Source organism: Pelobacter seleniigenes DSM 18267 (genome assembly GCF_000711225.1).
Classification (GTDB): domain Bacteria; phylum Desulfobacterota; class Desulfuromonadia; order Desulfuromonadales; family Geopsychrobacteraceae; genus Seleniibacterium; species Seleniibacterium seleniigenes.
The window spans coordinates 2,777,398-2,835,068 of sequence record NZ_JOMG01000002.1 but is presented as its reverse complement, the minus strand read 5'-3'; the positions used below and the strand labels follow the sequence as shown (position 1 = coordinate 2,835,068).

Genomic DNA, 57,671 nt, shown 5'->3' with positions numbered 1-57,671 from the left:
TTCCAGATAATGTGCCGGGATCCCGGCTATGGATATATCGTTTCTGTGGAGCGGATATATCGTAAAGCAGGGGCCAGTTTGTATCCCGCTGACAATATCACCGGCAGTCACGGAAAAACGCAGGCCGGCAATATTCTTCTTGGCTTTAAACAGCTTTTGCATGATGAACTCCATAACCTGTCTGGTCTTTTCCCAAACAAAAAACCTGGCAGCCGTTGCAAAACAGGCTGCTCTGCCCAGGAATGGGCGAACAAAATCAATGCGGATTCTCGACCTCAGCGATTTTGTAAGGTGGGGCACTTCCAATTTTTCCCCACCGTGCTTGAAAAAATCTCCAAACGGACTTTTTCATTATCTTGCTACTCCTGCAGGACATCTCCGAGTTGATGAACCTTGAGCAGATTGGTTGATCCCGAACCGGAGACCGGGCTGCCCATGGTGATGACCACAATATCCCCGGTCTGCAGGGCGCCGGCATCCAGGACCGCCTTGGCCACCCATTCAATCTGCGACTCGGTGGTCCCCTGAACATCGACCTCAAGGGACTGAACCCCGGAATAGAGAGCCAGTTGCCGTGAGACGACCGCTGAGGGGGTTACCGCGATAATGGGAATCGAAGGCCGATACTTGGCAACCAACGCCGCAGTACTGCCGCTTTTGGTGAAAGCCAAAATCGCTTTGGCGCCAACCATTTCCGAAATCCGTGAAGCGGTCTGTCCGATCGCCTCGGACAGATCGAGAGCCCCTTCGCAATTCTGGCAGGTCAGCCGATGAGGCCGGCCCCGGGAGATCGAGGCGCTGGAAATATCATTGGCAACCTTACTCATCAGGCGGACCGCTTCCACCGGGTACTGCCCGGCAGCAGTTTCCGCTGACAGCATGACGGCGTCGGTGCCATCGAGAATGGCATTGGCAACATCCGAGGTTTCGGCGCGGGTCGGGCGCGGATTGCTGATCATGCTTTCCAGCATCTGAGTTGCGGTGATCACCGGTTTCCCGGCCAGGTTGCACTTGTGAATGATATTTTTCTGAATCAGCGGAACCTTTTCCGGGCGAATCTCAACCCCAAGATCGCCGCGGGCAACCATAACCCCGTCCGTCACCTCCAGGATGGCGTCAAAATTATCGACCGCTTCCGGTTTCTCGATTTTTGAAATAACCTTGATCGTCGAACCAGCCACCTTCAGACGCTGTTTCAGATCGACCACATCTGCCGCCTTACGGACAAAAGACAACGCCAGGTAGTCGACCTGCTGGTCGATGCAGAATTGCAGATCAAGCAGGTCCTTTTCGGTCAAAGACGGCGCGGACACCGCAGCCCCCGGCAGATTGATCCCTTTGCGGTCTTTGAGGAAACCACCGAAACGAACCCGGCAACGAACATCCGTTGCCAGGGTTTCGAGGACTTCCAGTTCCATCAGGCCATCATCGAGCAGGATCTGATTGCCCGCCTTGACATCCTGGGGAAGATTTTTGTAAATCGTCGGGATAACGCCGGTCTCCCCAAGAACCTCGCGGGAAGTGACAATCACCTCTTCCCCCGGGGTCAAGGTGATGCCACCATCTTTGAGCAGTCCGACCCTGATCTTGGGACCCTGCAGATCGCCGAGAATGGCAATGGCCCGGCCAGCCCGGGAAGAGACCCGCCGAATCCGTTCGATCAGAGCGGCCTTGTCAGCATGGTCGCCATGGGAAAAATTCAATCTAAAAACCGAAACCCCTGCCTCGATCAGTTGCTCGAGCATTTTTTCTTCGGAAGAAGCAGGTCCCAACGTTGCGACGATCTTGGTATGTTTGTACATAGGTTGCTATTCTTTCCCTTAAACCTTGGCCAGAGCGTCTTTGACTTGCGCGGTGATCGCCCCCCATTGCTTGTCGGCAATCTGCTGCTTGGTGGCCAACCAGGAACCGCCGATGTTGCTGACAATCGGCAAGGCCAGGTAATCATTCATGTTGGCCAGGCTGACCCCGCCGGTGGGGCAGAACTGCAGCCCCTGGCTGGCATAGGGACCGGCCAGCGCTTTCAGCATTTTAATGCCGCCGGCGGCTTCCGCCGGGAAGAATTTCTGCAATTTGCAGCCCAGCGCCAGTCCCTGCTCGATTTCCGAGGGGGTCATCACCCCGGGAATGAACAAGGTGTTTTTGGCTTTAAAAAAGTTGACCACGTCCGGGTTCAGCCCCGGGGCCAGGCCGAACTTGATTCCGGCATCAAGAGCCCGCTGGCCCTGCTCTTCAGTCAACAGAGTTCCTGCGCCAAGGAGCATTTCCGGGAATTTCTTGCCGATCAGCGAAATGGCCTCGGCCGCGGCTGCAGTACGGAAAGTCACTTCGATGACGTCCATGCCGCCTTCGAGGAGAGCTTCTGCCAGGGGCAATGCGTCAGCGGCATCATCGATCACGATAACGGGAATAATTGGCCGTTTTTTAAGTTCATTGATCATCTCTAGAGATCCTTTTCTATGCTAGTTGCCATCCGGAAACTCCGCAGGGCAACGGCTAAGTTTTCAGATTGGAAACGAGCAATTTTTCGTTGTGGCAAGGAAATCAAGGGGTTGTGCGGAGGCGTAGTACTTTACGCCGCACAAGAAAACCCACAGATTGACACCGCCACAGCGGAAAAGGGCCGTTTCCGGATGAAAACTATGCTAAAGAACCCGACCGGTTATCCGGTCGGGTCAGTCCTGTTTTTCAGCGATCGACGCGGGCACCGCCACCGCCAACGATTTTTTCAACTTCGGACAAAGATGCCATGGTGGTATCTCCCGGAGTGGTCATGGCCAGCGCGCCATGGGCAGCACCGTATTCCACGGCCAGCTGCGGGTCCCCCAGGATCATCAGACCATAGATAAAACCGGAAGCAAAGCTGTCTCCGCCGCCGACCCGGTCCATGATTTCGAGCCCCGGACGGTGGGTTGAGGTGTAAAACTCGCCGTCCACCCAGCACATGGCACCCCAATCGTTGACCGTTGCGGTTTTGACCCCGCGCATGGTGGTGGCCGTCGCTTTGAAATTGGGGAATTCGGCGACCGCTTTTTTGATCATTTTCTGGAACGAGTTGACATCCAGGTCGGTCAGGTTCTCATCAGCCCCTTCCACTTCAAAACCGAGGCAGGCGGTGAAATCCTCTTCGTTTCCGATCATGACATCGACATACTTGGCGATTTCGCGGTTGACCTCACGGCATTTTTCCAGTCCGCCGAACCCTTTCCACAGCGAGGGGCGATAGTTCAGGTCGTAGGAAACGATGGTGCCGTATTTTTTTGCAGCTTTGGCAGCGGCAATAACGGTATCGCCGGTGGTTTCGGAGAGTGCGGCATAGATCCCGCCGGTATGGAACCAGCGCACGCCCAACTCGCCAAAGATGTATTCCCAGTCGATATCCTCGGCTTTGATCTGGGAGGCGGCGGTATTACCCCGATCGGAACAACCGACGGCGCCGCGGATACCGAAACCGCGCTCGGTAAAGTTCAGCCCGTTGCGCACGGTCCGGCCGATGCCGTCATAATCGACCCATTTGATCAGGGAGGTATCAACGCCGCCTTGCAGAATCAGGTCTTCCATGAGCAGGCCGACTTCGTTTTTGGCGAATGCGGTCACCACGGCGGCGCGCTGACCGAAGCAACGGCGCAAACCCCTGGCGACGTTGTACTCACCGCCGCCTTCCCAGGCCCGAAACTGACGCGAAGTCCGGATACGGCCCTCACCCGGGTCGAGACGCAACATAACCTCTCCCAAAGACAGAATGTCGAAACGACATTCCTTGGCCGGCTTCACTGCAAAATTACCCATTTTCACCTCCGAAAAATTTTGTTCTGGTTAACCCCGCGGAACCTTCCGGCAGGGATGTCTATAACATGCACAGCTTGCTGGGCGACTAGCAGGTTGTTGAAAAAGTCCATCCTTAGCCTTTTTCAAGCCCGGTGGAGAAAAGTGCGATGTTCTCCACCTTACAAAATCAATGACTTCCAAGGCCGCCATTGATTTTGATCGCTCGTCCATGGGCTCATCAGGCTGTTTTTCAACAGCCTGCTAGCAGCCCAGCGACTGCGAAATAACGGCCGCGCATCTTTTCACCGCCTCAATCTCGCTTTCAATCCCCCGTTCATCGAGCAGATAGGACGGCACCGTGATACTGATAGCTCCAACCAGTTGCCGACGGAATCCCAATAACGGCGCTGCCACGCAGACGATCCCGCGGGTGATCTCCTCAAGATCCAGGGCATACCCCTGCTCGCGGATCTCCAGCAATTGTTTGCGCAACATATTGGGATTGGTGACCGTTTTATCGGTCAGGGGAGGCAAGGGCTCGGCGAGAACCTTGTCGATGGTTTCAGCTTCGGCAAAAGCCAGCATCGATTTCCCCATCCCGGTACAGTAGAGGGGAAAGCGCTTACCCACTTCCGAAAACAGCCGGATCCCATAATCCTTCGACTCGATCTTCTCGACAAAGACCCCCATGGTTCCGTCAAGGACGCCCAGGTTGGTGGTATGCCCGGTGGCTTTATTGAGCGCTTCGAGGTGCGGCCTGACGTGCTTGCGCAGCTGATAGTGGGTCATGACTTCCGCGCCGGTCGCGGCCAGCCGCAAACTACCGAAATACTTTTTGCTCTCCGGATTGTAGTCGAGATAGCCGACATCGGTCAGGTCGCGCAGAATCCGGTGAACGGATGACTTGGGAAGATCCACTGCGGCAACGACGTCCGAATAGGTGACGCCCCTGCTCTGCTGGGCAACAACAGCTTCAAGAATGGCAAAGATTTTATAAAGAGGATTCATGCCGTCTCCGAAAATCCCATATTTGGAGTTAATATCTGTATTTGGATGCTATCCCATTCAACGATCTCTGTCAATGGTATTTCAGATCGACAACATCGTTACAGTGACCCTCTTTTACCAAGGCTGAAGGACCACCGCTCCAGCACAGACTGGCCAGAGCCGAGCAGGTCGCAGACAGAGGCGAGACAACAAAGAAAAAGAACCGGAACACAATTGATTGGAGCAAAAAAGCCAGGTCGGCACATAAGGCCTTCGGGGATCTTGCGGCTGGGGTCAGGGGATGGCAGACAGGCTCCCAAGGGACAGGAGATGGGAGCAACTGCGGTTGACAGTTGCCCCCACCCATTGTTCAGAAGATCAGGACGGCAGCGGGTTTTCCGCCCGCAAGTCAACGGCCTGCGGAACACAACCTTTTTCCGCGCTGGTAACATCACTCATCAGGTTACTGGCCGCAATCTGCCGCAGCCGTTGCTGCATCTTGTGCTGACGCTCGTTAACCAGGGCAGTACGCTCCGGTAACTCCTGGTAAACCCTCAAGGTTCCGTTGACCAGGGCCTCGACATCGACGACATCAAGACGATTATCGTGCAGATTAAACCGGAGGATATCGCCATCGATCAGGGAACCGATCCCGCCGCCGGCAAACGCTTCCGGAGTCACATGGCCGACGCAAGCGCCCTTGGTCACCCCAGAGTAGCGGCCATCGGTCATGAGGATTGAGGACGCCTCCAGGACCTGATGGTGTTTGAGGTGATGAGCCGGAGCAAACATTTCCGGCATACCGAAGGCCCGCGGCCCCTGCCCGGCGATGACAAAGGCAAAAGAGAGGGCGCCGGCAGCCACCAGATCATGCATCTTGGTACTGTCGAAAGAGGTGATCGCCCCTTTTGAGTTGTGACTGAGAACGGCATTGATCAGGGGCAAGGGAACGGTCTCGACCACCTTGCCGAGGATCTCCATGAGCCGGGGGGAAGAGATCTCGTCGATACAGAGATGCTCGTTCTCATAATAGCGGACGAACAGCAGCTGATCGTTAAAGCGGTCGAGCTGACGGTCGGTCATGCCAGCCAATTTGACGATAGCCGTGGACATGAAGTTCCCGCGCAGGACTTCCACACCGGAAGCTTGGCGCACCGGCGCGGTGCGGATAATGGCATTTTCGCCCAACTCCGGGGCCACCGGCACATTCAGGTCGGCAATCCGTTCCCCCCAACTGCGGTCGGTCATGGTCGGTGCGTCCAGGTCCATGGCGATCCCCAGATCGGAGAGCACCCGATACAGACTGTCGATACCGCGGTGCTGCCCCTTGAGGAACTGCTGAGCCAGGACAAAGGTATCGCGCCCGGCGGTCAGGCTGTGGGCAAACAGTTCAGGAACCGGCGTCTCGGCGCGGACCTGCTCATAATCCAGAATCGAGATGTCGTAGCCGGCGTAACGCATGATCGCCGGCAGATGGAGGAGGATATTGGACGAACTGCCGGTGGTGTTGTGCAGGCGGACGGCATTCTTGAAGTTGCGCCCGATAATCTCGGTCACGCGCAGATGTTTTTTGTTGAGGCTGGAATAAAGCAGATCAACCGCGCCGCAAACGATGTCCGGCGCAGGGGCATCGATAAGCAGTTCGGCCTCCGGCGGGGCAAAACCGAGGGCGGTGATCAAAGTCCGGGACGAGTTGCCGGTTCCATTGAAGGCACAGACCCCGCCCTTGGCGTCACAGGTCGCCGCAGCCAGTTCGTTCAAAATCTGCCGGGCATCCGCCTCAGCCAGCAGATCCAGTTGTACCGCCCGATTAAGCTGGCCGAGAAAGGCTTCGTCTGAAGAACATTGCAGGATATAGCGCATATTCTCGGCAATATCTTCAGCCAGGTCGCCATGCCCCTGGGCTCGGGCCTGGTCCATCAGTGCGTTCAGCTTGGCCTTGGTGGTGGCCGGGATCGAGCCGCCCTTCAAGACATGCTCGGGTACGAACAGAGCCCAGACCGGAGCCTGCTGCCGCTCGACATGGCTGCGGGCCAGATCTGCCGCGGCCAGGCCGGAGAGCACGGCTGCGGGAAACTTGTCGCAACTGGAAAGCACATAGGCGGCATGATAGGAATGCCCCTCAAAGGTGATATTGACGGCCGAGGCAGTATGGTTCCGGGAAGCCAGGGAGTAGCTCTGGCCAATATTGCTCTGCGCCGTGCCGTCACAGATAACCGGAATACCGAAGACAAACGGAACCCCGCCATTCTGCCAGATCCGCAGCACCGCAAGGCTGATATGCAAATCGTCGCGCAGATGGGCCGGATGGTCGACGGATCCGGTGATGACAGCGATCCGCGGCTTATTGATCACCAGACGGTGAACAATCTCGGCCTGGGTGATGGCGCCTGGATCAAGGGCCGGGGCAATCTCCCGGACCTGGTCCCAGGCTTTGTTGATAACGGCGAGCACGCAGATCGGCTCATTTGCAGTGCCCTGGATACATTCACGATAAGGATTATATCCTTCTTCGATAATCAGATCGGTAAAACTGTTTTCGCTCATTGTTTCCCCTTTGTTGAATGAATTGCAAGGCTGTCGGAATAAGCCGTCTCCGGCCACCGGCGGACAGGGTCAGCACAGCTCTTTTCCCGACTGGCCAAGAAATTATTTTTAGGTTGACCTCTGCAGGCAGTTGGCTTAAAAGTAATCATATTATGAAACGATGATAATATAGTTTGACTCTTGTTACCACCCTCTTTTCACTGTTTTTGTTTTACCCGGAGCGGATTTTGAGGGTTGAACAAGGTGCCGTTGGCTGCAGCGACGCTGCCGGCAGGTCAGGCCACTATAAAAACACTATTTCAATTCGCATTATCGGGAGTTCAACCATGAGCAACGCTACCACCAAGCAAATCAGCTTCGATGCCTGCTACGTCAAAGGCCCCAAAGACGTCGCTGTCACCTCGAAAACAATCAGCTACGACCCCGCGGCAGAGATTCTGGTCAAAATCAGCCGTGGCGGGATCTGCGGCTCGGATATCCATTACTATCAGGAAGGCGGGGTCGGCGATTTTAAACTGCAGCACCCCATGGTCCTCGGCCACGAGGTCATCGGCACCATGGTCACGGACGATGAGCGCAACGGCCAAAAGATTGCGGTCAACCCCAGTCGGCCCTGTCATCAGTGCGAGTATTGCTTGTCCGGACGCAGCAACCAGTGCCTGGATATGCGTTTCTTTGGCAGTGCGATGCTCAATCCCCATGTCGACGGCGGTTTTGCTCAATACGTGGTGGTCAGACCCGACCAGTGCATCCCCTATGACAGCCAGGTCCCCGATGAAGTAATGGCCTTCTCCGAACCCTTGGCCGTAGCTATCAATGCCGTCAACCAGGCCGGCAGCATCCTCGGTAAAAAAGTTCTGGTCACTGGCGCCGGCCCCATCGGCTGCCTGATCATTGCCGCCTGTAAAGCGGCGGGTGCGGGTGAGATCGTCGCCACCGACCTGGCTGAACAATGCCGTGAGCTGGCCCTGACCATGGGTGCCGATGCCGTTTACAACCCGGCGGCAGACGATATGAGCCAGTTCAAGGCTGGCAAAGGCTACTTTGACGCAAGCTTCGAGGCCTCCGGCGCTATTCCGGCGATTCAGTCCAATATTGAACTGACCAAGGCTGGCGGGGTCATGGTTCAGGTGGGCATGCGCCCGGGCATGGTGGACATTCCGTTGACCAAGTTTCTGGCCAAAGAAGTCAAATTCGTCGGTGCCTTCCGCTTTACTGCGGAATACGCGACCGCCGTGCGCTGGTTGGAAAAAGGACTGGTCGATCCCCGCCCGCTGCTGACCAAGGTCTTCCCCTACGCCGAAGTGGTCGAAGCCCTGGAGTTTGCCAGCGATAAAACCAAGGCCGTCAAGGTTCAGCTGTCTTTCTCCTGATCTTGCCCGGCCCGGCAAACGGATACGCCATTGAGATATCGATAAACCAACTCCTAAAGGAAAGAACCTGACCATGGAAAACTTATTCAATCTGGAAAATCGACGCGCCCTGATCACCGGATCGGCCCAAGGCATTGGCAATCTCCTTGCCCGCGGCCTGGCTGCCCACGGCGCCAGCGTTGTCATCAACGACATCACCCAGGACCGGGCTGAAAAAGCCGCCCAGGAACTGGTTGCTGAAGGCTACGACGCTGCGGCGGTCGCCTTTGATGTCACCAACAAACAGGCCATTATCGAAGGCGTGGAAAAGATCGAAACCAGCATCGGGCAGATCGATATCCTGATCAACAATGCCGGAATTCAGCGCCGCCATCCATTCCTTGAATTTCCGGAAGAAGAATGGGATCAGGTCATCAATGTCAACCAGAAATCAGTGTTCCTGGTCTCCCAGGTGGTCGGCGCCTACATGGTGAAGCGAAAAGCCGGCAAAATCATTAATATCGGCTCCATGCAGTCGGAACTCGGCCGCGACACCATCACTCCCTATGCGGCCTCCAAAGGGGCGGTCAAGATGCTGACCAGGGGCATGTGCGTCGAACTGGCCCGCTACAACATCCAGGTCAATGGTATCGCTCCCGGCTATTTTAAAAGCGACATGACCAAAGCCCTGGTCGAAAATGAAGAATTCACTAAATGGCTCTGCAACCGGACTCCGGCTAACCGCTGGGGGGATCCGAAAGAACTGATCGGCGCCGCGGTTTTCCTCGGTTCGCAAGCTTCGGATTTTGTCAACGGGCACCTGCTGTTCGTCGACGGCGGAATGTTGGCCGCTGTTTAATCAAAGTTGCCACTAAAAACCGCCGTAAAAATTCGTTCCGGTGCATTGATTGAAAGATTGCTGGCTTCAGCCACCAAGACAAACATTGGCACCCTGTTGCTCTTAGTCCGCCCTATTTAGGGGCTCGTTCAGGCCGTTGCTTAACAGCCTGGTTTATTGACATTTTTAACCGGTAGACACGAAGGAGACGAAGATGAAGAAGTTATCAATGGTGAGCTTGCTTATCCTGTCGCTGAGTTTGATCGCGACAAGCGTGTTCGCAGCACAGATCAACCTTAAATTCGCCAGCACCAATGCTGCTGGAGAACCCTCCTACGAAGTTCAGAAAAAATGGACCGATGCTGTCGAAAAAGCTTCTAACGGTCGTATCCATATCGACCTGCTCCCCCTGGATGCCGTCGTTAAGTCAACCGACCTGCTGACCGGCGTTCGCAACAAAATCATCGATGGCGCCATTTCGACTTCAGCCTGGTACTCCGGTGACGATCCGGGTTTCGGTCTGATCGGCGATACTATCAGCGCCTGGAATACCGATGAAGACATGTTCAAATTCTATTATTTCGGTGGCGGCATGGAAGTTGTTGACAAAATCTTCAACGCTTACGGCGCCAAACTCATCGGTGTTGCCATGACCGGAGCGGAATCCCTGCCGTCCAAAATTCCGTTGAAAGGCGTCGCTGATTTCAAAGGCGTTAAAATGCGGGCACCGTCCGGCCCGATCCAAAAACTGTTCGCCAAAATGGGTGCAGCTCCGGTTGGCCTGCCCAGTTCCGAAGTCTATACTGCCCTGGAAAAAGGTGTTATTGACGCCGCCGACTACACCACCTTTTCCGGCAACTACAAAACCGGCGTTCTCGACATCGCCAAATACCCCATCTACCCGGGGATTCACTCTTCACCGACCGTGCATATCATCATGAACCTCGATGAGTGGAAAGCACTGCCGGAAAACGACCAGATCTTCATGCAGATGTTCTTCAAAGGAATGGCCCTCGACTCCATGCTGCGCCCTCACTATGAAGACCGTATCGCCTTCGGTGAAGCTGTCAAAAAAGGGATCACCCCGATTGCCTGGAGCGACGCGGAAAAAGGCAAAGTCCGCAGCTATGCTCGTGAAATTTGGGAAGAGACTGCTAAAAAATCGGAAATCGGCAAAATGTACTACGATGCCCTGCAGAAATACCTGGCATCCCAGGGCATGAATTAAGCCCATTGTCGTTATCCTTCAGCAACGGGGACCAGGAGCATTCCGACAGTCCCCGTTGCTGTGCAACAAGCACAAGGTGAAGTCTAATGAAACCGAGTCTGGTAATCGACCGCATTTTTATTCGTGCAGGGCACTTTGTCTCGATCCTGTTCTTGATCGTGGTCTGCATCAGTTTTTTTGAAGTCGTCATGCGGTACGTCTTCAACGCTCCTACCCTGTGGGTGCATGAGACGACCTCATTCCTGGTCAGTCTGGCCATGTTGTTCGGCGGAGTCGCCTGTTATGCCGACGAAAAACACATCGCCATGACCTTTATCTCCGACAGTTTTCCTCCCAAGCTGCGCTGGTTTTCCGCACTGTTTGTCGAAATGTGCACTCTGGTGTTTTCACTGATGATGACCTACGGCGCCTATTGTTCTGCGAGAGATGCCTTTTTCTCACCCTTTGGCACTTTCCGCATGCAGACCTCCGGCAGCGCCCTGGATCTTCCGTACCCGGCCCTGAATAAAGGATTTTTCTTCGCAACCTGCGTCATGCTGGTTTTTCTGGTGATCTTGCACCTGTTACGCCATCTGCTCTCGTACCACGAGATGACACACCAAAGAGATTTAGAGAAGGATAACGCCAATGCTTAGTGCCCTGGGAATTGCCACCGGAACTGTCATCATCTTCCTGATGATGCTGTCACTGCTGTTTGTCGGGATGCCGCTGGGATTTCTGACCGGCTTTATCGCTATGGCCATGTCGTATCTGTGGTTCGGCAATGTCAACATGATGCAGATGGTCGCAGCACGGGTCAGTGACTTCACAACATCCTACACCTTTGTTGCGGTGCCGATGTTTGTGCTCATGGCCACCATGCTTGATAAAACCGGAATCGCCAAAGATCTCTACAACGCCATGCGCGTCATGGCCGGCCGGATCAAGGGGGGCGTTGCCATTCAGAGCATGATCGTTGCCGTTATCCTGGCCTCCATGTCGGGAATTATCGGCGGCGAAACCGTGCTCCTTGGCATGCTCGCTCTGCCGCAGATGCTGCGCCTGGGCTACAACCAGAAGCTGGCCATCGGCACCGTGACCGCGGGGGGAGCCCTGGGCACCATGGTGCCACCTAGTATCGTGCTGATTATCTACGGCATGACCGCCAACGTCTCTATCGGTGATCTCTTTCTCGGCGCCATTCCCGCGGCTTGTATCCTGGCTGGGATGTACATGATCTATATCCTGGTGATCTGTAACATCTTCCCGGATCACGGTCCGGCCATGGGCGAGAATGAATGGCAGAACATGAGCCGCGCCGAGATCAAAAAAATGTTCATGGACATCCTGGTGCCACTGCTGATCGCGGGCTGGATTCTGGGTAGCATCTATGGTGGGATCGCTTCGGTCACCGAATCGGCTTGCGTCGGGGTTATCGGTGTCGCTTTTGCAGCCGCCCTGCGTCGCGAATTGAGTATTGCGGTCATTTTCGATGCCCTCAAGCACACCATCCGTACTGTCGGGATGATTATCTGGGTCGGCATCGGCGCGACCATGATCATCGGGGTTTACAATCTGATGGGCGGCGACATCTTTATCCATGACTTGTTCATGGGCCTGGACATGCCGCCGGTGTTCACCATTTTGATCATGATGTTCATCCTGCTGATCCTGGGTATGTTTCTCGACTGGATCGGCGTTGCCATGCTGACCATGCCGATTTTCGTGCCGATCATCACCAGCCTGGGTTACGACCCGATCTGGTTCGGCGTGCTGTTCTGTGTAAACATGCAGGTTTCCTTCCTGAGTCCGCCCTTCGGACCGGCCGCTTTTTACCTGAAAAGTGTCGCCCCGGAAGGCATTGAGCTGACCGACATCTTCAAATCGGTCTGGCCGTTCATTCTCATGCAGGTCGCCACCCTGGCTATTCTGATAATCTTCCCCGAGGTGGTGAGCTTCATTTACAATTAATTGCTTCACCCGCACCAATCAGCAAAGGCAAAGGCCGCTCTGTCAACAACCGGGCGGCCTTTGCTGTTTCCGCCGGCGGCCTCACCGCTCAGCCCGGCCACAGACGCAAAGCCGCCCCCGGATCATAAAAAGTTTGACAGGGAGCCACAACAGCGCCCAGATTACCAGCAGTCCACCTGGCATAGAGAGGCATCGGAGCTGCCGGATCCGCCCTTCGCCCGGCCCATTCCTTTGCAAAACCAAGGAGAGCAAGAACAGATGAACCATGACCAGATCACCTCTTTACAATTATCGAAAGTCAAAATTCCTCTTAAATTTGCAGTCAGTGACGCCAAGGTTCTGACCGGCCGGCAAAAAGCTCTGGAAGCGGTGGATGTCCTGGTTGTCGAACTGACTTCGGCCCAGGGCATTGCAGGGATGGGGTTCAGTTACGCCCTGCGCTACGGCGGCGACGGCCAGTATGCACACGCCATGGAACTGGCCCCTCTGCTGTTGGGTGAAGACCCCAACGATATCGGTAAAATCTGGCACAAATTATTGTGGGCCGGTGCATCCGTCGGCCGCAGCGGCATTGCCATCCAGGCCATTGCCGCCTTTGATACCGCCCTGTGGGACTTGAAAGCCAAAAGGGCCGGCCTGTCCCTGGCCAAGCTGATCGGCAGCCACCATGCGTCCCTGCCGGTGTACAATACCTCGGGCGGCTATCTGCAGGCGCCCATTGAAGAGGTGGTTGAAAAAGCCCAAACGGCACTGGCCAAAGGGATCAAGGGGATCAAGATGAAAGTCGGCCAGCCGGATGTCGCCACCGACCTCAAACGGGTCGCCACCCTGCGCCAAGCATTAGGCGACAGTGTGCCGATCATGATCGACGCTAACCAGCAATGGGATCGCGTCACCGCCCTGCGCTTTGGCCGCAGCGTCGAACAGTTCAATCTGGTCTGGATCGAAGAACCCCTCAATGCCTACGATACCGAAGGGCACGCCGCCTTGGCCGCAGCCCTTGACACCCCCATCGCAACCGGGGAGATGCTCTCCAGCATGAACGAGCAGACGGCCCTGATCAAAAACCGCGCGGTCGATATTATTCAACCGGACGCGCCGCGCCTGGGCGGGGTCACGCCCTTCCTGAAACTGGCGGACATGGCCTACGACCACGGCCTGGCCATGGCGCCCCACTTTGTCATGGAAATCCATATTCATCTCGCCGCCTGTTTCCCCAGCGAATCCTGGGTCGAACACATCGAATGGTTGGAACCGCTGTTCAATGAAAAACTGGAGATGACCGATGGTCGAATGCTGGTTCCGACCCGGCCAGGGTTGGGCTTAACCCTGAGCGAGGAAATGCGCGCCAGGACCCTGGCGAACAAGAGTTTCCGCCTCTAACGAGCCCCTGTGCATGGCGAACCGACGACGATAGAACCAAGGCATCCCAACCATGAGATACTTGTTCTTTTTTAGGAATATTTCTTATGGATAGCGATAAAAAAATCGCTACCTGGAGAGAGATAAATAATCACTTGCTCTTCAGGCAATCCTGACAGATGCCATACACCACGATATTTTTGCGATCGACCCGGCCCCATTCCTGGACATTTTCCGGCAGGGTCGCCTCGTCAATCAGCGGCCACTCAAAATCGATGATGTTCTTGCACTTCCGACAGATCATGTGATGATGGCGCAAATGCGGAACTTCATAGCGGGCCTGGCTCTCTGCCGTATCGACTTTATTGACCACTCCGAGCTCAGCAAAGGTGCCCAGGGTTCGGTAAACCGTGTCCAGGGACAACGTCGGCATGCGTTTGACCAGACGCTGATGAAGCGCTTCGGCAGTCGGATGATCCTTCGCCTTGGCCAGTTCTTTAAACACTTCCAAGCGCTGCGGAGTCAGGCGCAGATCGACACTGCGACAGGCCGTTTCAAATTCCTTCAACTGCTCGGCAAGATGGCTGTTCATTGTGGCATCACCTCAATAAGAATAATTACTAAATAGTAATATCGCAGCTCTCAGGTCCCTGTCAAGAGCTCTGACCGCCAATTTCAACCGGCCCGCAGCGGCAAATTCAAGGAAAACTCAGACCGGATCACTGACCGAGGCTGGGAATTCGGCAATGGCAACCTGTACGGCAACCGTCATGCGCTGCTCGGTGGCTCCCTGGAACACGCCCCGGATCGGCTGTACATCAAAATAGTCGCGGCCAACCGCGGTGCGGATGTACTGCCAGTCCACCAGCTTATTATTGGTCGGGTCGATGCCGATCCAGCCGAAACGTTCGTGCCAGGCCTGGACCCAGGCATGGGTTGCACCGCTGCCGCGAAGCGATTCCCCGACCTCCAGACCGGCAGGAGGATCGAAAATATAACCGCTGACATAGCGGGCGGGAATTCGCGCCTGGCGTAAAACCCCGATCAGGGCATGGGCCATATCCTGGCAGACCCCGGCGCCATTGGCAAAAAAATCCTTAGGAGTTGAGTAGACGTGGGTCACATCGGGATCATAAGAGAAGGTCCGATAAAAATATCCGGCCATTTCTGAGAGCGCCTGAGAGAACTCATCTTCATCCATATCCATGTGCAGTTCCCGGGCCAGCGGGATCAGTCCATACTCTTCCAGGTAAGGAACCCCGTTAGACCAGTCGAGAAACTCAATCCAGCGTTCGCGATACGGCCGCGGGTCTGGCTTTGATTCCGGGCCGCAGCTAATGGCATTGGTTGTCTCCACTTTGGCAGTGGAGGTTATGTCCAGCTGTTGATGCGGCTCAAGGATGTTGAACCGACTCACCAGGTTGCCGAAGTGGTCGCGGTGTTCACGCTGCGCCACTGCCGGATCGATCAGGATGTGACGCTCCAGAACCTGCTGCAGCCCGGTATCAATGGGGGACATGCGGAGTTCGTTGTGCGACTGACTGACCGCATTGGAATACCTGAAACTGGTTTGATGGGTGACTTCGAGAACAATTTTTTCACCTGCGCCAAGTGGGCCCATAGCTGTTTCCTTACTGCTGAGGAATCTGGATGGCAAGCCGACGCTGCTGCTCATCAATAATCGTGACCGTAATCGAATTAAAATAGGCCCGATGCGTCGCGCCGATCAACCCTTCGATCCGTTCCTGCATAGCCTGCAGAAATTCCATCAGACCGGCGGCCAGAATCTCCCGGCCGTCAATGCCTTCGCGCAAATCCTCCAGGAACTCTTCAACCCCCATAAACAGCCGGAACTGTTCCTCGTTGTACATGCCGATCCCCTTCAAACCCTGGTGGGCCTGCTGAATACAATAGTGGACCGAACGCGGGAAGCGGGCATTGATCAAAAGCAGATTGACAACATTGGCCGGATCGATTCTGGCCAGGTAAAGACGGCGATAGGCCTCGTAGCCGGAGACCGAGCGCAGCAGCCCCTGCCATTGATGCAGGTCGATGGGGGTGCCGACATCGGCGGCCGTGGGCAACAGGATATGATATTTCATTTCCAGAATACGGCAGGTCATCAGGGCCCGTTCCAGCACCGTCCCTAACTGCAGGAACTGCCAGGTGTGGCCATGCACCATGGTATTTGCGGCCAGACCGTGAAAAGCGTTGCAGAACTGTTGAATCTTCCAGTTGAATTCATGCTGTTCACGGATGTGCCGCAGCTTGTGAAGATCATGGTACATACTGTTGAGCAGCAGCCACATCTCCTCGCTGATGCGTTCCCGGATCGTCCTGGCCAGCAACCGTGCCCGCGACAGGCAGAAACTGACTGAATAAGGGTGCCGATCATCCCAGAGCAGGTAGTTGATCACCCGGGCCCGGTTGACCTCGGCATATTCCTGATGATAGGCGTCCAAACTGCGAGTGACAGCAAGCAGCGGGGTCCAGGGATCCAGCTCCGCAGACAGGTCCCCCTGCACCGTCATCTTCTCATTCACCTCCAGCAGCCGGGCGATGTTCTCGATCCGCTCGATCTGCTGCCCCAGTTCAAAGGTGTTTCTGGCAATTCGACTAAGCATCGTCACCCTCCCGGCTTTCGGCTCTGAGGACCCAGGTGTCTTTGCTCCCCCCGCCCTGAGACGAATTGACCACCAGGCTGCCGCGCTTCAGGGCCACCCGGGTCAAGCCGCCGGGCAGCACCTTGACCGTCCCGTCCGCGCCGCACACGGCAAAGGGGCGCAGATCGATATGGCGGGAGAAAAACCCTTTTGCATCCTCCTGTTCCAGAAACGAAGGATGGGTCGACAGCTGCTGAATCGGCTGGGCGATATAGCCGTCCGGGCGAGCCAGCAGCCGCTCCCGGAACTGTTCCAGTTCGGCCCGGAAGGCATGGGAGCCGACCAGCAGACCGTAGCCGCCCGAAGCATCGGTGGGTTTGACCACCAGAGCATCCAGATTAGCGAGAATATAGCGCAAATCCTCGGGGCGGGAGCCCAGGTAGGTGGGAATAATCGGCAAAATCGGCTCCTGATCCAGATAATAACGGATGATCTCCGGGGTATAGGCGTACAGGGCTTTGTCATCGGCGACGCCATTGCCGGGCGCATTGGCCAACGCCACATTCCCGGCCCGGTAGGCGTTCATCAGGCCCGGTACTCCGAGCAGGGAGTCCGGTCGAAACACCAGGGGATCGAGAAAATCGGTATCGAGACGCAGATAAAGGACATCGACCCGCTTCAGCCCCATGATCGATTTCATGTACAGGACATCCTGATCGACCAGCAGATCCTGCCCTTCCACCAGTTCCACCCCCATCTGATCGGCCAAAAAGGAATGTTCAAAGTAAGCGGAATTGTAGATTCCCGGAGTCAGCACCGCGATGGTCGGCTTGGGATTGTCGGTCAACGAGACCAGGCTCTCGAACAGCATTTGCGGGTAATGATCGACCGGTCGGACCCGATAATTGGCCATAAGTTCCGGTAGGGCCCGGGCCATAACCCAGCGGTTCTCGACCACATAGGAAACCCCGGAAGGAACCCGCAAATTGTCTTCCAGGACATGAAAAGCCCCGGACTGATTGCGAATCAGGTCAATCCCGCCGATATGGACATGGATGCCGCCGGGTGGGTTGAGTCCAGTCATCTCCCGGCAGAACAGGCTTGAGCCGAGCACCTGCCGGGTCGGAACCACGCCGTCGCGTAAGATCTTCTGGTCGTGGTAGACGTCTTCCAGAAACAGGTTGAGGGCCGTCATCCGCTGCACCACCCCGGCTTCGATATGCTGCCATTCCCGGCTCGACAGAATCCGCGGCATCAGATCAAAGGGGAAGATCTTCTCCGTTCCGCGGGCATCGGAATACACCGTGAAGGTGACCCCCTGATTCAGCAGGGAGTAATCCGCGGACTGCTGCAGGTCCTCGGTACCGGAGACTCCAAGTTGCTGAAAATAATCGACGGCCCGGCGGTAGACAGGACGGACGGTTCCTGTTGAACCGAGCAGTTCATCAAAGGGCGCAGCATCGCAACAGTCAAACAACTCTTCTGGCTTGCTCTTCATCGGCATCGGTCGCTCGTCTGGAAGGGAGGGAAACAACCCTTTCCGCTCATGCTTAATTCATGCCTCTTTGCCGAAATTGATTCATTCTCAGGCAGCCCCCCTCCCTGCCCGGGCTCGCAGCAGCAATAAGCAGAACCGCACCACCATTGCCTGCCACAATTTTAAGCAAAATTCCCAACGGTTGATGAATGAATAAACAACGGCCTTGAAAATCAAGCCCCCCGCAAGAAAACTGCTTCATAAAACCACTCAAGCATATTGACTCATAGGCTCATTTGATGTAGATATTCAAGCCTCATTGCCGCCCTAGCTCAGCTGGTAGAGCAACTGATTCGTAATCAGTAGGTCGTCGGTTCAAATCCGATGGGCGGCTCCATAAAATCAATGGGTTAGCAAGTAATTTGCTAACCCATTTTTGTTTTGCGTTATAGACATTTATAGACATAAAAAAATAATTGTATTTTTTTCTGCAGCACCAGTGACATTCACGAATGACGCTAGTTTAAGAGTCGCTGACAGCAAAACCGGGACTGTCCCCGCACGGGGGCTGTCCCAGGTCTTTGCGGTGTTAACCGCGACAGTTTCATGGCTCGCAAACTCTTGGGACAGCCCCCGATGACCCTGGGGACAGTCCCGAGTTTACTGCAAAGTTGCTTTAACTAGCGCCATTCGTGACATTGACTCGTCTGCTCAACTCCAGAAGCATCTTAAACTTCAGAGGGCGCGGCCAGGTTGCTGCTCAACAGCGAATCGTTCAACCGTCAATAACCAAAACCTTTCCAATTTCACAAATCCTCCCCCCCCCTCCAGATAAAGCAAATCAATTTATAAAAAAATGCTAGAGTTAGTTCATGAATAAAAAACCTAATTCCTTATCAAACGGCAAGGAACCGGCCGCATCTCGCTACCCAGCAGGGATCACGGAAACAAAGGCAAGGTATGGTGCGGTGGTCGGCATTGGTACCTCCGCCGGCGGGCTGGAAGCCCTTGAGCAATTTCTCCGCAACGTACCAGCTAAATCTGGCATCGCTTTCGTCATCGTCCAGCACCTCGACCCGACCCATAAGGGGGTCTTGCCGGACCTTCTACAGCGCGTCACCAGCATGACAGTTCGCCAAGTGACCGACCGGATGAAGGTGGAGTCGGACTGCGTTTACATCATTCCTCCCAACAAGGACATGTCGATACTGCATGGAGTATTGTACCTGTTTGAGCCTACGGAGTCTCGTGGCCTGCGCCTGCCGATCGATTTTTTCTTCAACTCCCTGGCCGAAGACCAGAAGCAACTGGCTGTCGGGGTGGTCCTGTCTGGAATGGGCTCCGACGGAACTCTGGGATTGCGGGCGATCAAGGCGAAAGCAGGCCTGGTGGGGGTACAAGATCCATCCTCGGCCAAGTTTGATAGTATGCCCCGCAGCGCCATCGATGCCGGGTTGGCCGACATTGTCAGCCCAGCCGAAGAACTTCCAGGAAAAATCCTTGCCTATCTTCGCCATATCCCCAACCGGTCCAGCTCACAACCTGTCCTGTTGGAAAAAGAACAGAGTGCCCTGGAAAAGGTTACCGTCCTCTTGCGATCCAAGACCGGCCACGATTTTTCCCTCTACAAAAAAAACACCCTGTATCGTCGCATTGAGCGCCGTATGGCTGTCCACCAGATTAAGCGGATCGACGACTATGTCCGCTTTTTAAGAGAAAACCCTGCGGAGGCGGAAATCCTCTTCAAGGAACTGCTGATCGGCGTCACCAGTTTCTTCCGTGATCCGGAGGAATGGAATTTGCTGCGGGATAAAGCCTTGCCGGCCCTGCTGACTCAACAACCCGACGGTGGCTCCTTCCGCGCCTGGTCGGTCGGCTGCTCGACTGGTGAAGAAGCTTATTCGCTGGCCATCACCTTTAAAGAGGCGGTGGCACACTGCAAAACAAATGATTCATACACCCTGCAGATTTTTGCCACCGATCTGGACCAGGACGCCATCGTCAGGGCCCGTCAGGGGCTATACCCGGTCAATATTGCCGGGCAGGTCTCAGACGAACGCCTCCACCGATTTTTCATTCAGGAGGAAAAAGGTTACCGGGTCCACAAAGAAATTCGCGAGATGGTCACATTCGCCACCCAGAATATCATCATGGACCCGCCTTTTACCAAACTGGACATCCTGCTCTGCCGCAATCTGTTGATTTATCTGCAGCCAGACCTACAAAAGAAGCTTCTGCCACTCTTTCATTACAGCCTCAAGCCCGGTGGGCTGCTCTTGCTGGGCACCGCTGAGACCGTGGGGAGTTTTAACTCCCTGTTTGCTGCAATGCAACCCAAGTCGAGACTTTACCTCCGGCAAGATTCGCTGCCAAGCCCTGCGAGCCTGATTTTCCCAACCATGAACGGGGCTGGCATGCCGGGAATAAAAAAGGAATCGAAGATGCCCCACCAACCCGACAACCTCCAGTCCCTCACGGATCAACTTCTGCTCCAGAGCTATTCTCCGCCCGCAGTCCTGACCAGTGCTCAGGGGGACATCCTCTACATCCGAGGGAAGACTGGCAAGTACCTGGAACCGGCTTCCGGAAAGGTCAACTGGAACATCTTCGCCATGGCCCGTGACGAGCTGCGCTTCGAAATGAACGGTGCCTTTCAGAAGGCGGTTCGGGAACAGAAGACGGTGACTGCCAAAGGACTCAAGGTCAGTGTGAACGGCGGGCTCCAGGCCCTGAACTTGACTATCCAGCCGATCACACATCCGGAAGCCCTCAGCGGAATGGTGCTGGTGATCTTTCAGGACATGCCGGCAGATCCGACCAAAGCCGGGACTGGTCGCGGCAAAACAAAGTCGCCAGCAAGCGCCAGGATCGCCGAATTGGAGCAGGCTCTGATGCAGAGCCGTGAGGAACTGCAGATAACCCACGAAAGCATCCAGGCATCTCAAGAAGAGTTCAAATCGATGAACGAGGAGTTGCAGTCCACTAACGAGGAGTTGCAGTCCACCAACGAGGAGCTGTCCACCTCCAAGGAGGAGATGCAGTCGATAAATGAAGAATTGCAGACCGTCAACGCGGAACAGGCTGCCAAGATGGAGGAATTCGGCCGGATCAACAGCGATATGCAGAACCTGCTTAACAGCACGGAAATCATCTCCCTGTTTCTCGATAACGAGCTCAGGATCAAACGTTTCACCCCCAGCGCGGTCAAACTCTTCAATCTCCTCGACAGCGATATCGGTCGACCACTGACCGATCTGTCCAGCGAGTTGTATTATCCGCAAATGTTCGACGATGCCCGGGAAGTCCTGCGCACCATGCTTTTTTGCGAAAAACAGATCTCAGCAACTAAAGATCGGTACTTTTCTGTGCGTATCATGCCCTATCGAACCCTGGAGAACCGGATTGATGGCGTGGTAATGACATTGAATGACATCTCTCGAAGCACTCTTTTGGAAGCTGATTTAAAGGCCACCAGCGGGATGCTGCGGGCACTGGTGCAGGCAGCCCCGCTGATTATCATCGGCCTGTCCGAGGAGGGTAAAATCCTTGAGTTTAATCCAGAAGCTGAACGATTGCTGGGTCGTAAAAGGACCGAAGTCATAGGAGGCAACTTTTTCGAAATATTCACCCCGGAAGTCGATCAGCCTAAAGCCGAAGCCGATCTGAAAAAACTGCTGACCAGTGAATCCGGACAGAAATTTACTACGCGAATTTTAACAAAAGACAATAGCTCCGTTCGGATTCAATGGACCGCCGAAAAGATTCTAATGGCCGACAACCAGACCTCCGGCATGGTGGCTTTTGGTCAAAACCTCTCCTGAACCCACTTGTTGAGTCCACCACATTGTGTCACTCACCACCTTTTCACTAGAAAACCTATTGACCGAAAGGTTTGATATGGTTGGACCAAAAGATCCAAAAACAAATTCTGAAAATCTTCGCCGACTGGCGGAGCAACGGGTCAATGAAAACAAGGGGAGAACATCTGCCGGCGAGGGGGAATTTCAGCAGCGCCTGCTCCATGAGTTGCAGGTTCATCAGATCGAGTTGGAGCTACAAAATCACGATCTTCGCCAGGCACGGGAAGAATTGGAAGTCCTGCTGGAGCAATACACCGACCTCTACGATTTCGCCCCGGCCGGCCACTTTACCATCGCTCCGAATGGGAAAATTCTCAAATGCAACCTGAGCGGGGCCAGCCTGATTGGCTTGGACCGCTCGCGCCTGGAGTGCCGATTGTTCCATGATTTTGTCGAAGAGACAACCCGTGTCACCTTTGCAGACTTTATGGACAAGGCGTTCTCAAAAGAAACTAAAATCGAATGCGAGATAACCCTGAAGAGAAAGGACAATGAGCCTCTCTGGGTTCAGATCCAGGCCGTTGTGAATTCCTCAAAAAAGGAAATCCGGATGGCTTTACTCGACATCAGCAAACTCAAACAAGCGGAGGAAGAAAGAAGCAACCTCCAAAATCAGCTGCAACAGACCCAGAAAATCGAATCGATCGGGCTGCTGGCGGGCGGCATTGCGCATGATTTCAACAACATGCTCGGTGTCATCCTCGGCAATACGGAATTGGCTCTCAGGAAGGCGGATCCCGACAGTCTACTTATCCCCAAATTAGAACAAATCCAATCTGCGGCTCATCGCTCCGCCGATCTTATTCGGCAGTTGTTAACCTTTGCCCGCAAGCAGGTTATTGCTCCCAAGGTGTTGAACCTGAATGAACAGATCGCTGATATGCTTAATATTCTGCAGCGGTTGATTGGCGAGAATATCCATCTCTCTTGGCTGCCAACTGCCGAGCTTTGGCAGGTCGAGATAGACCCCTCCCAATTAGACCAGATTCTTGCCAACCTGTGCATCAATGCCCGTGACGCCATTGCTGAAATCGGCAAAATTTCCATCGCAACCGGAAACCAGACATTTGATGAGAGCCATGTCGTCTCCCACCCCAATATACTGCCTGGCGAGTATGTTCGCTTGACCATCAGTGATGATGGCCGGGGCATGGATAAGAAGGTCCAGGAGCGTATCTTCGAGCCGTTTTTCACGACCAAGGAATTTGGCGAAGGGAGCGGTCTGGGATTGGCCACCGTTTATGGTGCTATCAAACAAAACAAAGGCTTTGTGACTGTCTACAGCAGGCCAGGACAAGGGGCGATTTTCAATATTTACCTCCCCAGAGTCAAAGCCGTCGTCATGACAACCCCGCAGCTAAGAAAAGAACCGATACGCCACGGGACGGAAACGATACTGCTCGTGGAAGATAATGAAATGCTTCTGGAAATGCTAAAATCGATGCTTCAAATCAACAGCTACTCGGTTCTGGCAGCCACAACCCCGGATTCGGGCCTGGCCCTGTCCCAGCATTACGACGGTCCGATTCATCTATTAATTTCCGATGTGATCATGCCCCAGATGAACGGCAAAAAATTGGCGGAAAAGATTCGAACTTTTCGCCCGGACATAAAGGTTATCTTCATGTCCGGCTATACGGGCGATATTATCGCCAAGCAAGGTCTCATCCCTGAGGGAGTTCATTTCCTGCAGAAACCGGTCACAATTGAAATGCTGCTCTCCATGGTGAGAGAGGTGCTGGATGTGACTCCCTGAAGCTGGAAACTTGTCAAAAACCGGGGATTCTCTTCCAGAACCAGTTTTCCGAAGGATCTGAATTCATTTGCAAAGTCGGTAAATGTTGCTTGCAACGAGCAACGCCAGCAAGGCATGGCCGCGGCTGGATCAGGCCTGCAAGTCCAAAGAAAAATGATATCCTTTAAATATAGTAATTAACAAACTGAGGGGAAATTTCCGCAACCCCACAGTTTATTCACACCAGATGTCTCATTGAAAGGGCCGCATTGGTTAAAGATCTGAACAAATCGAGTTCCCCTTCCAGCAACCTGCGCCGCCAGGCCGAGCAGCGGTTACTTGCCAAGACAGCGGGACGACAGCCCGACCTGTCCGAGGTCGAAAAGCAGCGACTTATGCATGAGCTTGAAGTTCACCAGATTGAACTGGAAATGCAGAATGAAGAACTGCGCCGAACCCAGCAGGAGTTGGAATCAATCGTAACTGATCGAACCGCGGAACTGACCGGCACCAACCGGCAACTCACGCAGGAGATCGAAGAGCGCAAGAAGGCGGAAGTGAGCCTCCGCAATGCATTTACCGAAATCAAGCAATTGACCGAACGGCTTCAGGCCGAAAACATTGAGCTGAAACAGGCGATTACCCAGGAAGGGGACAACTTCGGTGAGATCATCGGTGAGAGTCCGGCCATCGCTTACGTCTTCTTTCGCATCGACCAGGTCGCGCCCCAGGATACCACGGTCCTGCTCCTCGGCGAGACCGGCTGTGGCAAAGGGATGGTGGCACGCGCCATTCACCGCCGCAGTTCCCGTAAAGACCGACCGATGATCACCGTCAACTGCTCTTCGTTGCCGGCAAACCTCATCGAAAGTGAACTCTTCGGTCGCGAAAAAGGGGCCTTCACCGGCGCCCATGCCCGGCAGATGGGGCGTTTCGAACTGGCCGATGGTGGCACTATTTTTCTTGATGAGATCGGCGAGATGCCGTTGGAGTTGCAGGTCAAATTGCTTCGGGTCATTCAGGACGGCGAGTTCGAACGCCTTGGCAGTCCGCGCACCATGAAGGTCGATGTTCGCATCATTGCGGCCAGCAATCGGAACCTGGAGGAAGAGATCAAGGCTGACCGGTTCCGTGAGGACCTGTTCTATCGGCTCAGTGTGTTCCCCATCACCATTCCGCCACTTCGGCAACGCGTGGAAGACATCCCCCTGCTGGTCAACCATTTTGTTGCCAAATTCAACAAGAAAATCGGCAGGAAGATCTCCTCCGTCACTCAAGAAACTTTGACCGCCCTGGAAAATTATCACTGGCCCGGCAATGTGCGGGAGTTGGAAAGCGTTATCGAACGGGCGGTCATCACCAGCCAGGGAAGTGCTCTTCAGGTCTTGGATCGCTTTGAGGCCTTCCACAAGCCAGACGTAAAGGACGTCAAAGCCCTCGCCGATTTGGAGCGGGACCACATCCTCCAGACGCTCCAAAAAACCGGCTGGCGGATCGAGGGGAAAAACGGTGCTGCTATTTTGCTTGGCATCAACCCGAGTACGCTCCGCGCCAGGATGCGTAAATTCGGTATCCACCGTCAATAAAAGACGCAGAACCATTACATCAACCAAGACTGTCATATTTGGCGGTAATGCCAAATATGACAGCTGGCGGTGACAGTTTATCTTCATCCTGCCTTTTTTATTTCAAATTTCACCTGTAAAATCAAACTGTTAAGGCAATCGAACCTCCCATGTTTTTCCGGTACGCTTGTTGCAGTTAGTAAATAGTTGCCATCTGGAAACTCCGGGTGGCAATTGTCAAGTTTTCGGATTGGAAACGAACAGTTTTCCGTAGTGGCCAGGAAGTCAAGGACTTGCACGGGGGCGTACACCGTTACGTCTCACAAGTCAGTCCGCAGATTGACGCCGCTATAACGAAAAAGAGCCGTTTCCGGATGAAAACTCAATGAAACACATGATTGTAACCAGGCTTTTCGTTTGCCCAAAGGAGCACAACCATGAATTCAAGCATCAAAGATAAAGTTGAGGGCACCTTTCACGAAGTCAAAGGCCAGATCAAAATGACCACGGGAAAACTCTTTAAAAGCCCGGAACTGGAAGCGAAAGGAACCGGGGAAAAGGTCGCCGGTCAGACCCAGCGCAAGGTCGGACAGGTCAAGAAGGTCTTCGGCGAATAAAAACGTCTGAAAAGAACTTCATGACAGTTTATCGACCCAAAAGGAGAAGGTTCAGATGAAAACAAAGTTTTTTACCACGTTTGTCTTTCTGACACTCGCCGCATTGTCAGCCGGCTGTGCTGGAATGAAACCCGCCGAACCAACACAGGAGTTTAGCTCCCATAGGTTTCCTGCTGGCCAATATACCCAAAAGGTGGACAATTTCCTGTTCATTCTGGATGCATCTTCATCAATGGGGAAAGATGATGGCCAAAACATTAAAACAGCCAAAAATGTTATCGACGCCATCAACCAGAGCCTGCCTGCCGACCTGACTTTTAATGCAGGACTGCGTTCTTTTGGTCACAACTTCAAGCAGTCGTGGAATTTGACCGACCAGGTATACGGGATGACACACTACACCCGGAACGGGTTGCAGGAAGGCCTTTCCAGCGTCAACTATACTGGAGGGACCAGCCCCTTGCCGGAGGCCCTTGAAGCTGCCGGAAAAGATTTGCGAGGAATGCAGGGAAAATCCGCGATCATCATCGTCAGCGATGGCCTGGTTCAGTCAGAAATGAGCGGTGCCGCTGCGACATTGGCAAAAATCAAAGCGGACATGGGGAATAATCTCTGCACATATACCATTGCGGTGGGCAGCGCTCCCGCCGGTGAAAATTTCCTCCACGAGGTCGCAAAAGCCGACGGTTGCGGATTTTCGGAAACCGCAGCCTCGCTGGCAGCTCCGGGCCAGCTGGAGTCTTTTGTGAACAGGGTCTTTCTGGATCGAAAAGCAGTGGCGGTTGCTGCGGCTGTGCCGATCCTGGTCGCTGAACCCCGCGATGGTGACGCTGACGCTGATGGCGTACTCGATTCCCGCGACAGGTGCCCCGACACTCCCCAGGGAGAAATCGTTGATGAATACGGCTGTACTCTCAAATTGACCCTGCACATCAATTTCGACTTCGACAAGTCTGACATCAAACCGGAGTTTGCCCCGGATTTGAGAAAAGCAGGCGATTTCATCCTCAAGAACAAAGACGTCCCCTACATTCTCATCGCCGGATTCACCGACTCAACGGGTGAAGAAAACTATAACCAGGGGCTTTCCGAGCGCCGGGCAGGAGCGATCAGACAGTACCTGATCGATAACTTCGATATCGATCCGAACAGGCTGGTCGCCCGTGGCAATGGAGAGTCGAACCCGGTTACGGACAACAGCAGTGAAGCAGGTCGCGCCCAGAACCGCCGGGTTGAGGTCATCTGCTGCGCCATTATCCTTCCTGCTATATAACTTCGCATTGGCCCCAGCCATAGTTGCGCACTGAAGGAAACGATCATGCTTTACAAAGCAAATCGACTCAAGGGTTACAAGTTGTCCGGCCTCAACGGGACCATCGGAACAGTCGAAGAATTCTACTTCGATGACCAACACTGGACGATTCGCTACCTGGTTGCCGAAACAGGAAACTGGCTTGAGGACCGGCAGGTTTTAATATCCCCCTATGCGCTGGTTTCAGTGGTGAAAGAAGAGCACCGCATCGAAATTAATCTGACCAAGAAACAGATTGAAGACAGCCCTGCTCTGGAAAGTGACAAACCTGTCTCGCGACAGTTCGAGGATGCTTATTATGGATTTTATGGCTGGCCAATGTATTGGGGAGGGCCTCATATGTGGGGAAGCTATCCCTTTATTATGAGCGATCCTGATTTATTGGTAGAAGATAATCAAGCGGAAAAGGCCTGGGATCCATTTTTGCGCAGCACCCGCGATGTGACTGACAATCACATTCAGGTTCTTGATGGCGAAATTGGCCATGTCGATGACTTTATCATCGATGACGAGACCTGGGCGATTCGTTATCTCATCATCGATACCCGAAACTGGTTGCCGGGGAAAATGGTTCTTATTGCACCTCAATGGATCGAGCGAGTCAGCTGGCTGGAGGCGAAAGTTTTTGTCAATCTGCCCAGGGATATCATCAAAAGATCGCCGGAATATACCAAGGAGTCTCAACTGACCCGGGATTACGAGGCCAAGCTCTATCAGCATTACGACCGGCAAGGTTACTGGATTGATGAACAGGCAGCCGGCAAACACCAATACTGAAACCAGTGCAGGACCGGTCTGCGCAGAATACACGACTTTGCCCTGGCAGGTTGTTGAAAAAGCCCATCCGGGGGCATGTCTCGACCTGCCAGGGACTGAACATCACATGGCCAAAGGAGTTGCATGATGAACTCGTCAGATTTGATGAACCAGGCATCAGGGTGGATGAGCAGCGGAATAGTCATTTGGACAGTCATCGGCATCGTCGTTGGGGTTCTGTTGATCCTTGTCATGAGCAGACGGAGCAAAAAATAAGTTTTTCAGGGTTCCTGGCTGTTATCGGACCGAGACAACCTAACCTTCATCCGGTTCGATCAAGGAGAATGCTATAGCTGCTAACCTCTTCAGATTTGCGCCGCCCTCAGCCAACGAACTGCGCCAGAATCGGGATACCGAGCTGCTCCGCACGGAGTTGTTCAGTCTTGAGCAACTGAAACGTCACGCACTCACTCTGGCTGACCAGCATCACATTGATCCGCATGCGGGGGCGGACCGGCTGTTGCCGCGACTGGCCGATAATGCCAAGGTTCTGCTGGCGGCGTATCAGGTTGTCACCGCCGCTACGCCGGGGCAACGGATTGTGCCGGCAGAAACCTGGTTGCTCGACAACTTCTATCTCATCGAACAACAGATCGGTATGGCACGGCGGAATTTACCGCGTGGTTACAGCCGGCAATTACCACGCCTGGTCGATGGACCCTCTGCCGGGTTCCCCCGCATCTATGACCTGGCGTTGCAGTTAATCTCCCATATGGACGGACGTCTCGACAATGACAACACCACCCAGTTGGTGACCGCCTACCAAAGTATTGAACCGCTGCGATTAGGAGAACTGTGGGCCTTTCCGATCATGTTGCAATTGGCGCTGCTGGAAAACCTGAGTCGTGTCGCCCTTCGCATTGCCCAGCGTCGCGAGGATCTTGACGCGGCCAGCAGCTGGGCGGACCGCATGCTCGCGACGGCGGAGCGGGAACCGAAACGGCTGATTCAGTTACTGGCCGAATTTGCCGATGCCGATGTGCCGCTGACCGCACCGTTTGTCGAGGAATTTTACGCCCGCCTTCAGGCCCAGGGACCAGCGATGGCTTTCGTGCAAACCTGGGTCGAACAAAAACTCATCGAACAAGGGGTAACGGCAACCCAGTTATCCGCCGCCGCCAGTCGTACAGCTGCCGCCAACCAGATATCCATTGCCAACAGTATCAGTAGTTTACGTTTCATCGATGCGATGGATTGGCGGGATTTTGTCGAGACCCTCAGTGTCGTTGAACAGACCCTGCGGGATGATCCATCGCGCATGTATGCAAAGCAGGATTTCGCCACCCGTGACCGCTACCGGCATGTCATTGAAGATTTGGCGCGGGACAGTGCGCACAGTGAGCAGGAACTGGCCCGCCAGGCTATCAGACTGGCGCAAACGGCCGTTGGACGGCCGAGCAGCAACAACCGCAACGCACATGTCGGCTACTTTCTGATCGACCACGGTCGCCAGGAACTGGAGCAGGCGGCCGGCTACCGGCCCCCCTGGAGCTTGCGGGTCTGCCGTGTCTGTCGCCATTTCAGACTCAGCCTGTATCTTGTCCCGATGCTGTTGACAACCAGCCTGGCAACGGCGGGAATGCTGTTTTTTTTCGACGGGTTCACACTGACGGATTGGCGCAGCTGTTTTTTTGTCGGCACCGGGCTGATCGGTTTCTCGGCGCTGATCGTTCCACTGATGAATCGACTGGTCACGCTGATCTTGCCGCCCCGCACGCTCCCACGGCTCGATTTCTCACGGGGGATTCCCGATGACCATCGCACCATGGTGGTGATCCCCACATTGTTGGGCAAAACGAATGATATTGACGAGCTTCTCGAAGCCCTGGAGATCCGCTACCTCGGCAATCGTGATCCCAATCTCAGTTTTGCTCTCCTGACCGATTTCCATGATGCTCCACACCAGTCTTTGCCTGAAGACGCTGCCCTGCTCGCTTACGCGCGCGCCGCGTTGGCCGCACTCAATGAAACCTACCGCGAGGACCGGCCGGGAATATTTTACCTGTTCCATCGCCCCAGGGTGTGGAATCCATTTGAACGGGTATGGATGGGATACGAGCGCAAACGCGGTAAACTGGAGCAGTTCAACGACTTGCTGAGGGGCGGGGCGCAATCGGCATTTTCGGAGCAGATCGGCGATCTATCCATCCTCGGTTCGATCCGCTACGTCATTACCCTGGATACGGACACGCAATTACCCCGGGACGCGGCACGCACCCTGGTTGGCAACCTCGCCCACCCACTCAATCGGCCGGTGTACGATGCCGCCAAAGGGCGGATCGTCGAAGGCTATGCGATTCTACAGCCCCGCGCTTCCATCAGCCTGCCCAGTTCCGCTGAGTCCCGGTTTGCCAAACTGTTCGCCGGTGAAGCCGGGCTTGATCCCTACACCCGCGCCGTGTCGGATGTCTACCAGGACCTCTTCGGGGAAGGTTCGTTCATCGGCAAGGGCATTTATGATGTCGACGCCTTTCGTCAAGCCGTCGCCGGACAGTTTCCCGAAAATCTCATTCTCAGCCACGACCTGCTCGAAAGCGGCTATGCCCGTTCGGCGCTGGTCACTGATGTCGACCTGATCGAAGAGCAGCCTTCAAATTACGCCATCGAGGCCAGCCGTCGCCACCGCTGGATCCGCGGTGACTGGCAGTTGGCCGGCTGGTTGCTGCCACGTATCCCGGTCTGTCCCCAAATAGAGACTCCAGGAAAATCGCAGACCAAGTACCGAACCAATCCTTTAAGTGCTTTATCCGTATGGAAACTTTTCGACAATCTGCGCCGCAGTCTGGTCTCGCCGGCGTTGCTGGCGCTGCTGACCGGAGGCTGGTTATTGGCCCCGGGGCCAACCGGATTCTGGACTCTGCTGGTGGTGACAATCGTCTTTTTACCTACCTTGATCGGGACCCTCATTGAGTTGCTGCGTAAGCCTGCCGAGCGCAACACCCTGGCGCATTTTGTTTTGACCTGTAAAGCTGCCGGCCGCCCCATCCTGCTCGCCTTGTTGTCCTTGATCTGGTTACCCTACGACACCATGATCTGCCTGGATGCTATCCTGCGTTCCGGAGTGCGCATGCTGTTCACCCGGCGTGGCTTGCTCCTCTGGCAATTGCACTCCTATACCCGGCGTAATTCACGGCGGACGCTGATCGATTTTTACTGTGAAATGTGGTTTGCGCCACTCCTCGCCCTGCTTCTGGCCGGGGTGCTGTGGCAAGTCCGTTTACAGGAATGGTATTTATGGGCTCCTCTGTTGCTCCTCTGGCTGGCTTCGCCGCTGGTCGGCTGGTGGATCAGCCTGCCACTGGCCGATCCAGCGCCCGACTTGAGTGCTCTGCAGCGGGAGTTCCTGCGCTCGGCGGCCCGCAGAACCTGGCATTTCTTCGCCCATTTTGTCGGCCTTAAGGACAACTGGCTGCCACCCGATAACTTCCAGGAATATCCAGCGGCCACTCTCGCCTCACGAACCTCGCCCACCAACATCGGCATGGCGCTGTTGGCTACCCTGACCGCCTGTGATTTTGGTTACATTGGGGTCGGAGAATGCCTGCGGCTGACCGAAAACACCCTGACGACCTTGGCAAAGCTGGAACGCTACCACGGCCATTTCTACAATTGGTACGATACGCGTACGCTTGAACCTTTGCGCCCGAAATATATTTCTTCCGTGGACAGTGGCAACCTGCTCGGCAGCTTGCTCACCTTACAGGCGGGGCTGGCCGAGTTAAAGGACCAGCCGGTGCTGTCCGGCAACACCTTTGAGGGCCTGCAGGATACCCTGCGGGTGCTTGCTGAACACCTGCCTGCGACCCCGGTCCCAGACCTTGCGGAAAAGATCCACGCGCTGCAGGCCACTCTCCACACGCGAACCTTGCACGGACCACCCCAAACCCTGCCGGCCAGCGATCGTTTGCTTGCCGAGATTTCCGGCCTTGGCCGGGAACTGCTAGCCTGGTTGCCTGCGGATATCGATATCGACGGCGAGCTGTATGCCTGGGCACAGGCCTTCGCCCGGCAAGCCAGCGCCCTGCACGAGGAACTTCGCATTTTGGTCCCCGATCCTCAGCAGTTCAGCACAATCCTGACACTGGCGGAAGTCACCGGCAAGCCCTCCTGCTCGGCCGAAGCCTTACAGCGTCTTGAAACCATCGCCGCGCTGATGGCTCGCTGCGCTGAACTGTCGGAGATGGATTTTGAGTTTCTCTACAATCGTTCGCGAGGTCTGCTGTGTATCGGTTACGACGTCGGTGAACGCCGCCGAGATCCGGCCTGTTACGACCTGCTGGCCTCGGAAGCGCGCCTGGCGAGCTTCCTGCTGATCGCCCAAGGACAGGTTCCGCAGAAACACTGGTTTTCCCTCGGTCGTCTGCTGACCAGCCGTGGCGGTTCGATCAGTCTACTCTCCTGGAGCGGCTCGATGTTCGAGTATCTCATGCCACAGCTGCTCATGCCGAGTTACGCCAACACCTTATTGGAGCAGACCTGCAAGGCTGTGGTGTCACGCCAGATCGAATACGGCCGGCAACGCGCCGTGCCCTGGGGGATATCCGAGTCCTGCTATAACGCAACTGATATCAACCAGGTTTATCAGTATCGGGCGTTCGGCGTTCCCGGCCTGGGCTTTAAACGCGGGCTGGGCGATGATCTGGTCATCGCCCCCTACGCCAGTGCACTCGCCCTGACCGTCCAGCCGAAAGAAGCCTGCCGCAACCTGCAGACCCTGGCCAACGGTGGGTTCCTCGGTAATTATGGATTTTATGAAGCGATCGATTACACCCCGTCACGGGTGCCGCGAGGGAAGAAACAGGTCACGGTGCAAAGCTTCATGGCACATCATCAAGGGATGAGCCTGTTGGCTTTCGCGCATGTCCTGCTTAATCGGCCGATGCAGCGCCGGTTCATGTCCGACCCCATGTTACGGGCAACCGAGCTGTTGCTTCAGGAACGGGTGCCGAAAAAGGGCGCGACATTGCAACCACACGCCGCCGAAGTCAGCGCCACCGCGCGTCCTGTCGTTGAAGAACCTGGCGAGAGCATGCGCATCTTTACCGAACCGAACACGCAAACCCCTGAAGTCCATCTCTTATCCAACGGCCGCTATCACGTCATGGTGACCAATTCCGGCGGCGGCTACAGCCGCTGGCGCGATCTGGCCGTCACTCGTTGGCGCGAGGACGTCACCTGTGACTGCTGGGGGTCCTTCATTTACCTGCGGGACCTCGACAGCGGAGACTTCTGGTCAACCGCCTATCAACCGACATTGTCCAAAGCGGATTACTTTGAGGCGATCTTCGGCCAAGGGCGCGCGGAATACCGACGCCGCGACCAGGCCGTTGAAACACACACCGAGATCAGCGTTTCGCCCGAAGACGATGTCGAAATCCGGCGGGTCACCCTCACTAATCAATCGTCCCGCACCCGGCATATCGAGGTGACGAGCTACGCAGAGGTGGTCCTGGCGCCGCTTAATGCCGATTTGGCCCACCGCGCCTTCAGTAATCTCTTTGTCCAGACCGAGATCCTGCCCGCCCAGCAGGCGATCCTCAGCACCAGACGCCGAAGGACTCCGGAGGAACAGCCCCCCTGGATGTTTCATCTGCTGGCTGCTCCGGGCACCATCAGCGACGAACCGTCTTATGAAACAGATCGCAGCAAATTTATCGGCCGGGGTCGCACGGCAGCCAACCCCGTGGCTATGGACAGCGGAAAAGGCCATGGATCGTTGTCGAAGACAGCCGGACCGGTCCTTGATCCGATCGTGGCCATTCGCTGCGCCCTGACCTTGGCGCCCGACCAATCGGCTACGGTGCAGATCATTTCTGGCATTGCAGATACCCGCGAAGCCGCATTGGCTTTACTTGAGGAATATTGCGACCGCCACTTCGTCGAGCGGGCCTTTGAAATGGCCTGGTTTCAAAGTCAGGAAGTACTGCGTCACCTGGCCATCACCGAGGCCGACGCCCAGGTCTATGGCCGCCTGGCCACCTCGGTCATCTACAGCCATGCCTTACGCCGCGTTGCCCCTGGTGTCATCGCTCGCAACCAGCTTCGCCAGTCGGGGCTGTGGCGCTTTGGCATCTCGGGTGACCTGCCGATCGTTCTGCTGAGCATCGGCGACCTGAACCGGCTCAACCTGGTCAAACAGGTGCTGCAAGCCCATGCTTATTGGCGGATAAAGGGTTTGGCTGCGGATCTGGTGATCGTCAATGAGGATTTCTCGGGCTACCGGGCAACATTGCAGGACCAGATCCTCGGGCTGATCAATGCCGGTCCCGAAGCCCAGATTATCGATAAGCCGGGTGGAGTCTTTGTCCGGCGCGGCGAGGAACTGTCCGAAGATGAACGGGTTTTGCTCCAGACTGTCGCCCGCATCGTTTACAGCGACACTGCCGAGACCTTGATCGAGCAGGGAAAACGCCGCATCTCAGGCGAGCGCAAGGCGGATGATCTGGAACCAGTGCAGCAAGCAAAAAGTGAACGAAACTCCCCCTTGGCCGCGCGGGAGCGCATCTTCTGCAACGGTCTGGGAGGGTTCACCCCCGACGGACACGAATATGTCATTACCCTGGAACCGGGACAAACCACGCCGGCGCCGTGGACCAATGTCATCGCCAGCCCCCACATCGGTACCGTCGTCAGTGAGAGTGGCGGCGCCTATACCTGGGTGGGCAATGCTCACGAGTTCCGCCTGACCACCTGGCATAATGACCCACTGAGCGACAGCAGCGGCGAGGCCTTCTACATTCGCGACGAGGAGACCGGCGAGTTCTGGTCGCCGACGCCGTTGCCCGCCCGCGGGCAGGCCGGATATGTGTGTCGACATGGCTTTGGTTACAGCGTATTCGAGCATCTCCAGGCCGGCATCTTTTCGGAAATGACCAGTTATGTTGCCATGGATGCGCCGGTGAAGTTCACAGTGGTCAAGCTGCGTAATCAAACGCACCACCCACGGCGTTTGTCCCTGACCGGGTACTGGGAACTGGTCCTTGGTGAGTGGCGACACACAAATTTGATGCACATCGTGACCGATGTGGACCCGCCCAGCGGCGCGCTGTTCGCTCGCAATGCCTATGGCCACGAATGTGCTAATCGGGTGGTATTCGCACAGGTCAGCGAGGTGGACCGCCGGGTCGCAGGAAATCGTTCCGAGTTTATCGGCCGCAACGGGTCGCTGGCTCACCCGGCGGCGATGCGCCGCAAGCGGTTGTCAAACCGGACTGGCGCGGGTCTTGATCCGTGTGCAGCCATCCAGGCCTGGATCGACCTGGCGGAAGGAGAAGAGCGGGAAATCGTCTTCGTCTTCGGTGCCGCAAACGACACCAGCACTGCACAGCAGTTGATCCAACGCTTCTGCGGACCGGTTCGGGCCCGGCAGGCATTGGAAGGGGTGTGGGAGCACTGGAACCGAACTCTGGGCGCAGTGCAGGTGGAAACCCCTGATCCTGCCCTGGACGTGCTCACCAACGGCTGGCTGCTCTACCAGACCCTGTCGTGCCGGTTGTGGGGCCGTAGTGGCTATTATCAATCCGGCGGCGCCTATGGTTTTCGCGATCAATTGCAGGACAGCATGGCGTTGCTTCATGCGGCCCCGTGGCTGGCCCGCGAACAATTGCTCCGCTGTGCCTCGCGACAGTTTCAGCAAGGGGATGTCCAACATTGGTGGCATCCGCCTAACGGACAAGGCGTGCGTACCCATTTTTCTGACGACTATCTGTGGCTTGCCTACGCCACCTGCCGTTACGTATCGACGACCGGCGATACCGGGATACTCGACGAACCGGTTCATTTTCTGGAAGGCCGCGAGTTGAATCCGGAAGAAGAAGCCTACTACGACAAACCACAGCGGACCACCGAAGTCGCAAGCCTCTATGACCATTGCGTTCGCGCCATCAAGCACGGTTTACGCTTTGGTGAACATCACTTGCCACTGATGGGGTGCGGCGACTGGAACGATGGCATGAATCTGGTCGGTCATGGTGGCAAGGGTGAAAGTGTCTGGCTGGCGTGGTTCCTATATGAAAATCTGCAGTTGTTTGCGGCTCTGGCACGTGGCCGCGACGACATCGACTTTGCCACAGTATGTACGGAACAGGCAGAACAGCTACGTAGCAACATTGAAGACCAGGCCTGGGACGGCAGTTGGTATCGGCGCGCCTTTTTCGATGACGGCACGCCCCTGGGTTCGGCCACGAATGAGGACTGCCAGATCGACTCGATCAGCCAGAGTTGGGCCATTATTTCGCAGGGTGGCGATCCGCAGCGCGCCCGCCAGGCGATGGCGGCGGTCAACCAACGCTTGGTCCGCCGTGATGCGCAACTTATTCAATTGCTTGCTCCGCCCTTCGATCAATCCAGCCTTGAACCCGGATATATCAAAGGTTACCTGCCCGGTGTGCGCGAAAACGGCGGCCAGTATACCCATGCCGCAATCTGGGCCACGATGGCGTTTGCCATGCTGGGCGATAAGGAGCACGCCTGGGAATTATACGATATGCTCAACCCCGTCCATCACGGCAGTCAGCCGACGACAATGAAAAACTACCTGGTCGAACCCTATGTCATGTGTGCGGATATTTACGCGGTCCCCCCTCATACCGGCCGCGGCGGTTGGACCTGGTACACCGGGGCAGCGGGCTGGATGTACCGCCTGAGCGTGGAAACGCTGCTGGGCCTGCACCTGGAAGTCGACCATCTGCGCCTGGAGCCCTGTCTTCCCGGCCATTGGGCGGCGTACAAAGTCCACTACCGCTATCGGGAAACTTTCTACCACATCACTATCAAGCAGGTCAGTGGCGAGTCGCAGCAGCAGATCCGTGTCACGCTCGATGGTGCCGTGATCAATGCAGGCAACGCAGGCCTGATTCCCCTTGTGGATGATCGGCAGGAACATAACGTCGAGGTTGAGTTAAGTTGAGCGGTGGAGTGCACAAGCGCGGTGGCCGAGACAAACATATCTGGGGAAGAGATCGCAGCGCCGCCGCCGACAGAGGTCGTAGCCAGCGCCAGGCAACTGGATTTAAACCTGTTGGGGCTGGCAAAGATATTGGCAAAATAGTGCCACAACAGAATCGCGCTAGTTTAAGCAACTTTGCAGTAAACTCGGGGCTGCCCCAAGAGTTTGCGAGCCATGAAACTGTAGCGGTTAGCACCGCAAAGACCTGGGACAGCCCCCGTGCGGGGACAGTCCCGGTTTTGCTGCCATCTCCTCTTAAACGAGCGCCATTCGTGCCACAACAGGGAAAAGGAGAGACCAATGAAAATAAAAGCGGGATTATGGATTGATCATCGGCAGGCCATTATTGTGCGGGTCACGGGTTCTCGTGAAGAATTCAGGACGATTATGTCGCAGATCGAAAAACAGCTTCGCCGAACCGGCAGCAGGCCCCTTCAGGGTCACTTCAATCCACAACATGTCCCATCGGATGAGAGCCAATTGAGGTCGTTTAATGCGAAACTTAATAGTTATTATGATGAGGTTATCGTAGCGGTCTGTGATGCGGAGGCTATCCTTATCTTCGGGCCGGGTGTCGCCAAGGAGGAATTGAAGAAACGTCTTGACGAAAATAACCTCGCTGACCACATCACCGGTATTGAAACCGTCGACACGATGACAAATCCCCAGATCGCGGCAAAGGTCCGCCAGTTTTTTGCCGAATAAAGGCTGGTACTGGCAGAGTCACCAGGCTGGACCAACTGGCCGCATTAAAAGGTGGGGCGCCGTGCAGCCTCCGCTCATTGGCTGTGGCTCGGTCTGGGAGAGAAGGTCAATGGTCGTTTTTCGACCTGTTGCCGGTATTTGCTCCGCCCTGGTATAAAGCCAAGGTACCCACCAGCAAAATAAAAATCCGCACCACATCCCACCTTATTTAACAGGACCGTCAGATATGACGGCTACGGCTGACTGATTGACCGGCGTACCGAGGTTCTTCCGTCCGTTCACGTGCTTGAACGGCCCCTTGCGGCCACCACCGTCACAGAGGATATTAGGCACGCTTGTTGCTTTTTATAAGTGTTCTGGCTGGTTCCGGGAGGCAACGGGATAAGCCGTGGCAACACACCTAATGGAGGCAACAAGATTATGGACTATTGTCGTCGTTCTCAAACGGCTCTAACTGGCGGGGCTTGTGAACAGCACCTCGTTGGCAGGGTTCATTCACGTTATACCAATCATCGCCCTGGTTGCTCTGGCCCTATGGATTTTCCAACAGCACAAGGCTTGAGCGAGCATCCCCAATCTCTATTTACCCCGCAACAGCTGAACTGGTGGTTTGATTTGGCGTTGTGCCCGCTCTTCTAGCTGTTTCCGAGTCGGAACAAATCCAGAGCGAGGCCAAGGGGCTGTTAATTGGCGTTAGCAAAAAGGACGAGTTGAACCAGGGCAGTTGTCGTCAGCCGTGTTCAAGGCATAAAAGAATCAGCCGAGGAACGAGATGAAGATTATATTGAGGATCATGATGGCTACGCTGATGACGATCACAATCGTGTTTAGCAGCGCGGCCGGGCAAGCCCCGCCACAACCGGCAGAGGAGCAGCCGGAGGTTCTGCTGCGGGGACCGGTAAATGAGTCTTTTGCTCAGCCGGTCAACCTTGAGATTCAAGCTGGTTTTACGGCCCCCATAGCACCACCAGCCGACATTGAGGAGATTCCTCCGGTGGAGCGCCCCGCCGGCGAACAGTTTGTCTGGGTGCCAGGGTATTGGGCGTGGGATTCGGACCGGGATGACTATATCTGGGTGAGTGGTTGCTGGCGGGCCGTGCCCCCGGATATGTCCTGGGTACCCGGTTACTGGGCGCGGGCAGCAAGGGGCTGGCAATGGGTGGCAGGATTCTGGGCACCGGTCGGCAATAGCGCCATCGCGTATTTGCCGGCACCACCGGTGTTGATGGATGTCGAACCACCGGGTCCAGCGCCATCACCAGATCTGCTGTGGGTGCCGCCCTGCTGGTACTGGAATTCCGGGCAATATATTCGTAGGTCTGGTTACTGGATTACGGCTCAGGAGGATTGGGTCTGGGTGCCATCTCATTACATCGGGACGCCGCGCGGGTATATCATGGCGAAGGGGCATTGGGACTACACCCTTGAGCACCGCGGAGTCCTGTTTGCTCCGATCTATTTTCCCCGCCACAGTTACGAGCATCCGGGATTGACTTTCGCACTCAGGATCGTCCTTGATTTCGACAACTTGGAGGCCAGTCTGTTCACCCGACCGCAGTACAATCACTACTACTTCGGTGATTACTACGATAGAAGCTATCTCCGTATCGGGATCTTTCCATGGTTTGAGTTCGAGCAGCAACACACTTGGTATGACCCGCTATATACGCATACCCGCTGGCGCCATCAGCAGAGAGAGCCTCAGTGGGAACAACACAACCGCCTGGAATTTGATCGTCGCCGCGCCGACAGATCACTACGGCCACCACGGACCTATCGCGAGCTGGCGAGCCGCGCGAACAAAATGGCGGAGTCCAGGCGCAGGACCTTCGAAATTGCGGTGCCGATAACACGGGTTAGCGTCAGCAGGACGACGCCGTTAAGGTTCGAACGGAGCAAACCGGAAGCCCGAAAACAACTCCCGAAGCACACCGATGAGGTCCGCAAGTTTGGCCGCGAACGCAGCCGTTGGGAGGCACAGGGAGTTGCACGGCAGACCAGCCCGTTGAAGAGGGGGGAGCGCGGTGTCTTGGGCAAAACGCAAGAACAGGCGATCCCGGCGGCAGGGCATATAGAACACGGCGAAAAACGGGACAGCGGCTGGCAGGGACCAACGCCTTCACCCAGGCAGCAACAGCCGAAGGCCGTTACACCGCGTGAATCCGGACAACGTCCGTTGGACCGGGTGAGGGTTCAGATTTCTCCGGTGGCGGGTAAAAAAGGAGGCGCTGGCTACCTGGGGAAATCGCCGACCCGACCAGAGCAGGAACAGCGAAATCAAAAAGAGCTGGACGAGGAACAGGACAAACCAAGAGGGCCGGAGGAGAAACAGAGAAATCAAAGGTGACAGTCGTCGATAACGCCACTGCTGGGCAAAACTTGAAGCAACCTGCCCGTGGTGCCCTTAGCGATTTCTGCCAACGATCACCCTGGGCCACGAAGGTGAGATCATCGACCGGGTTGTCCACAGGGCAACGTTGCCAACTTCAAGGTGGTGGTTGCAACAACATTTTTAAGAACGTCAGGGTTTGTCGCAGCGTGATATCGAATAATGACGTGTTCGATACCATCAATCAAAGGGGGGTAAAAAGCATGGGGAAAAACCTGAGGCAAGCTCTGGAATTTGCCGAGAACATCATCAACACCGTGCGTGAACCCTTGATCGTTTTGGACCAAGATTTAAGAGTCGTCCTGGCGAGTCATTCCTTCTATAACGTATTTCAGGTCAAGCCGGAGGTGACCGTCGGACAGCTGATCTATGATTTGGGAAATAACCAGTGGAATATCCCCAGCCTGCGGGAACTGCTAGAAAATATTCTACCTCAGAAAACCAGTTTTGTCGGTTATGAAGTGGAGCACGATTTCACTACCATCGGTAAGCGAACCATGCTGTTGAATGCCCGGCAGGTTGAACAAATGATGGGCAAAAAGCGGATCATCCTGCTGGCGATTGAAGACATCACCGAGCGCAGCCATTTGGAAGACCAGTTAGAAGAGTCCGAACTTCGCTACCGGAGACTGTTTGAGACCGCTAACGACGGGATCGTACTGCTTGAAAAGAATGAAGGACAGGTCGCTCATGCAAATCCGGCCATTGAGAAAATGTTAGGGTATTCCGAAACAGAGTGTCTTGGGAAAAAACTCCAAGACATCGGTGTCTCTATCGATACACGTGATTTCTCTGCAACAATGCAGGATTTAACCCGGGAAGGCATCCTTAATTACCAAAATGTTCTTTTGAAAACCAAGACAGGGGAGGAGGTCTGCACGGACATATATATGGTCGACCGGGCCCAGTTGGCCCAATGCAATATTCGCGATGTGAGTGAACGGAAAAAGCTGGAAGCCCAAGTCCGTCATACCCAGAAGATGGAGGCCATCGGCACGCTGACTGGAGGGATTGCCCATGATTTCAATAATATTCTCAGTGTCATCATGGGGTATGGCAGCATGGTCTTGAATACCTTGCCGACCGACAGTCCAGCAAGGGGAAACATGTCCGAGGTCCTTGCTGCTGCCAATCGGGCCGCCGATCTTACTAAAAGGCTGCTGCTCTTCAGTCGCAAAGAGTCCGCTAACATGACGCCCGTTAATCTCAACACCCTTATTCTGAACCTGCAAAAAATGCTGTCCCGGGTTATCAGAGAGAGCATTAATTTTCATCTGGATCTTACGGAACAGCCTTTGATGGTTCTGGCTGATACCGGGCAAATCGAGCAGGTGCTGACCAACCTTGTTGCCAATGCCAGGGACGTCATGCTCGAAGGCGGGCAGCTGCTGATCACCTCCGGGATTGAGGAAATAGACGAAGACTATGTTGCCGCCAATGGTTATGGCCAACCGGGGAGGTATGCCCTGATCACGGTTGCAGATACCGGGCAGGGCATGGATGCGGAAACGCAGCAGAAAATATTCGAGCCTTTTTTTACCACCAAAGAGAGTGGAGAAGGAACCGGGCTTGGTCTCGCTATCTGCTACGGGATAATCAAACAGCATAACGGCTTTATCAAGGTCTATAGTGAGTTAGGCGAAGGCACGATTTTTAAAATATTACTTCCGCTATGTGTTGCAGCGGTCTTGGCCAAAAAAACGGAGGAAACCGTGGCGGTCATTGGCGGGAATGAGACGATCCTGATCGCCGAGGACAACACCGCACTGAGGGATTTATCACGGGCCGTGCTGGAGACCTTCGGTTACACAGTTATCACTGCGGAAGATGGCGAAGATGCAATAGCTCAATTCATGGTGAACCAGGAGCGGATCAGCCTCGTTCTGCTCGACGTCATCATGCCGAAGAAAAGCGGAAAAGAGGTCAGTGAGGCTATCAGCAAGGTTTGCCCCAAAATAAAAATACTCTTTGCGAGCGGCTATACCATGGAGATCATCGGCAGCAAAGAATTGGAGGCGGACGGCATTGACTTCATCCAGAAACCGTACCCGCCCCAAAAACTTTTGTTGAAGGTGAGGGAGATCCTGGACAAATGAATGAGAAAAATAAAGCGCAGAGATCGGCGACAAAGTCTCTATCCGGAAACCTTGTCGAATTTTACTTCAGGCAATACAGTCACTCTATTAAAGGATGGAGATGCCTACTTTTCCGCCATCGAAGCAGAGTTCAGCAAAGCAAAACATGATATTTACCTTGAGTCGTATATCTATGCGAATGATACCACCGGCCGGCGAATTGCGCAGGCATTAAGCCAGGCGGCCCTGCGTGGAGTAAAGGTTCATCTGCTGATCGACGGCTATGGCTCCAAGGGGTTATCCGCCCCGCTGCTCGACCAGCTCCGTTCGGACGGAGTGAAAACCCTTATTTATCGGCCTGACATTTCCCCATGGACGTTCCGTCGTAAACGCCTGCGCCGTATGCACCGGAAGATCGCGGTCGTTGATCGAAAAATTGCTTTTGTCGGGGGAATCAATATTATCGACGACAGGGAAACTACGGGAGCCTTGCTGCCACGATACGACTATGCGGTGGCTGTGAAAGGGCCATTGGTTAAGATGATCCGCCATTCTGTTAAACACCTTTGGTCGTTGGTGGCGTGGAGTTCATTTCGCAAAGGAACGGTCCGCGGCAGGAGAAGTTCCGGTACAACTTTTACCCAGGGAAAAATGAGGGCGGCCTTTCTGGTACGGGATAATTTTCTCCATCGACGTGACATTGAAGCGGCCTACCTGCGCGCCATAAATCAGGCGAAAACCGAAATCATTCTGGCCAATGCTTATTTTTTCCCGGGGCACAATTTCCGGCACGCACTGATCAAAGCCGCTGGCCGCGGGGTCAGAGTCGTTCTGTTGCTGCAGGGTCGTTATGATCATCGGCTCCAACACTATGCGACACAGGCACTTTATGGCCATTTCCTCACGGCGGGGATTGAAATTTATGAATTTCACAAGAGCTTCCTGCATGCCAAGGTGGCAGTGATCGACGGGCACTGGGCAACAGTGGGGTCCTCGAATATCGACCCGTTTAGTTTGTTGCTTGCAAGGGAAGCAAATGTTGTCGTTGAAGGACAAGAATTCGGTGCGGCCTTGGCACAGAGTCTCAGGTTGGCCATGGAAAGCGATGCAGTAAGGATCTTTATGGAAGGATGGAAACATCAGCCCGCCAGGTTACGAATCACGTCCTGGCTCAGTTATGGCTTACTGCGCCTGATGATAGGAATCTGCGGCTATAACCGTGAAAAATCCGGCCTGAAAAAAGACGAAGGCCTGGTATGGTAAACGGATCGAAGATCTTGAAACATCTGGTTAAAATTGAAATCCAGGCGGCTTCACTCAAATGGGGAGCGGAGCTAGCACAGGTGTACAATTTTTCGAAGCGCTTAACAACGAACCTCTGAGTTCAACAACCCCGCAACAAGGGCAAAGTGAATGGGCACGACCACCTTGAACAGCGTTGGTGTACTGAGAGACAGGAGCCCGACTCGGAACCACTACACTTCAGAAGAGCTCTGTTCTGGACCAATATCTCTATTGCCGACACCAGTTGAACTCAGAACCTGGCTTAACTTAGCCAGGTTGTAGGGTTTTGTCACCGCACCGATAAAACCATAGGAACCATAGTCGGACATGATAAGATCGTTCGAGTAGCCACTGGACACAATCAGCCTTGCTTTCGGGTCGAAGGCGAGAATTTGTTCCGCGGCCTCCTTTCCACCCATTCCCCCTGGGATGGTTAGGTCCATAATAACCGCCGAAAAGGGTTTTCCAGAGGTGACTTCCGCTTTATATTTTGCGACTGCCAGCGCACCATTCTCACACGCTGTCACGTGAAATCCCAGGTGCCGCAACATATCCGTTAATATATCCAGAATCATTGTCTCATCGTCCATGACGAGAATCGAACCACTGAAATTGGCGGCGGCCATCTGCGGCTCAGTTTCAGCCTGGTCTTTTGAATAAATTTCATCCGTTGCCGGCAGATAGATCTGAAAGATCGTTCCTTGCCCCATGGTGGATGTTGCACTGATATGGCCACCATGCCGTCTTATTATTGAGCTGGCTGATGCTAGCCCCAAACCATTTCCACCTGACTTGGTCGTAAAATAGGGATCAAATATTTTGGTCAGATCATTTTCCTGAATACCGCAACCCTGGTCTGCAAATAACAGTAGAACGTACTCTCCCCGTGGCAGTAACATCTGGTTTTGGGAGCCCAGAAAGACATTCTCCGCCTTGACGGTCAAGGATCCTCCTGCAGGCATTGCCTGCACGGCGTTGATTAAAAGGTTGTTGAATACCTGATTCAATTGCCCCTCATCCGCCTCTATTGCGTGAAGGGCCTCGGGGATATCAAGAATCCCTTTGATATTTGTTCCGCGAAGGGTCAACAGCAGAGCTTCCTCTAGAATATGTTCAACGGACACCCGTTGCTTAATCGGCTTTCCCCCCATCGCAAAAGTCAGCAACTGGGTTGCAAGCGAGGTCGCCCGCAGAGATGCTTGCTCGGCATTTCCAAGGAGTCGGTCCGTTTTTTCGGGATTTCCAAGGGACCTGCGAGCCAAGGAAATGTTGCCGATGATAGCAGTGAGAATATTATTGAAATCGTGCGCAATACCGCCCGCGAGAACGCCGAGGGATTCCAGCTTTTGATTTTTCAGGAGTTCGTCCTGAATCAGCCGTTTTTCGGTTATGTCTTCTCCGGAAAACAACACGCCACTGATGCCGTCCTCATCGTGTAGGAATGTGCGGTGAAACGCGATAAGCCGTTCTTCCCCTTTTCGGTTGATGATCGAACTTTCATAGAGCTTGACCAGAGTATGTTCTCCTGCGAGTTGCGCAGCAAAAACCTCTCCGGCCTTTTTGCGGGCTGAGGCGGGGAGACATACATCAAACCAGTTCTGGCCCAACAGTTCATTGTCTCCATAACCGAGAATTTCGGAACCCTTTTTGTTGATCAGGATGATCTCTCCAGCTCTGTTCAGAGCACAAAACATCACTCCAGCGATATCAAGATAGCGCTGTGCGGTCTCCTTTTCCCGGATAATCGCCTCAAGAGCCAAATGGTGCTTGGTTATGTCGCGAGCGACGCCAATGACTCCTGCCACCTGCTTGTTCGCATCATAAAAGGGCGTTTTGAGTACCTCAACCAAGGTTTTTCGCCCATCAGCCAAAGATATCCAGGGTTTTAGAATTGACGGCTGCCCGGTCTCCATGACCTGACGATCGGATTCTATGAATTTCTCTACCGCCTCTGAATGAGGATTAAAGTCCTTTTCAGAGTGGCCAATGATTTTATCTTTGGAGGTTCCGATATAGCGGGAGGCATAAGCTTCGTTACAGCCAAGGAAAACGCTATCTTGATCTTTATAGAAAATAAAGTCGGAGATGGAATCCAGGATGGTCTGCAAAAACCGCTGATCTTCCTCACGTTTTAGTCCTAACAGTTGATAAGCGGAAACGTCTTCAATAAGCCCGAGAACATAATCGACAGAGCCGTCGGGGTGGCGGACACAGCCAATGGACAGGTTGGTGTGGACAATCTCACCATCTTTACGAAGGATTCGCTTTTCTATGGAGTAGTTGTCTATTTCTCCGGACAAAAGCGAATTGAACTTTTCAGTCGCCAGGGGGATATCTTCAGGATACGTAATATCTACCCAGGATTTGGATTTTAACTCTTCACGGGTATACCCCAGCATCTGACACAACTTATTGTTCACCTGAAGCCAGCCATGTTCAGGCGACATGATTGCCATACCGACAATCTGGTGTTCAAAGAAGAGCCGCATCCGTTCTTCACTCTTCCGCAATTCATCTTCAGTCTGCTTGCGTTCCGTGATATCGGTGATAACTCCGGCAAGAACGCGCAGGCTTCCATCTGAATTTTCCAGTCTCCGGCAAGACAGGTGCCCCCAAAAATCGGTACCATCCTGCCGGACATAATGCTGATCGAGCGATATAGACGGAATCTTTCCCTCGATCAATTGGCGCATTCGGTTATCACCGATAATTTGTTCAGATTCATGCAGATGATCTTGATACGGAGTACCAACAAATTCCAGAACCGACATCCCGAACATTTCAGCTATCCGGTTGTTACCGAATTCAATGATTTCTCGCGGGGAGACCTGAATAATACCTGCCCCCGAAGTATCGACAAGAACGCTCAACTGCTCTTTGCTGGCTCGCAATGCTTCCGCAGCCCGCTTGTGGTTGGTTATCTCCTTCTCCAGTTTTTCATTTGTCTGCAGAAGTTCATGATTTGCCGCAGAAAGTTGAATCGTTCTCTCAGTGACCTGCTCTTCCAGAATTTTATTGCGCTCGACCAACCCTTGGAGTGGATAGACTTCTCCCTCACGAACCAGATGATAGGGGATGGAAATGCTACTATGGGAAATTTTCCAGCCGCGCGCTTCCTTCCGAAATATCAACACAAGGCGAGCCGTTTCTCGCGACAGGATGTGGTCTTCAATCGGCAAATGAATCTTGAAAAAACCGGTCGTGACAGCAATCGTCTCAGCCAGCCACTGGACTGAAAGATCTTTGAGCTCAATGCGGAGCGGTTCCTTAACCTGGGCAAAATCCTGGCGGGTAATCGCAACCCATTGCGCCCGGTCTTTGACGAGGAAATCGCCACCCCCGGTAAAACCGGAAAAATCTTCACTAAAATAATCAGTCAGGCGATCGTCTCGGGAGGCATACAGTTGGAGGTACTCATCAAACAGGTGCCGGATTTCTTGGTCGTCACTCGCCCACATTGGACTCAACCTCATTGTTTGAATTATTAAACGCTTCAAAAAGTGCTTAATCAGTACAACTAGCCAAGTGTTTAGCAGTTTTTCGTTGTGGTAAGAAAATCAAGAGCTTGTGCGGAGGCGTGCATCGTTACGCCGCAAAAGTCAGTCCGCAGATTGATGCGCCTACAACGAAAAGGAGCCGTTTCCGGGTGAAGACTGGCTAAACCGGTTAGTCAGTTGGCATTGCTTGCTTATTGTGACCTCAAATCATTCGGAAGCACATGAACCATGATCTGGTTATCCATGGGTTATGGTGATTTCAAGTGTATTGGGAGGTAGCTGGATGGCTAAACTTACACTGAAGGCTCTCAGGCAACCAGTAAAAAATACTCCCGCTCCGCGGCCCAAGCGGACGGTCCAGACCGGGATCGACGATATCGCGATCAAGAGGCGGTAGGTACGGGAGCAAAGCGGCTCCGGGATTCCAAGTCATCGTTATCAGCTCTCAAGATTGACTGGACCTAGGAAGGGGGTCTGGTTGGCTTCGATCCTCGTTGTTCCAATTTCATCCGGTACATCTGCTGATCTCCAAGCTTTAAAGCGTCTATCAGCTGCGCTCCATTTTCGGCGGTCGCAATGCCGAAGGCAATGCCAACCTGGCCATTTTTGACCTTATCGCAAGTTAGAATCCTGCCAACAACTTCTTCCGCAATCTCTTTGTCTGCGCCCGGTAAAAGAATGGCAAACTCATCCCCCCCGATTCGTGCCACGATGTCTTCAGCCCGGAAAGCGTTGTGAATTATCTGCCCCACTAACTGGATGAGTTTGTCTCCTGCCGCGTGGCCCAGAGAATCATTGACCGTCTTCACACCGTTGATATCAGCCATCACCACACTGATCGGAAACACTCTTCCCTGCGCCAGCCGTTCAATTTCTCCGTCGAAAAATGCCCGGTTATAGAGACCTGTCAAACTGTCATGGGTGCTTTGGTGAAAGAGGGAATTTTCGATATTTTTGCGGTTGGTGAAATCGTGGTCAACGCCGATGACACCAATAACCAGGCCAGCGACATTAAAGATGGGCGATTGAGTCTTCTCCAAGTATGTGGTTTGTCCTTGTGGATCAACCCGTGATTCTTCGTAATAACTGCCGCTGCCGGTTGCCAGGACGGTCTGGAAGACCTTTTGATTCCTTTCCGCCTGACGATGCGGATAAACATCAAAATCAGTCTTCCCGAGCAGCTCCTCGGGGCTTACGGCAAGAGCTTGGCAAAAAGAATTATTCACGATGACATACCTGCCCTCCAGATCCTTCAACCACACGCTATCGAGAATATTATTAAGGATCGCCTGCTGCTGGAAACTCACTTCTTTCAAACGCTCTGCAGCGAGCTTGGCGGTCGTGTTATCCACGATTGCGGTCAGTACATTTGGGGTTTCGCAATCCCTTGCGGACAACCTGACACTCTGGAATTGGCCATGAATCTGACGACCGTTTTTACCTTTGAGGTTGATATCACATTTCTGTGTATCCTCAATCTGCAAAACGCTTTCAAGATGTTGAGAAAACGCCTCCTTTCCGGCTGCATCGGCAATAAATTCTGCCAATGGTTTATTCACCACTCTTGGCCGTTCTTTACCCAGCAGTTGGGCTCCGGCCAGATTGACCTCACGGATCAGTCCCTGGTCATCCAGGGTGAAATAACCGATGGGCGCAAAATCATAGAGTTCTGTATAGGTATCTATCGCTCGCTCAAGTTCTTCCTGGACTCCGCGCAATTCCTCATTCTGCATTTCCAGTTCAACCTGGTGGACCTCAAGTTCCTGGACGAGTCTGCACATTTCATCCGCGCCCCGGGATTGCTTTAAATCAGCTGTTTTGGCACGAGTCCGCTCTTCAGCCCGAAGCCGCAACTCGGTCATTTCGCGAATTAAATGGGATTTCGTTTTTTTCTTGTCGTTCATGGCGAACCCGAAGCCCTTTTTCAAACTCGTTGGCAAAGAAGAAAAAATTCAATCCTTCGTGACTTCAATCGGCTGTTTATGCCCTTCTGCCTGGTCTGGTTTGTCATCTAACTGAAAATATCCAATCGCTCGATTCCCCGTACCTTTTGGTTGAGTGTAGCGAACCAGCAATACCAAAATGGAATAACTTCTTTCCTCCTCGTTACGCTGATCTCTTCCGGTAAAAACAATTTTGTCAGAGTCAACCCGATCGAGCGCAAGTGTCACCTGAAAATTATAGAATGGCTTATCCTGATCGCCTTTTTTAAGGACCAGAGTTCCACCAAGAATCCCCTCTGTTGCGTCATTCAAAACGTCGTTGATAATGAGTTTTCCATGATAGTGCTGAGTTTTAATGGTCCATGACCCTTGCCAAAGTTCGAGATTTTCCAACGTCATCCTTTCCTCCCAAGGCTTGTTATTGTGTTTTTAGCCCATCCCCCCTGCGGGGAAACCAGGTCCCGATATGGATCTTAAGCATGGCTGTTTTCAGGGAACTCCAATACGACCCGGTAAGCATCCATTCCGCCGCTGAGAAAGGCCTGGGCCGACCCCCAGAGATACAGTCGAAAACGCCGATAAAGCATCTCTCCCCAACGCCTGACAATTTCGTCACGGGCGGTTTCCAGGTTTTCAGCCCAGGATTTGCAGGTGAGGTAATAGTTATGCCGATCGTTATAGACCTCCAGGACATCCAGTGGGCTTTTCGCCACTTCGGCCAGAAAAGCGTGCAAGCAGAAATAGGCATGGTCGCCCGGAAAGATGTAGCGGGACACGAAGGAAGGCTTGGAATACTTTTCGCGAAAGGCGCTGGCATCAAGGTAGACACGGCCGCCGGGTTTCAGGAACTTTTGAAGACGACGTAACACGGCCGCATAGTCGGGCAGGTGCTCCATCACCCCGAGAATGACAATGCCGTCATAAGGGGCTGCTGGAGAGTGTTCCCAAAAGTCCTGATTCAATACCCGGCAGGGAAGCTCCCGGCGTGCAATCAGGTCAGTTATAAAGATTTCGGATTGTTGGGAAATGGTCAGGGAGGTCACCTGAACACCCCGGCGGCCGGCATGTTCGGTAAAACTGCCCCAACCACCACCAACATCGAGGACGCGATCCCCTGGTTTCAGCCGACAGGCATTGAGGGCAAAATCAAGTTTACGGCGTTGGGCGGTCTCTAACGCTTCTTCGTCATGTGAAAAAATTGCTTGTGAATAACAGCGGGTCGGGTCCATGAACTTGAGGTAAAATTCGTTGCTGAAGTCATAATGACCCGCTATTGCTTTTCGGTCAGCCCGCACTCGGCCACCGAACAATGGGGTCAGCCACTGCCACAGGGCGTGCAGAGGATGATGGTCGCTCAAAAGCCCACGTAAGCTGGCAAACCCGAGCATGTCGCCGGCAACATCCAGACTGCCGGTCATGTATGCTTCACAAATCTTCAGTTCGTCCAATCTCACCAGAGCAGCGAGCCCCTTCGGGTCTTCAACCATGATCTTGATCGCCGGGTCACCTTTGCCCAGTCGATAGACATGATCGCCCCATAACTGGATCTCAATCGGCAGTTCCAGCCTGTCGGCCACCCTCTTCTGGATGCGTCGAAAGTTCCGATCAAAAAGTTTTACCAATGAAGTCTCAGCGAACTGTCCCATCGATCATCCTTTTCGGAAATCAGAAAAAATCACGCATTAAGCACAATAATTCTTTATCTGTAACAAAGTTAATTCGCAACTTGCATGCCAGAGCCGTTCATCCGCAGTCCTTTTCACAACTAGCTGATTACACAAAGGAATTGAAAAGAAAAAAGAATTAATAGAGCGAGAATAACCGTCATATCTAACATATCCGCTGAATATGGCGGGCGCTTAAAGATTTTAGCTGCCTCGCTGTTGAAGCGTGCGGGGTGACAAGATTCGGACATCCCTCCGGTCGCAGCATGACTAACCTTTCTGATGGGCCTGTTTGTTTTCAGCTTTTTTGAGTATTTCTTTCACCGCTGGATGGTTCACGGATCGATTCGGATCATGGTGGACGGACACCATACCCATCATGAGAACCCAATCGGCTACGACAGCGTACCCTTCCTTCTGCCGGCTCTGATACTGCTGGGGCTGTTCGGAATCTTTATATTGGTGCGACCAGTCGGCTACGCGTTTCTGTTGACCGGTGCCATTGCCTTCGGCCGTCACATATGGGCTGAGCCACGTCCTCATCCATCACTTTCACCCTGATTGCAACTTCGGTGTGACCACACCACTGTGGGACATCTTGCTGAGTACGCGCTATCTGCAACCTGAGTTCAAAAAGAAAATTTAAATGTCCTTCGTGCATCCCCCCTAGTTTTGGATTATTCAGAGATCAAGCCGAGCGGCCATATCTGACGGTAATGTTAAATGTGGTGGTTATCACTGACGGGTTTTTCTTGATCTGCTCGGGGCATCTTTAGTTTTCCCCTGTCTTGCCAGCCCCTTACACAAGTCGATTTGCAGATTCGTCTTCGGCACGCTCCTTGCGCTTTAGCTTTATAGTCAAGCTTGCGAGGGCATTTACAGTTTCATCATCAAGAAAGAACAGTACGAAATTGTATATCAATAGATAAATCAGGGCTCCAAGGCATAAGTGCTTGTGGAGTCGAGTCGAGTAAAAACCCATCAATAAACAAAGGAATAAATAAGTTATGCAATCAAAATGGTTAAGCTTATTTCCAATTATGGCGGTGCTTGTTCTGCTGACAATCAGTGGTCCGGTGCTGGCGGCAAACATGGACAGCAAAATCGAATCATCGGCCGAAGAATCCCATGTGTTTACCAACAACCTCAAGGACGATGATATCAAGGTTCGGTCCAACGCCGGGGTCGTCACCCTCACGGGGAACGTCTCCCAGGAATCTCACAAAACATTGGCCGGGGAAACCGTGGCGAACCTGCCCAAGGTCAAGAGTGTCGACAACCAGCTTGAAGTCAAAGGGGAACAACCCGAAGCAATGTCTGATGCGTGGCTATTGACCAAAGTAAAAACCACTCTCTTGTACCATCGTAGCGTGAGCGTCGGGACTGAAGTCGCTGTCAAGAACGGTATCGTCACCTTGAATGGGGTTGCCGATAACCAGGCACAGAAGGAATTGACTACGGAATATGCCAAGGATATCGACGGGGTCAAGGACGTCAACAATGAAATGACAGTCTCCATGTCTGGAGAAGAGTCACAACCGATCGGCGCCAAATTTGACGACGCCTCTACCACAGCTCTGGTCAAGATAACATTGCTCAGCCATCGTTCGACCAGTGCTCTCAAGACTGCGGTCACGACCACAGACGGGGTCGTGGTTCTTACCGGCAAAGCCAGCAATACTGCGGAAAAGAACCTGGCGACCAAGCTCGCCGGTGATGTTAGCGGCGTCCAGTCGGTACAGAATGACATGACTGTCATGTAAACCCGCGTCCTGATCTGCATAGTCAGCGTGCTTACGACAACGACAATAGTAGTGAGCACGCTGACGTTAGAGATGAGTTCATTTGAATTAATTCTGGGGGCGAGATCTATAGAAGACTGTTGAAAAACAGTCTGCCGCGCCCATGGATGGGCGATCAAAATCAATGGCGATTTTCTAACTCATTGATTTTATGAGGTGGGGAAAATCGCATTTTTCTCCACAAAGCTTGAAAAAGTCCCGGGATGGACTTTTTCAAAAAACTGATAGAGGCGGCAGCCCAATGGTGGACTGCGGTTTCGATGAACAAACTGCCAGCGCTCAGGAGTCACACAATGAAACCCTATACGTTAATCGGCATCATTCTGATCATTGTCGCAATAGCGGCTTTTACCTACCAGGGAATCAGCTTCACGAGCAGAGAGAAGGTCGTCGATCTGGGGCCATTGCACATGACCGCTGAGAAAACCAGAACGCTCCCCCTCACCCCGCTGGTTGGCGGAGTTGCACTGGTCGGCGGGATTGTCCTGCTGGTCATGGGGCTTAAAAAGACCTGACAAAAAAAGCAGCCGGGAATCGCCCGAGTTGATCGAAGTTGAACCCATCTAAAGAGGAGAAACCTATATGCTTTGGACAGTTGCTGTCGCTCTCACGGCCCTATGGTTATTGGGGCTGGTAAGTAGTACGACACTGGGAGGTTTTATTCACGTACTGCTGATCATTGCAATCATTGTCCTGGTGCTGGGTTTCATCCAGGGCCGCCGGGTTTGATCTGCGGCTAGTCCACAACCACACAGTGGAATAGTCTGGCATGGGAAAATCATGGGTCTTTTGAACAGATGAGCAGCAAGACCCTGTGCAAGGGATCGGTCAACGATCTGAACCGTTATATTTAGCGGTTATGTCAAATATGACAGTTGGAAATGAAGGATCTGTCTACATCTCATTCTTCCCCATTCTTCTTTTCCCATGAAAAAACATCCACATAGATCTTTCGTACCAACAGTTCATTTACGGCACGTGAATTGCGAATAAACCAGGTTAGGAACACTCAGTGAGTTTTCATCCGGAACCTCCTGGATGAAAACCAGTTAGTTGCCATCCGGAAACTCCGAAGGGCAACGGCTAAGTTTTTAGATTGAAAACGAGCAATTTTTCGTTGTGGCAAGGAAATCAAGGGGTTGCGCTTAAGGCGTAGTACTTTACGCCACACAAGAAAACCCGCGGATTGACACCGCCACAGCGGAAAAGGGCCGTTTCCGGATGAAAACCAGTTAAGGAGTACCGCCATGTTGGGAACAATACTGATCGTCGTCATCCTCTTGCTGCTGTTGGGCGCACTGCCGACCTGGCCGCACAGCCGTCAATGGGGTTTCTATCCAAGTGGCGGACTTGGTGTGATCCTCTTGATTTTCCTGATCCTGATGCTGTTTGGCAGGATTTAGGTCACAGCATCCATCGCGTTCTATCGAAGATGGGAGGTGCATGCGTTTATGCCGTTGATTCAAGTTATCCTGGTTCTGATCATCGTCGGTTTTCTGCTCTGGCTCGTCAACCGCTTCATTCCTATGGCGGGATCGATAAAGACCATTTTAAATGCCGTGGTGGTCATTGCCGTGGTTTTGTGGCTGCTGAACATTTTTGGCATTTTCGGCCAACTTCCCGCCATCAATCTGGGGAGATGAAGGTTATAAGACCCATAATGTCCAAGGGGGATGCTGATGATCGACGTCACCATCAGGATGAAGGTGCCAGCAGATAAACGCAATGAAGTTTTACAGGCCATCAGTGACCTGCTTGCACCGATCCGCAACGAGCAGGACTGCTTAAGCTGCCATTGCTACCTGGATGTTGAGGCAGAAGATGTTGTTATCTTCGAGCAGGAGTGGAAAACCAATGAAGCTCTGGCGACTCATCTCAGATCCGCCCATTTCAAAGTTCTGCTCGGGGCGATGAAACTGCTCTTGATTGAGCCGGAAATCAAATTCAATACCATTGTTGCCATGGAGGAAGGGAAAACGTTGGCAGCGTTTAAAACAGGGGGATTGGCTGGACTGTAAAACCGAATCGGAGAATAACACACACATCGAAAGGAAACCGCCATGTTTAAGATGAATCGCATAATGACAATCCTGGCCTGTCTGTTGCTGATCGCGTCCCTCAGCGGATGTTCAGCCACTAGGACAAGAGAAAGTACCGGCCAGTATATCGACAACTCAGTGATCACTTCCAAAGTAAAAGCCGCCATCTTTGACGAACCGACCTTGAAAAGCATGCAGATCAATGTTGAATCTTTCAAAGGCGAAGTCCAGTTAAGCGGTTTTGTCGATTCAGCCCAGAGCGTCAAAAAAGCCGGCGAAGTCGCTCGTAGCGTTGAAGGGGTTGTCTCGGTGAAAAACGACCTGGTTGTCAAATAATGCCGGTGTTCGGCCTGACGAGGACGTCCCAATGAAAATACTTCTGGTCTATCCACATTATCCCGCCACCTTCTGGAGCTTTCGCTACGCCATGAAATTCATCAACCGCAAGGCGAGTTTCCCGCCTCTGGGGTTGTTGACCGTAGCGGCAATGCTGCCCGAATCCTGGGAAAAGCGGTTGATTGATATGAACGTGACCTCTCTCACCGCCGAAGACCTAAGTTGGGCCGATTATGTCTTCATCAGTGCAATGAGCATCCAGCGGCAGTCGGCCCATGACGTGATCGAGCAATGCCGCAGGCTGGAAGTGAAAACCGTCGCCGGAGGACCGCTGTTCACCTCGTGTCCGGAGGATTTCCCCGCAGTCGACCACCTGGTGCTGGGAGAGGCTGAAATATCCCTGCCTTTGTTCCTGGCGGATCTAGGCCGTGCCGTCCCCCGGCGGATCTATTCTGCCGAGGGTTGGGCACAACTGCAAGAGACCCCGGTTCCGCTTTGGGATCTGGTGAAGATGAAGGATTACGCGGCTATGAATATCCAGTACGGCCGAGGTTGCCCTTTCGACTGTGAATTCTGCGACATTACCGCGCTGTTCGGTCGCAAGCCACGCAGCAAAGGTCCGGCCCAACTGGTCGCCGAACTGGAGAGTCTTTATGTGCGCGGCTGGCATGGGGCAGTCTTTTTCGTCGATGATAACTTCATTGGTGACAAGGCTCGCTTGAAACGTGAAGTTCTGCCCCTGATCATTGACTGGATGGCAGAGCGCGACTATCCATTCTATTTTTATACCGAGGCATCTATCGATCTCGCCGATGATCCCCAACTGCTGGAACTGATGGTCCGGGCCGGGTTCGAAGAGGTCTTCATCGGCATTGAAACGCCGCATGAGGGGGGTCTCGTCGAGTGCGGCAAAGTGCAGAACAAGAACCGTGATCTGCTGGCTTCTGTAAAGCGCATTCAGCAGACCGGACTGCAGGTGCATGGCGGCTTTATCGTCGGTTTCGACAGCGATCCGGCAACAATCTTCGAACGCCAGATCGGTTTCATCCAGGAGAGCGGCATCGTTACCGCCATGGTTGGGGTGCTCTCCGCCCTGCGCGGGACCAAACTCTATCAGCGCCTGGAACACGAAGGAAGACTGCTGAAGGCCTCGTCCGGTGACAACACCGCCATTGATCTCAATTTCATCCCCCGCATGCGGCCGGAGGTTCTCATCGCCGGCTATCAGCGCATCCTCACCACCATCTACGCCCCCAAGCTCTATTATCAGCGGGTCATCAATCTCTTTCGCGAGTACCAACCCCGTCCTCAGGGGCGCTATCGTCTGCAGCCCGGGTATATCGGGGCATTTTTCAAGTCGATACTGCTGATGGGTGTGCTCGGCAAGGAACGGCGGCATTACTGGAAACTCATTTGCTGGTCGCTCTGCAAAAAACCACGCCTCTTCCCGCTGGCCATCACCTACGCGGTCTACGGCTATCACTTCCGTAAGGTGACAGAACAGATCATGGTGAATGGCATGTTCAACGACCAGGTTGCCTGGGAGAAAACGGTGAAATAAGCGAATGGAGATTGCCATGAAGAGTCCGCGAACCAAGTACGTCGAAAAGCTCTCGGCACAAATAGTCGAATGGGACGTGCAGATCGAACAACTCAAAGACCAGGCCGAAAACGCCACGGCTGAGGAACGATTTGCCCATTCCACAACCATCGCGGCCTTGCAGCTGAAGAGGGATCAGGCGTCGGAAAAACTGCAGGGAATCGCCCTGGCCAGTGATGATGACTGGGAAGACATGAAAAACGGAGCGGAACAGATCTGGGACGAGGTCAAAAAACTTTTGAGAGGCGCTATCAAAAAGAGCGGCTAAACAAGCGACTCATCCGCTGGTATCAGCATGGTCGATAGCTACGCTACCCGGCTGGTGGTTGCCCAAACCTTTGCCAATGCCATCCAGGAGCCATCCAGGAACAGGCATTGAAAGTGATCGCTACCAACGCTTAGGAAGGCCGGCTTGCAGTGACCTCTCCAAGGTTGGTGCGCCCATCAAATCCGGCGGTTATGCTGTATGTGACGGCTGGTTCTGACAGTTATTTCCAGCCCCTCTGCAAACGTTCTTCCATTACCCAATAAATACCACCTGTTGTACGCCCCCTTCTGCGCAGATCCATTTGGGCATGCTTGTTGCGGTATAACAGGGTTGAGCGTAATCAGATATTCCAGAATTTTTTCTCATCCGTGAATACAGAGCAGCCCCTCCGCTGTCCAGCTCAATCAAACCGCAAATGCTCAAGCGTCCACAAGCGATTCAGGGAAACCTGCAGTGGAAAGCGAAGCAAGAAAAGGAGTTTATGATAGTGACGACTTACACAATGTTGTGGCTTTGGCCGTTGCTGGCCGTGCTGCAGATGGTCTTGCAGATACGAACTCAAACTGGCCAGAAAATCATCTGCAGGTCCCATCCTCATGTCAGCATGAGGCACCGCTGAAAGGAACAATCCTGGTTCAAGAAGGTTCTTTAATTTCGACATTTTTATTGACAGAAAAAGGAGTAGCATATGCACAAAATTTGGTTGAATTCCGTCAAATCCCTCATTTTTTCAGGCCTGTTTTTCATGACTGCCTGCGCAGGTCCCCCCTTAAAACTTGTTCCGATTCCCGTAACAGCCAATCCTACCGAAGAAGTGGGCAAACTCCAAATCGACATTGCCAGCGCCCGGCAGCAGCAGGTCAATGTACTGGCCCCAACCTGGTTTAACAAGGCCGAATCATCCTTGGCCGAAGCGAAGAGACTTATCGCTGAAAAGGGTGATATGGGAACCATCGGCACAAATGTTTCCAAAGGCCACGCCGAAATCACCAAAGCCCTGGAGATGGCAAATATCTCCCGTACGGTCATCCCCGAAGCCATCAAGGGAAGGGACCTGGCTCGCGTCGCCGGAGCCACGACATTTGCCCAGAGCTATACAGACGCG

Annotated in this window: 41 protein-coding genes and 1 tRNA gene (2 of these 42 only partly in view); 28 read left to right on the top strand and 14 right to left on the bottom strand. The window is 53.8% G+C overall.

The window, feature by feature from the left end; all coding sequences use genetic code 11:
• The 6 genes from N909_RS0115810 to N909_RS0115780 form a co-directional block, all read right to left on the bottom strand.
• A protein-coding gene (locus tag N909_RS0115810; RefSeq protein WP_029916848.1) for a hypothetical protein crosses the window boundary here: on the bottom strand, window positions 1-162 show its 5' portion. The gene continues 21 nt to the left of window position 1, outside the view; only the first 162 of its 183 coding nucleotides appear in the window; its start codon is at window positions 160-162; its stop codon lies beyond the left edge, outside the window.
• A 197-nt stretch (window positions 163-359) separates the two neighbouring features.
• Window positions 360-1,802, bottom strand: coding sequence for a pyruvate kinase (pyk, locus tag N909_RS0115805; RefSeq protein WP_029916846.1), 1,443 nt, complete (start codon window positions 1,800-1,802; stop codon window positions 360-362).
• Window positions 1,803-1,820: 18 nt separating this feature from the next.
• Window positions 1,821-2,441 (bottom strand): bifunctional 4-hydroxy-2-oxoglutarate aldolase/2-dehydro-3-deoxy-phosphogluconate aldolase, encoded by a 621-nt coding sequence (gene eda, locus N909_RS0115800; protein WP_029916844.1) that lies wholly within the window; start codon window positions 2,439-2,441, stop codon window positions 1,821-1,823.
• Between the two features lie 247 nt (window positions 2,442-2,688).
• Complete coding sequence (locus tag N909_RS0115795) at window positions 2,689-3,789, bottom strand: sugar kinase (RefSeq protein WP_029916843.1); 1,101 nt, start codon at window positions 3,787-3,789, stop codon at window positions 2,689-2,691.
• Between the two features lie 240 nt (window positions 3,790-4,029).
• The gene (locus N909_RS0115785; RefSeq protein ID WP_029916841.1) at window positions 4,030-4,776 is read right to left on the bottom strand and encodes an IclR family transcriptional regulator; all 747 of its coding nucleotides are present in this window, start codon (window positions 4,774-4,776) and stop codon (window positions 4,030-4,032) included.
• 357 nt (window positions 4,777-5,133) lie between these two features.
• On the bottom strand, window positions 5,134-7,302 hold the full coding sequence (locus tag N909_RS0115780) for a dihydroxy-acid dehydratase domain-containing protein (protein WP_029916839.1): 2,169 nt from the start codon (window positions 7,300-7,302) through the stop codon (window positions 5,134-5,136).
• A gap of 326 nt (window positions 7,303-7,628) precedes the next feature.
• On the opposite strand from N909_RS0115780, the gene idnD reads away from it, so the two are divergent.
• From idnD to N909_RS0115740, 6 genes are all read left to right on the top strand, one after another.
• A complete protein-coding gene (gene idnD, locus N909_RS0115775; RefSeq protein WP_029916837.1) occupies window positions 7,629-8,675 on the top strand; it encodes an L-idonate 5-dehydrogenase in 1,047 nt (348 codons plus the stop codon).
• 73 nt (window positions 8,676-8,748) lie between these two features.
• Window positions 8,749-9,513: a gluconate 5-dehydrogenase gene (idnO, locus tag N909_RS0115770; RefSeq protein WP_029916835.1), complete on the top strand. Its 765-nt coding sequence runs from the start codon at window positions 8,749-8,751 to the stop codon at window positions 9,511-9,513.
• Window positions 9,514-9,706: 193 nt separating this feature from the next.
• Window positions 9,707-10,720 carry a TRAP transporter substrate-binding protein DctP gene (gene dctP / locus N909_RS0115760; RefSeq protein WP_029916833.1) on the top strand — a complete coding sequence of 338 codons (1,014 nt, stop codon included), beginning with the start codon at window positions 9,707-9,709 and terminating at the stop codon, window positions 10,718-10,720.
• Window positions 10,721-10,806: 86 nt separating this feature from the next.
• The gene (locus N909_RS0115755) at window positions 10,807-11,355 is read left to right on the top strand and encodes a TRAP transporter small permease subunit (protein ID WP_036683245.1); all 549 of its coding nucleotides are present in this window, start codon (window positions 10,807-10,809) and stop codon (window positions 11,353-11,355) included.
• Window positions 11,348-12,670: a TRAP transporter large permease gene (locus tag N909_RS0115750; RefSeq protein WP_029916829.1), complete on the top strand. Its 1,323-nt coding sequence runs from the start codon at window positions 11,348-11,350 to the stop codon at window positions 12,668-12,670. The genes N909_RS0115755 and N909_RS0115750 overlap by 8 nt, the downstream gene beginning before the upstream one ends.
• Window positions 12,671-12,928: 258 nt before the next feature.
• Window positions 12,929-14,053 carry an L-talarate/galactarate dehydratase gene (locus N909_RS0115740; RefSeq protein ID WP_029916827.1) on the top strand — a complete coding sequence of 375 codons (1,125 nt, stop codon included), beginning with the start codon at window positions 12,929-12,931 and terminating at the stop codon, window positions 14,051-14,053.
• 130 nt (window positions 14,054-14,183) lie between these two features.
• Here the strand turns inward: N909_RS0115740 and N909_RS0115735 are convergent, their stop codons facing one another.
• From N909_RS0115735 to N909_RS0115720, 4 genes are all read right to left on the bottom strand, one after another.
• Complete coding sequence (locus N909_RS0115735) at window positions 14,184-14,624, bottom strand: Fur family transcriptional regulator (RefSeq protein WP_029916824.1); 441 nt, start codon at window positions 14,622-14,624, stop codon at window positions 14,184-14,186.
• A gap of 117 nt (window positions 14,625-14,741) precedes the next feature.
• Window positions 14,742-15,653, bottom strand: coding sequence for a transglutaminase family protein (locus N909_RS0115730; protein WP_051689820.1), 912 nt, complete (start codon window positions 15,651-15,653; stop codon window positions 14,742-14,744).
• Window positions 15,654-15,663: 10 nt separating this feature from the next.
• Complete coding sequence (locus tag N909_RS0115725) at window positions 15,664-16,656, bottom strand: alpha-E domain-containing protein (RefSeq protein ID WP_029916819.1); 993 nt, start codon at window positions 16,654-16,656, stop codon at window positions 15,664-15,666.
• Complete coding sequence (locus tag N909_RS0115720) at window positions 16,649-18,133, bottom strand: circularly permuted type 2 ATP-grasp protein (RefSeq protein WP_051689898.1); 1,485 nt, start codon at window positions 18,131-18,133, stop codon at window positions 16,649-16,651. The genes N909_RS0115725 and N909_RS0115720 overlap by 8 nt, the downstream gene beginning before the upstream one ends.
• Window positions 18,134-18,433: 300 nt before the next feature.
• Between N909_RS0115720 and N909_RS0115715 the strand changes: the two genes are divergently transcribed.
• The 12 genes from N909_RS0115715 (at window position 18,434) to clsB (ending at window position 43,396) form a co-directional block, all read left to right on the top strand.
• Window positions 18,434-18,509, top strand: a tRNA-Thr gene (locus N909_RS0115715).
• Window positions 18,510-18,984: 475 nt separating this feature from the next.
• A complete protein-coding gene (locus N909_RS0115710) occupies window positions 18,985-21,933 on the top strand; it encodes a chemotaxis protein CheB (protein WP_029916815.1) in 2,949 nt (982 codons plus the stop codon).
• 76 nt (window positions 21,934-22,009) lie between these two features.
• Window positions 22,010-23,728, top strand: a complete 1,719-nt coding sequence (locus N909_RS0115705) for an ATP-binding protein (protein ID WP_051689819.1) — start codon at window positions 22,010-22,012, stop codon at window positions 23,726-23,728.
• Between the two features lie 248 nt (window positions 23,729-23,976).
• Entirely contained in the window at window positions 23,977-25,293 is a 1,317-nt protein-coding gene (locus N909_RS0115700; RefSeq protein ID WP_036683243.1) for a sigma 54-interacting transcriptional regulator, read from the top strand.
• A 416-nt stretch (window positions 25,294-25,709) separates the two neighbouring features.
• Window positions 25,710-25,889, top strand: a complete 180-nt coding sequence (locus N909_RS0115695; RefSeq protein ID WP_029916808.1) for a CsbD family protein — start codon at window positions 25,710-25,712, stop codon at window positions 25,887-25,889.
• 55 nt (window positions 25,890-25,944) lie between these two features.
• Window positions 25,945-27,162, top strand: coding sequence for an OmpA family protein (locus N909_RS0115690; RefSeq protein WP_029916806.1), 1,218 nt, complete (start codon window positions 25,945-25,947; stop codon window positions 27,160-27,162).
• 45 nt (window positions 27,163-27,207) lie between these two features.
• On the top strand, window positions 27,208-27,978 hold the full coding sequence (locus N909_RS0115685) for a PRC-barrel domain containing protein (protein ID WP_029916803.1): 771 nt from the start codon (window positions 27,208-27,210) through the stop codon (window positions 27,976-27,978).
• A 397-nt stretch (window positions 27,979-28,375) separates the two neighbouring features.
• Window positions 28,376-36,925 carry a GH36-type glycosyl hydrolase domain-containing protein gene (locus N909_RS0115675; RefSeq protein WP_029916801.1) on the top strand — a complete coding sequence of 2,850 codons (8,550 nt, stop codon included), beginning with the start codon at window positions 28,376-28,378 and terminating at the stop codon, window positions 36,923-36,925.
• A gap of 339 nt (window positions 36,926-37,264) precedes the next feature.
• Window positions 37,265-37,669, top strand: coding sequence for a hypothetical protein (locus N909_RS0115670; protein WP_029916799.1), 405 nt, complete (start codon window positions 37,265-37,267; stop codon window positions 37,667-37,669).
• 823 nt (window positions 37,670-38,492) lie between these two features.
• On the top strand, window positions 38,493-40,016 hold the full coding sequence (locus N909_RS0115665) for a YXWGXW repeat-containing protein (RefSeq protein ID WP_162179130.1): 1,524 nt from the start codon (window positions 38,493-38,495) through the stop codon (window positions 40,014-40,016).
• Window positions 40,017-40,261: 245 nt separating this feature from the next.
• Complete coding sequence (locus tag N909_RS0115660) at window positions 40,262-42,154, top strand: PAS domain-containing hybrid sensor histidine kinase/response regulator (RefSeq protein ID WP_029916795.1); 1,893 nt, start codon at window positions 40,262-40,264, stop codon at window positions 42,152-42,154.
• A complete protein-coding gene (gene clsB, locus N909_RS0115655; protein WP_051689818.1) occupies window positions 42,155-43,396 on the top strand; it encodes a cardiolipin synthase ClsB in 1,242 nt (413 codons plus the stop codon).
• A gap of 212 nt (window positions 43,397-43,608) precedes the next feature.
• Here clsB and N909_RS24780 read toward each other — a convergent pair whose 3' ends face one another.
• The 4 genes from N909_RS24780 to N909_RS0115635 form a co-directional block, all read right to left on the bottom strand.
• Window positions 43,609-46,875, bottom strand: a complete 3,267-nt coding sequence (locus N909_RS24780) for a PAS domain S-box protein (RefSeq protein ID WP_051689817.1) — start codon at window positions 46,873-46,875, stop codon at window positions 43,609-43,611.
• A 500-nt stretch (window positions 46,876-47,375) separates the two neighbouring features.
• Window positions 47,376-48,818 carry a sensor domain-containing diguanylate cyclase gene (locus tag N909_RS24775; RefSeq protein WP_155005956.1) on the bottom strand — a complete coding sequence of 481 codons (1,443 nt, stop codon included), beginning with the start codon at window positions 48,816-48,818 and terminating at the stop codon, window positions 47,376-47,378.
• A 48-nt stretch (window positions 48,819-48,866) separates the two neighbouring features.
• Window positions 48,867-49,256 (bottom strand): hypothetical protein, encoded by a 390-nt coding sequence (locus N909_RS0115640; protein ID WP_029916788.1) that lies wholly within the window; start codon window positions 49,254-49,256, stop codon window positions 48,867-48,869.
• 74 nt (window positions 49,257-49,330) lie between these two features.
• On the bottom strand, window positions 49,331-50,503 hold the full coding sequence (locus N909_RS0115635; RefSeq protein ID WP_029916786.1) for a class I SAM-dependent methyltransferase: 1,173 nt from the start codon (window positions 50,501-50,503) through the stop codon (window positions 49,331-49,333).
• Between the two features lie 1,025 nt (window positions 50,504-51,528).
• Between N909_RS0115635 and N909_RS0115625 the strand changes: the two genes are divergently transcribed.
• The 10 genes from N909_RS0115625 to N909_RS0115575 form a co-directional block, all read left to right on the top strand.
• A complete protein-coding gene (locus tag N909_RS0115625) occupies window positions 51,529-52,284 on the top strand; it encodes a BON domain-containing protein (protein ID WP_029916781.1) in 756 nt (251 codons plus the stop codon).
• 332 nt (window positions 52,285-52,616) lie between these two features.
• Window positions 52,617-52,838, top strand: a complete 222-nt coding sequence (locus N909_RS0115620; protein WP_029916779.1) for a hypothetical protein — start codon at window positions 52,617-52,619, stop codon at window positions 52,836-52,838.
• Window positions 52,839-52,905: 67 nt separating this feature from the next.
• Window positions 52,906-53,052, top strand: coding sequence for a lmo0937 family membrane protein (locus tag N909_RS25760; protein ID WP_155005955.1), 147 nt, complete (start codon window positions 52,906-52,908; stop codon window positions 53,050-53,052).
• A 518-nt stretch (window positions 53,053-53,570) separates the two neighbouring features.
• The gene (locus N909_RS25340) at window positions 53,571-53,726 is read left to right on the top strand and encodes a DUF3309 family protein (protein ID WP_036683240.1); all 156 of its coding nucleotides are present in this window, start codon (window positions 53,571-53,573) and stop codon (window positions 53,724-53,726) included.
• A 48-nt stretch (window positions 53,727-53,774) separates the two neighbouring features.
• A complete protein-coding gene (locus N909_RS0115605) occupies window positions 53,775-53,966 on the top strand; it encodes a Thivi_2564 family membrane protein (RefSeq protein WP_029916772.1) in 192 nt (63 codons plus the stop codon).
• Window positions 53,967-54,002: 36 nt separating this feature from the next.
• On the top strand, window positions 54,003-54,341 hold the full coding sequence (locus N909_RS0115600) for a putative quinol monooxygenase (RefSeq protein ID WP_051689816.1): 339 nt from the start codon (window positions 54,003-54,005) through the stop codon (window positions 54,339-54,341).
• A gap of 42 nt (window positions 54,342-54,383) precedes the next feature.
• On the top strand, window positions 54,384-54,698 hold the full coding sequence (locus N909_RS0115595; RefSeq protein ID WP_029916768.1) for a BON domain-containing protein: 315 nt from the start codon (window positions 54,384-54,386) through the stop codon (window positions 54,696-54,698).
• Window positions 54,699-54,729: 31 nt separating this feature from the next.
• On the top strand, window positions 54,730-56,259 hold the full coding sequence (locus N909_RS0115590; RefSeq protein ID WP_029916766.1) for a B12-binding domain-containing radical SAM protein: 1,530 nt from the start codon (window positions 54,730-54,732) through the stop codon (window positions 56,257-56,259).
• 16 nt (window positions 56,260-56,275) lie between these two features.
• Window positions 56,276-56,566, top strand: a complete 291-nt coding sequence (locus tag N909_RS0115585) for a sll1863 family stress response protein (RefSeq protein ID WP_029916764.1) — start codon at window positions 56,276-56,278, stop codon at window positions 56,564-56,566.
• A 688-nt stretch (window positions 56,567-57,254) separates the two neighbouring features.
• A protein-coding gene (locus N909_RS0115575; RefSeq protein ID WP_029916760.1) for an OmpA family protein crosses the window boundary here: on the top strand, window positions 57,255-57,671 show its 5' end (the start). The gene runs 1,170 nt beyond the window's last position; only the first 417 of its 1,587 coding nucleotides appear in the window; its start codon is at window positions 57,255-57,257; its stop codon lies off the right edge, out of view.

Coding starts and splice junctions, on each gene's coding strand:
- pyk (WP_029916846.1), bottom strand. CDS start 1,802: ATGTACAAACATACCAAGATCGTCGCAACGTTGGGACCTGCTTCTTCC.
- eda (WP_029916844.1), bottom strand. CDS start 2,441: ATGATCAATGAACTTAAAAAACGGCCAATTATTCCCGTTATCGTGATC.
- N909_RS0115795 (WP_029916843.1), bottom strand. CDS start 3,789: ATGGGTAATTTTGCAGTGAAGCCGGCCAAGGAATGTCGTTTCGACATT.
- N909_RS0115785 (WP_029916841.1), bottom strand. CDS start 4,776: ATGAATCCTCTTTATAAAATCTTTGCCATTCTTGAAGCTGTTGTTGCC.
- N909_RS0115780 (WP_029916839.1), bottom strand. CDS start 7,302: ATGAGCGAAAACAGTTTTACCGATCTGATTATCGAAGAAGGATATAAT.
- idnD (WP_029916837.1), top strand. CDS start 7,629: ATGAGCAACGCTACCACCAAGCAAATCAGCTTCGATGCCTGCTACGTC.
- idnO (WP_029916835.1), top strand. CDS start 8,749: ATGGAAAACTTATTCAATCTGGAAAATCGACGCGCCCTGATCACCGGA.
- dctP (WP_029916833.1), top strand. CDS start 9,707: ATGAAGAAGTTATCAATGGTGAGCTTGCTTATCCTGTCGCTGAGTTTG.
- N909_RS0115755 (WP_036683245.1), top strand. CDS start 10,807: ATGAAACCGAGTCTGGTAATCGACCGCATTTTTATTCGTGCAGGGCAC.
- N909_RS0115750 (WP_029916829.1), top strand. CDS start 11,348: ATGCTTAGTGCCCTGGGAATTGCCACCGGAACTGTCATCATCTTCCTG.
- N909_RS0115740 (WP_029916827.1), top strand. CDS start 12,929: ATGAACCATGACCAGATCACCTCTTTACAATTATCGAAAGTCAAAATT.
- N909_RS0115735 (WP_029916824.1), bottom strand. CDS start 14,624: ATGAACAGCCATCTTGCCGAGCAGTTGAAGGAATTTGAAACGGCCTGT.
- N909_RS0115730 (WP_051689820.1), bottom strand. CDS start 15,653: ATGGGCCCACTTGGCGCAGGTGAAAAAATTGTTCTCGAAGTCACCCAT.
- N909_RS0115725 (WP_029916819.1), bottom strand. CDS start 16,656: ATGCTTAGTCGAATTGCCAGAAACACCTTTGAACTGGGGCAGCAGATC.
- N909_RS0115720 (WP_051689898.1), bottom strand. CDS start 18,133: ATGAAGAGCAAGCCAGAAGAGTTGTTTGACTGTTGCGATGCTGCGCCC.
- N909_RS0115710 (WP_029916815.1), top strand. CDS start 18,985: ATGAATAAAAAACCTAATTCCTTATCAAACGGCAAGGAACCGGCCGCA.
- N909_RS0115705 (WP_051689819.1), top strand. CDS start 22,010: ATGGTTGGACCAAAAGATCCAAAAACAAATTCTGAAAATCTTCGCCGA.
- N909_RS0115695 (WP_029916808.1), top strand. CDS start 25,710: ATGAATTCAAGCATCAAAGATAAAGTTGAGGGCACCTTTCACGAAGTC.
- N909_RS0115690 (WP_029916806.1), top strand. CDS start 25,945: ATGAAAACAAAGTTTTTTACCACGTTTGTCTTTCTGACACTCGCCGCA.
- N909_RS0115685 (WP_029916803.1), top strand. CDS start 27,208: ATGCTTTACAAAGCAAATCGACTCAAGGGTTACAAGTTGTCCGGCCTC.
- N909_RS0115670 (WP_029916799.1), top strand. CDS start 37,265: ATGAAAATAAAAGCGGGATTATGGATTGATCATCGGCAGGCCATTATT.
- N909_RS0115660 (WP_029916795.1), top strand. CDS start 40,262: ATGGGGAAAAACCTGAGGCAAGCTCTGGAATTTGCCGAGAACATCATC.
- clsB (WP_051689818.1), top strand. CDS start 42,155: ATGAGAAAAATAAAGCGCAGAGATCGGCGACAAAGTCTCTATCCGGAA.
- N909_RS24780 (WP_051689817.1), bottom strand. CDS start 46,875: ATGTGGGCGAGTGACGACCAAGAAATCCGGCACCTGTTTGATGAGTAC.
- N909_RS24775 (WP_155005956.1), bottom strand. CDS start 48,818: ATGAACGACAAGAAAAAAACGAAATCCCATTTAATTCGCGAAATGACC.
- N909_RS0115640 (WP_029916788.1), bottom strand. CDS start 49,256: ATGACGTTGGAAAATCTCGAACTTTGGCAAGGGTCATGGACCATTAAA.
- N909_RS0115635 (WP_029916786.1), bottom strand. CDS start 50,503: ATGGGACAGTTCGCTGAGACTTCATTGGTAAAACTTTTTGATCGGAAC.
- N909_RS0115625 (WP_029916781.1), top strand. CDS start 51,529: ATGCAATCAAAATGGTTAAGCTTATTTCCAATTATGGCGGTGCTTGTT.
- N909_RS0115620 (WP_029916779.1), top strand. CDS start 52,617: ATGAAACCCTATACGTTAATCGGCATCATTCTGATCATTGTCGCAATA.
- N909_RS25760 (WP_155005955.1), top strand. CDS start 52,906: ATGCTTTGGACAGTTGCTGTCGCTCTCACGGCCCTATGGTTATTGGGG.
- N909_RS25340 (WP_036683240.1), top strand. CDS start 53,571: ATGTTGGGAACAATACTGATCGTCGTCATCCTCTTGCTGCTGTTGGGC.
- N909_RS0115605 (WP_029916772.1), top strand. CDS start 53,775: ATGCCGTTGATTCAAGTTATCCTGGTTCTGATCATCGTCGGTTTTCTG.
- N909_RS0115600 (WP_051689816.1), top strand. CDS start 54,003: ATGATCGACGTCACCATCAGGATGAAGGTGCCAGCAGATAAACGCAAT.
- N909_RS0115595 (WP_029916768.1), top strand. CDS start 54,384: ATGTTTAAGATGAATCGCATAATGACAATCCTGGCCTGTCTGTTGCTG.
- N909_RS0115590 (WP_029916766.1), top strand. CDS start 54,730: ATGAAAATACTTCTGGTCTATCCACATTATCCCGCCACCTTCTGGAGC.
- N909_RS0115585 (WP_029916764.1), top strand. CDS start 56,276: ATGAAGAGTCCGCGAACCAAGTACGTCGAAAAGCTCTCGGCACAAATA.